Genomic DNA, 54,979 nt, shown 5'->3' with positions numbered 1-54,979 from the left:
GCGCACGCCGTCCAGCTCCAGCGCGCCGCTCTCGGGCAAGGCCCGGGGCGTCGTCGGATCCTGCATGTCCGGCTCGCTTTGCGTGACTTCACGGATGCGTCCGGCCGCCGAGATGGCCGAGCCCATGCGCGATGCGCCCCGCATGATCGGGCCGGCCACTTCGAAGATGCCGATGACCGCCAGCAACAATCCGGCCAGCGTGGGACCTTCCATGCGCCCCCTCTCCAGCGTGTCCAGGCCGAACCAGAGCAAGGCCAGCACCGATGCGCCGGCGGCGGCCTGCAGGAAAAACTGTCCCCGCGCCGCCACCCGCGCCTGGCTGCGGCGGGCGAGCGCACTGGCGTCGCACAGACGTTCGAAATGCGCGGCCGTCTGCGCCTGCGCGTGCAAGGCCACCATGTCGGCATGCCCATCCACCGCGTCCAGCGTCGCGGCGCGCAGTCCCGCCGCGCTCTCCTGGGCCGCCGCGCCAGGTTTGCGCGCGGCGCGCAGCAGCCACAAGGGCACCAGCACGCATGCGACCAGCAAGGCCAGGGCCAGCGCCAGTGCGGCGGCGGGCACCCACGATCCCAACACCGCGGTCAACACCGCTCCCGCCAGGATGGCGGTGATCAAGGGCGCCAGCACAAACAGGAAGACCGTATCGAGCGCGTCGACGTCGCCCGTCATGCGCGCCACCAGATCGCCGTCGCGATAGCGCGCCAATTGCCGCGGCGTAAGCCGGATCAAGGCCGAGAACACTTTGGCGCGCAGGTCCGCCAGCAGGCGCAGCGTGGCGGAATGGCCCACTACGCGGTCGGCGTAACGCGCCACGATGCGCAGGAACGACAAACCCCGCACCAGCGCCGAAGGCGCAAACAGATTGAACGCGCCGCCCGCCCCCGCCAGCGCCGCGCCGGTCAGGAACCAGCCCGACACGCCCAGCAGGCCCACGCCGGCCGCCACGGTGGCCAGCGCGCAGAACAATGCGAGTAAAAGCCCGCTTTTACGGCGCACATAGAGCGGCAGGAGCAACAACAGATTCTTCATGCGTCTTCCACTTTTCCGCCAACCACCTGCAACGTCCTGCCCAGCCGGGCCGCCACCGCGGGCGCGTGCGTTGCCAGCAACAAGGTACGGCCGGCCGAGAATTCCAGGATCGCGTCCAGCACGCGCGCCTGCGTGCCTTCGTCCAGATGCGCCGTGGGTTCGTCCAGCAGGATCAAGCCCGGATCGCGCAGGAATAGACGCGCCAGCGCGACGCGCTGCGCCTGGCCGCCGGACAGGCCGTGCCCGCGGCCGCCCAGTTGCGTCGCCAGCCCTTGCGGCAGGGCCTCGGCGAACTCCAGCACGCAGGCGCGGCGCGCGGCCGTCTGCACTTCGGCATCGGAAGCCTCCGGACGCCCCAGGCGAATGTTGTCGGCGATGGATCCCGTCAGCAGCTGCGGCTTCTGCCCAATCAGCGCCACGCGCTGGCGCAGTGCCGCCTCGCCCCAATCCGGCAAGGGCACGCCGTCGATGCGGATATCGCCTTGAAACGGCCGCAGGCGCGCAATCGCCTCGATCAGGGAGGATTTGCCGATGCCGCTGGGCCCCATCAGCGCGGCATGCTCACCGGGCGCCAAGGTCAGGCCAGCGTCCGCCAGTACCGCCTGGCTGCGGCCTGGCGCGTCAAGGTTCAAACCCGCAATAGCCAGGGCGGCGCCGGCGCCGCGGCTTTCGGAAACGCGTCCCGGGCCTGCGGCGGCCTTGCCTGCGCCAGGCGCTCCATCGGTTGCAGCATCGCCAGCCTGCGGCAAGCCATCGAACAGCAGGGAGATCTGCGAAACTGCCGCAAGCGCGGCCGCGCGATCGTGATAGTGCGCCGCGAACTGGCGCAACGGTGCATAGACCTCCGGCGCCATCAGCAGACAGAAGAGCCCTGCCTGCAGAGTGAGCGGCGACCAGCGCAGATCCAGGAATCCCAGATAGGTCAATCCGATGTAGACCGCCACCCCGGCCACGCCCAGCGCCGCGAAGAACTCCAGCACCGCCGATGAAAGAAACGCGATGCGCAGCACCGACATCGTGCGTTGGCGCAGCGCGTCGCTGGCCGCCACGACGGACTCGGCTTCAGCCTCGGCGCGGCCATAGAGCTTCAGGGTGGACAGACCGCGCAGCCGATCGGCAAAGAAGCCCGACAAGCGCGCAAAGGCGCGCAGGTGCCGGCGGCTTGCGCCCTGGGCGCCCCAGCCCACCAGGGCCATGAACAAGGGAATCAGTGGCGCCGTGATCAGCAGGACCAGTCCTGCAATCACGTCCATCGGCAGCAGCACCACCGAAAAAGCGACCGGCAGCATGGCGGCCGCGGCCGTGGCGGGCAGGTACTTGGCAAAGAACCCGTCCAGGGCCTCGACCTGGTCCACCACTGCGCTCGCCAGTTCTCCCGACGCCTGCCCCCGGCTCCAGTACGGCCCCTTCTGCACCAAACGCCGGAAAAGCGACAGCCTCACGTGGCGCTTGATGCGCTCGGCCGCATCCGCGCCCGCGCGCTCGCCCGCCCAGGTGATGCAGGCGCGCACCAGCATGAGCCCTGCGATAGCCAGGATGTCGCCCAGCAGCTCCTGCCGGGGCGCCTGCCTGACGATGGCCGCGTCGAGCACGCTGGCCAGCAACCAGGCCTGCACCACCAGCAAGGCGCCGCTGACCAGAGGCGCGGCGCCCGCCAGCATCAGCGGCAGCCTGGCCGTCTTGGCGAGCGCCATCAACCACCGCGACTGTTCGCGCGGCGGTTTGTTGAGGGTGGCCGAGGGATCGTGCTCGAGGCTGCTGGCGCCGCCGCTCACTCGTCTTCGCGGCTGGCGCGCGGATCATGGGTATGACCCTCGCGCAGCTCGAACCACATTGCATTGAGGATGGCGAAGGCGCACGCCAGGCCCAGACCGAGTATCCACGAGAAATACCACATGGTGGAGGCTCCTTTATCAGTATGAGTTGGGCGTGTCGCCGACCGACTCATGGGTGACCTTGCCGCGCATGACGCGGTAGACCCAGGCGGTGTAGACGGTCACGATGGGCAGGAAGATGGCGACCGCGATCACCATGATCCATAGCGTCAAGTGGCTGGAGGATCCGTCCCAAATGGTCAGGCCGGCCTGCGGCTTGGTCGACGAGGGCATGATGAACGGGAAGAGCGAAAAGCCCACCGTCAGGATCACGCCAGCGATCGACACCGACGACGCCAGGAACGCCAGCACGTTGGCGCGCACGCTAAGCAGCAGCGCCACCAGGACGGCGCCGCCCACGCCCAGCGCGGGCGCGATCCACATCAGCGGCCATTTCGCGTAGTTGGCCATCCAGGCGCCGTTTTGCACCGTCACGGCCTTGAGCATCGGGTCCGACGGACCGGCCATGTCCACCGCGCTGGTGATCACGTGGCCAGGCAAGCCGCTTGCCACCCAGAAGCCGCCCGCCGCGAACAGCGCCGCGGTCAGCAAGGCGCACAGCCTGCCCCAGTTGCGGGCGCGCGACGAGATCGGGTCTTCCGTGCGCCAGGCCAGCAACACGGCGCCGTGCATGGCCAGCATCACCACGCTGAGCACGCCGGCCAACAACGCGAACGGCATGAACAATTGGTAGAAGTGGCCTTCATAGATCGGACGCAAGGTCACCGGATCGAACGTGAACGGCACGCCCAGGATGATGTTGCCCATGGCCACGCCGAACACCAGCGAAGCCACCACGCCCGAGAAACAGAGCACGCCGTCCCAGCGGTTGCGCCAGCTGGTGCCTTCCATCTTGCTGCGGTACTTGAAGCCGACCGGCCGCAGGATCAGCGCGATCAGCACCAGCATCATCGCCAGATAGAACCCGGAGAACGACGCGGCGTACAGCAAGGGCCATGCCGCGAAAATGGCGCCGCCCGCGGTGATGAGCCAGACCTGGTTGCCTTCCCAGACCGGTCCCACCACGTTGATCACAACCCGGCGCTCGGCGTCGGTCTTGGCTACCACCGGCAGCAGCGCGGCCACGCCCAGGTCAAAGCCGTCCATGACGGCGAAGCCGATGAGCAACGCGCCCAGCAGCACCCACCAGACCACGCGCAGCGTGCCGTAGTCGAAAGGAATAAGAGTATCCATCGCTGTCTCTCCTTCAGGCCCGCACGGCAGCGTGCACAGGATCGGCGGCGGCAGCGCCGGGCGCCGGCCCATCGGATTTCGGTCCCTTCCTCACGGCGTGCAGCATCACCTTCACGCCGATGATCAGCAGCACCGTGTACAGCACCAGGAATATCGTCAGGCTGATCGCCAGGTCGACGATGGTCAGGCCGGAAGCCGCGTAGTAGGTCGGCAGCACGCCTTCGATCACCCAGGGCTGGCGGCCGTATTCGGCAACGAACCAACCGCTTTCGATGGCGACCCAGGGCAGCGGCAGGCTCCACAACGCCACCTTGAGCAGACCGCGCCGGCTGTCCAGCCGCCCGCGCGAGGCCAGCCAGAAGGCCACGCCGAAGAACAGGATCAGGTACATGCCCACCGCTACCATGATGCGGAACGCCCAGAACAGCGGCGCCACGTTGGGCACGGTATCGACGGCGGCCTTTTTGATGTCGTCTTCGGTGACCTTGCTCATGTCGGGCTGATAGCGCTTGACCAGCAGCGCATAGCCCAGGTCGGGCCAGGTCTTGTCAAACACCATGCGCGCGTCCACGTCCTTGGGATTGGCGCGGATCTTCTGCAAGGCGTCATAGGCCACCATGCCATCGCGGATGCGGTTTTCGGCGCGGCGGATCAGGTCGTCGATGCCCAGCAGCGGCGTGGTGAGCGAACGCGTGCCGATGATGCCCATGACGTAGGGAATCTCGATGGCGAAGTCGTTCTTGCGCTCGGCCTGGTTGGGGATGGCGATCAGGTTGAAGGACGCGGGGGCCGGCTCGGTGTGCCACATGGACTCGATGGCCGCGATCTTCATCTTCTGGTGTTCGGTGGTGAGGTAGCCACTTTCGTCTCCCAGCACCACGACCGACAGCGCCGAGGCCAGACCGAAGCTGGCGGCGACCGCCATCGAGCGCTTGGCCAGGTCGATGTGGCGGCCCTTCAGGAGGTACCAGGCGCTGATCGACATGACGAACATGGCGCCCGCGACGTAGCCTGCGCTGACCGTGTGCACGAACTTGGCCTGCGCCACGGGGTTGAAGATCACCGCGGCGAAGTCGGTCATCTCCATGCGCATGGTGTCGGGATTGAAGATCGAACCGACCGGATTCTGCATCCAGCCATTGGCGATCAGGATCCACAGCGCCGAAAAATTGGTGCCGAACGCCACCAGCCAGGTCACGATCAGGTGGCTGACCTTGGACATGCGGTTCCAGCCGAAGAAGAACAGGCCGACGAAGGTCGCTTCCAGGAAGAAGGCCATCAGCCCTTCGAGCGCCAGCGGCGCGCCGAAGATGTCGCCTACGTAATGGCTGTAGTAGGACCAGTTCATGCCGAACTGGAACTCCATCACGACGCCGGTGGCGACGCCCAATGCGAAGTTGATGCCGAAGAGCGTGCCCCAGAACATCGTCATCCGCTTCCAGATGGCGCGGCCGGTCATGACGTACACGCTTTCCATGATGGCCAGGATGAACGACAGGCCTAGCGTGAGGGGGACGAAGAGGAAGTGGTAGAGCGCGGTCGCGGCAAACTGGAATCGCGACAGATTTACGACGTCGAGATCAATCATTGGGTCGCTCCCAAGCAGTTGAGGTGCCGCGGCAACCGGCATGGTTCCCAGGCCGTCTCTCGCGCCATGTTACGGGCGTTGCATACAACTTCATAGAGGTTTCCTGAAAAATCGGGGCGGATCAGGCTTAGCCCTTGCCCCGCAATTTGCCGGCGAAACCCAGCACCTTCTGCACTTTCGAACCGAGCTTCATCAGGTTCTGCAGGGTTTCTGGCGGCAGTCGTTGAACCTCATCGAACCATCCGGTGGACAGTTCGATGAGCTCCAGCATGTCGTTCATGCGTTGTTGCGCGTATGCCTCATCCGGACCCGACGGGGGTTCCAGCAAGGTGTCCCGCAGCAGGGTCAGCGTGGGATCGATTTCGCGCTTGCGCTTTTCTTCCATCAGGATGCGGAAGATCTCCCAGACGTCCTTGGGAGTTTCGAAGTAGTCGCGGCGGTCGCCGACCTGATGCATGAGCTTGACCAGCCGCCAGGACTGCAGCTCCTTCAGCCCAAGGCTGACGTTGGAGCGCGAGAAGCCGAGGGTTTCGGCAATGTCGTCGGCGTTCAGCGGCTTGGGCGACAGGAACAGGAGGGCGTAGATCTGGCCGACCGTGCGGTTCACGCCCCACCGGCTGCCCATTTCGCCGAAATGCAGGACGAATCGTTCGTTTTGGGGAGACAGGGCCATGGGTTGCGCTACGCCGGCAAGGCCAGGACGCGTCGCCCTGGCCGATAAAAACAGTTACACCGATTTCAGAAAATTCTGGAATTTCCGAAATTATCAAACAATCCATGCGAAAGCGCAAACCACACCGGCGGCAGGGGGATGATCGCAAGACATGATGTCGCGGCAGTGACAGACGGCTTCCGCGGGCTTGGCAAAAGCCGCGGACAAGCGCAAGCGGCCACCAGCCGGTGAGCTGGTGGCCGCTGGAAAAGGGGAAAAAGAAGCGTTAGCCGGCCTTGACGGACACCGCCGCCGACACCCGCTTGGCCTTGGCGCGAGCCGCCGCCACGTCCTCGGCCACGGCCAGGCCCACGCCCATGCGGCGCTTGACGAAGGATTCGGGCTTGCCGAAGAGACGGAGGTCGGTGCCGGGTTCGGCCAGCGCTTCGGCCACGTTGTGGAACGAGACCGCCGCGGCCTCGACCCCGCCGTAGATGACGCTGCTGGCGCCGGGCTGGCGCAGGCTGGTATCCACCGGCAGTCCCAGGAACGCCCGGGCGTGGAGTTCGAATTCGTTCTGGACCTGGGTGATCATGGTGACCATGCCGGTGTCGTGGGGACGCGGGCTGACTTCCGAGAACCAGACCTGGTCGCCGGCCACGAACAGCTCCACGCCGAAGATGCCCAGGCCTCCCAGGTTGGAGGTGACCGCCAGTGCGATGTCCCGCGAACGTTGCAGCGCGGCGGGAGACATCGGGTGCGGCTGCCAGCTTTCCACGTAATCGCCGTCGACCTGCTTGTGGCCGATGGGTTCGCAGTAGCGGGTCTCGACCTGGCCGTCGGCGCCGCGGGCGCGCACGGTCAGCAGGGTGATTTCGTAGTCGAAGCGGATGAAGCCCTCGACAATGGCGCGCCCGCCGCCCACCCGGCCGCCCTCCTGGGCGTAGCGCCAGGCGGATTCGACGTCGTCAGCGCTCTTGATGACGGATTGGCCCTTGCCCGAGGAGGACATGACCGGCTTGATGACGCAGGGATAGCCGATGCCGCCGTCGATGGCCGCGCGCAGTTCTTCTTCGGTGTCGACAAATCGGTACGGCGAGGTCGGCAGCCCCAGGGTTTCAGCCGCCAGCCGGCGGATGCCCTCGCGGTTCATGGTCAACTGGGCCGCGCGCGCGGTCGGCGTCACCCGGGCCACGCCCGCCTCTTCCAGCTCCACCAGCAAATTGGTGGCAATGGCTTCGATTTCGGGGACAATAACGTGGGGCCGTTCCTGTTCGATGACCTTGCGCAGGGCCTGCGGGTCCGTCATCGAGACCACATGCGCCCGGTGCGCCACCTGGTGGCCCGGGGCGTCGGCATACCGATCCACGGCAATGACTTCCACGCCCAGCCGCTGCAGGGCAATGATGACCTCTTTGCCCAATTCGCCGGACCCGAGCAGCATGACGCGGGTGGCCAAGGGGGACAAGGGCGTGCCAAGGACGGGGCTGGAAATGCTGGACATGGAGCGGGCCTGGAAAAAAGTTGGAAAGCCGTTGAAATGACCCGCCAGCATGCCATACGCCCTTTCCGGGGGCAAACCCGCATACTGATATTAAAATCCACGTATGACTGACCATCCCACAACATCGTCCGAGACCGCGCTGGCATCTGCGCGCAGAACGCTGCAGATCGAATGCCAGGGCCTGATGGACCTGTCCGCCCGGCTGGACGACAGCTTCACGCAGACCGTCGCGATGCTGCTGGCCTGCCGCGGCCGGGTGGTCGTCAGCGGCATCGGCAAGACCGGCCACGTGGCCCGCAAGATCGCGGCGACCCTCGCCTCGACCGGCACGCCGGCCTTTTTCGTGCACGCCGCCGAGGCCGTCCACGGCGATCTGGGCATGATCACCCAGGATGACGTCCTCATCGCGATTTCCTATTCCGGCTCCGGTCAGGAACTGCTGACGATCCTGCCTGTCGCCCGCCGCATGGGCGCCAAGCTGGTCGCCATCACCGGCAATCCGCAGTCCGAACTGGCCCGGCTGGCCGACATCCACCTGGACGCCAGCGTGGCGCAGGAAGCCTGCCCGCTGAATCTGGCGCCCACGGCCAGCACCACCGCTGCGCTGGCCCTGGGCGATGCCCTGGCCGTCGCCTGCCTGGAGGCCCGCGGCTTCGGCCCGCAGGATTTCGCCCGTTCGCACCCGGGCGGCGCGCTCGGCCGCCGCCTGCTGACCCATGTGCGCGACGTCATGCGCCAGGGCGACGCCCTGCCCATCGTCATGGCCGGCACCCCGGTATCCCAGGCGCTGGAAGTCATGTCCGCCAAGGGCATGGGCATGACCGTCGTAACCGACGCGCAGCGTCGCCCCCTAGGCATCTTCACCGACGGCGACCTGCGCCGCCTGATCGCCCGGCAGGGCGACATCCGCAGCCTGACCGTCGAATCCGGCATGACGCGCTCGCCCCGCAGCATCACTCCCGACGCGCTGGCCGTCGAGGCGGCCCAGCAAATGGACAAACTACGGCTCAACCACATGCTCGTGCTGGACAGCGACGGCGTTCTGCTCGGCGCCCTGCACATGCATGATCTGATGGCCGCCAAAGTGGTATGACTATGACTCTTTCTGTACCCGTGACGCATCCGGCCGAAGCGCTGGTCCTGGCCCGCATCCCCGCCGGCGTGCGCGAACGCGCCGCCGCAGTGCGCCTGATGGTGTTCGACGTGGACGGCGTGCTGACCGACGGCAGCCTCTATTACGGCGACAACGGCGAACTCCAGAAGCGCTTCAACGCGCTGGACGGCCACGGACTGCGCCTGCTGATGGAAGGCGGCCTGAAGGTTGCGCTGATGACCGGGCGCTCCGGCCCCATCGTGGCGCGCCGCGCCGCCGAGCTGGGTATCGCCGAGGTCATCCAGGGCGTACGGGACAAAGGCGGCGCCCTGGCCGAACTCGCGCAGCGCAGCGGTGTCCAACTGAACCAGACCGGCTACATGGGCGATGACGTCATCGACCTGCCGGCCCTGCAGCGCGCCGGCTTCGCCGCCAGCGTGCCGAACGCGCCGGGCTACGTCAGCCAAGCCGCCCACTGGGTCTCCACGCACACCGGCGGCAACGGCGCCGTGCGCGAATGCTGCGACCTGCTGCTGGCGGCCCAGGGACGCCTGGGCGCCTTCCTGGCGGCGCCTGGCCTGCTTGGCCCGGGCGCCATCCAATGACCGCCAGGACAACCCATACGCCCTTGCGGCAGACCCGATGAAAGAACGTTTTCCCTCCCTGATCGCGCTGTTCCTGCTGCTGGTGCTGGTCGCCAGCTCTTGGTGGGCGGCGGATTACGCGCAGCGGGCCATCCAGACGGATCCGCCGCGCCGCGTCACCCACGAAATGGACGCCTGGTCGCGCGACTTCGTCATGCTGCGCACCGACCCGAACGGCAAGCCCATCAACCGGCTGGAAGGCGACTACGCCGAACATTTCCCGGATGACGATTCCTACCATGTGACCTCGCCGCGCGCCGTGGGCCAGCGCGAGGACAACCCCATCACCGTGGCCGTCTCCAAGACCGCCGTGATGGAGCAAGGCGGCAAGCGCATCGTCATGAACGGCGACGCCCACGTGCGCCGCCAGCCGGACGCCAATAACGACCTGCTGGACGTGCGCAGCCAGCAATTGATCATCCTGCCCGACGACGACGTGGTCTACACCGACCTGCCGGCGGAAGTCATCAAAGGCCGTTCGCGCATGAACGGCACGGGCATGCACTACAACAACAAAACGCGCCAACTGCAGGTTTCGGCATCGACCGATGTGGAAATTGCCGGTTCCGAAGGCAGGCAGCAACGCCGGACCGAAATTCCCGCCAACAACACTGACCAGAAAAAACCATGACCGACCTCCGGATTCTCCTTGCCCCGACGACCCGCTTGCTCGGCGCCATCCTGCTGACGGCCTCGGCACTGGCCCCGGCCCATGCCGCGGATCCGGCGCCCAAGGCAGCGACGCCGGCGGAAGAGCCCAGCACGCTGATCCTGTCGGACACCCTGCACTACGACGACGTGAAGAAGAAGAGCGTCTTCACCGGCAACGTCAACATGACGCGCGGCCTCATGACCCTGACGTCCGACGTGCTGGAAATGAACGAAGACGCGCAAGGCAACCAATACGGCACGGCCACCGCCAACAAGGGCAAGATCGTGACCATCCGCCAGGAACGCCCGGAAACCTTCGAGCTCATCGAAGGCACCGGCCTGCGCGCCGAATACGACGGCACCAAGAGCACCTTCGACCTGATCGGCCAGGCGGTCGTGATCCGCTACGTCTGTGGGAAACCGTTCGATACCATTCGCGGCGAGCGGGTACGCTACAACGAGAAGACCGGCACCTACGAAGCCCATGGCGGCCCCAACTCCGCCGCGGCTGGCGGCCGGGTCCGTTCGGTGGCTGAACCGCGCGCCAAGTCGGACGCAGCCATCGCCGAATGCCGCAAGCAGCAGGCAGCCAAGAAGGGGCGTTGAACGCCTCCCATGCAACACCACTCGCAGCCACGATGAACCAACCTTCAGTGCCGACTCCGGTAACCTCCGCGCCCTCGGGCGTCAAGCAGGGCAGCCTGCGCGCAACTGGATTGCGCAAGACCTATAACGGCCGGACCGTGGTGCAGGACGTATCCCTGTCCGTGGTCAGCGGCGAAGTGGTGGGCCTGCTCGGCCCCAACGGGGCTGGCAAAACCACCAGCTTCTACATGATCGTGGGCCTGGTGCCCGCGGATGCGGGCCGCATCGAGATCGACGGCTCCGTCATCACTTCGATGCCGATCCACAAGCGCGCGCACATGGGCCTGTCGTACCTGCCCCAGGATGCTTCCGTGTTCCGCCGCCTGACGGTGGAACAGAACATCCGCGCCGTGCTGGAACTGCAATTGGGGCCGGATGGACGTCCGCTGTCCACGCCCAAGATCAACGAGCAGATGGAATCGCTGCTGGAAGAACTGCAGATCGGCCACATCCGCAGCAACGCCGCGATCTCCCTGTCGGGCGGCGAACGCCGCCGCGTGGAAATCGCGCGCGCGCTGGCCACCAGCCCGCGCTTCATCCTGCTGGACGAGCCCTTCGCCGGCGTGGACCCCATCGCCGTGATCGAGATTCAGCGTATCGTGCGCTTCCTGAAGGGCCGCGGCATCGGCGTGCTGATCACCGACCACAACGTGCGCGAAACCCTGGGCATCTGCGACCGCGCCTACATCATCAGCGAAGGCAAGGTTCTGACCGACGGCCATCCCGATGAAATCGTGGGCGATCCCGCCGTGCGCCGAGTCTATCTGGGAGAGCATTTCCGCATGTAATGCGGCCCTGGGGAAGACCCCTAGGCGCCGCCTGCGCAAAGCCGCATGCACCCTGGGGCCTCAGCCATAAAAATGCCATGAACTTGCGCTAGGTCAGCTTGTTTTATCGGCCCGAGTCTATACACTAGTACTAAACGAACCCGCTCAATCAAGGAGAACGCCTAACGAATCAGCCGCGCTTTTTGCGCACCCTTTTTTCCTCTTTTAGAAGGAGAGCACACTATGAACCTGAGCATCTGCGGTCGTCACCTCGACGTCACCCCGGCCATCCGGGAATATGTCATGAACAAACTGGCGCGAGTGCTGCGGCATTTCGATCACGTCATCGATACCCAGGTCATGCTCTCGGTAGAGCCCCTGCGGCATAGAGCCGAAATCACCATGCGTCTAAGCGGTAAGGACATTCATTGTGAAGCAACCGATGAAAACCTCTATGCAGCCATAGACCTTCTTGCTGACAAAGTCGACCGTCAGGTCATCAAGCACAAGGACAAGGTACGAAGTCACACGGCGGAGTCCGTGAAGCGGCAAGCGGCAAATCTAACGCCACCCCAGCAGTAACGCGCTTCATGAGCACTCGCACTGCGAGACTAGCTAAACAGCGATTCTAGAAATCCTGCCTGAGTCCCGGTGTCCCGCTAGACGCAACGTCCAGCTGGGGCATCGGCAAACTTCCCCTCCTTGTAGTACCTCCCGCAGTACCCCCCCTTATTTGTCCCCTATTCCCGGTTCCGCCGGCGATTCCGTTTTTCCAGGTTTCCGACGCTTTCCCCAGGGCCAACCCCGCCGCCGGGAGCAAGAATGCCCACAATCCGCCGCTATCGGTCTATGCTGTCGCTCTTGCCGCCCCATGATGCGACCGAGCCGAGGACGCATCTCAGAGGCCGATTATTGCAGTGCGTCATATAACCATATAATGACCCGATGAATCATTTGTCGCGCATCCTACCCGCCGGCAACGTCGTGCTCGATATGCTCGCAACGAGCAAGAAACGTGCGTTCGAACAGGCCGGCCTTCTCTTTGAAAACAACCATGGCCTGGCGCGCGCGCTCGTCTTCGACAGCCTGTTCGCCCGGGAACGCCTGGGCTCCACCGCGCTCGGGCAGGGCGTGGCGGTGCCGCATGGCCGGGTGAAGGGCCTGGAACAGGCCCTGGCGGCCTTCATCCGCCTGGCCCAGCCCATCACTTTCGATGCGCCTGACGGGCAGCCCGTGTCGATGCTGCTTTGCCTGCTGGTGCCGGAAACGGCCACGCAGCAGCACCTGGACATCCTGGCCGAACTGGCGCAGCTCATGTCGAACAAGGCCTTGCGCGAGGCCCTGGCCACAGAGCCCGATCCCGCTGTCGTCCACAAGATGCTCACGACCGGCCAACTCTGAACTCCACGCGGAAGCGCAGCCATGCTCACGGTGCAGGAACTCGTCGACGACAACGCCGACAAAATCCCCTTTAACTGGATTTCCGGCCAAGGCGCCGCGGACCGCGCAATTCCCGACGACGGCATGTCGGCCGCGGACCTCGTCGGCCACTTGAACCTGATCCATCCGTCCCGCATCCAGGTGTTCGGACAGGAAGAGCTGGCGTACTACACCCGCTTCGACCTGCGCCGCCGCATGCATCACATGGACGAGCTGCTGATCGGCGGCGTGCCCGCGATCCTGCTGGCCGACGGCCTGACCCCGCCGCAAGACCTCATCGACCAGTGCGACCAGCATCAGGTGCCGCTGCTCTCCACGCCGGTGGCGGCCGCGCAGTTGATCGACCTGCTGCGCATCTACCTGGGCAAGAAGCTGGCACCCACCACCACCGTGCACGGCGTGTTCCTGGACGTGCTGGGACTGGGCGTGCTGATCACCGGCGAATCCGGCCTGGGCAAGAGCGAACTGGCGCTGGAACTGATCTCGCGCGGACACGGCCTGGTGGCCGACGATGCCGTGGAGTTCTCGCGCACGGCCCCCAACATGATCGAAGGCCACTGTCCGCAGCTGCTGCAGAACCTGCTGGAAGTGCGCGGCCTGGGCCTGCTCGATATCCGCACCATCTTTGGCGAGACCTCCGTGCGCCGCAAGATGCGCCTCAAGCTCATCGTGCACCTGGTGCGCGCCACCGCACAGGACAAGTTCGAGCGCCTGCCGCTGCAGGACATCACGCAGGACATGCTGGGCCTGCCGGTGCGCAAGGTCATGCTGCAAGTGGCCGCGGGCCGCAACCTGGCGGTGCTGGTCGAGGCCGCCGTGCGCAACACCATCCTGAAGCTGCGCGGCATCGACACGCTGGGCGAATTCATGGAACGCCAGGCCATGGCGATCCTGCAAAGCAGCAAGTAGGCGCACATCGGCCGGCGGCACCTTGAGCCTGTATGAAACTCTGGCCGCCGAGATCGCCAAGTCGATCCGCGACGGCGTATTGCGCGCGGGCGACAAGCTGCCCTCCGTGCGGGACGCGTGCGCGGCGCGCGGCCTCAGTCCGTCGACGGTGTTCCAGGCCTACTATCTGCTGGAAGCGCGCGGCCTGATCCGGGCGCAGCCGCGCTCCGGCTATTACGTCAACGCCCCTGCCGCATCCCTGCCGCCCGAACCCGGCGCCTCCAGTCCGGACGGAGAATCGACAGAGCTCGCGATCAGCGAACGCATCTTCGACATCCTCGGCTCGGTGCGCAACCGCGACGTGACGCCGCTGGGCTCCGCCTTCCCTTCCCCGCTGCTGTTTCCGCTGCCGCGGCTGGCCCAGGCCATGGCCGTGCACCTCAAGCGCCAGGATCCGCTGGACACGGTGGAAGACCTGGCGCCGGGCAATCCCGGCCTGCGCCGCCAGATCGCGCTGCGCTACCTGATCGGCGGCATCAACGTGCCGGCCAGCGACATCGTCGTCACCAACGGCGCGCTGGAAGCGCTGAATCTCTGCCTGCAGGCGGTCACGCAGCCCGGCGACACGGTCATGGTCGAGGCCCCCACGTTCTATGGCGCCTTGCAGGCGCTTGAGCGCCATGGACTGAAGGCGCTGGAAATACCGACGCATCCGCGCACCGGCATCGACCTGGACGCGATGCAGGCCGCCATCGAGCGTCATGCGCCGCGCGCCTGCTGGCTGATGACGCAATTCCAGAACCCGCTGGGCAGCCTGATGCCCGATGAGAAAAAGCGGCAACTGGTCCAGCTGCTTGCACGCCACGACATTCCGTTGATCGAAGACGATGTATACGGCGAGCTGTATTTCGGATCGGTGCGCCCGGTACCCGCCAAGGCCTATGACACCCAGGGGCTGGTGCTGCATTGCTCGTCGTTTTCGAAGTGCCTGGCGCCGGGCTACCGCATCGGCTGGACCTCGGCCGGCCGCTACACGCAACGCGTGCAGCGCCTGAAACTGTCGTCGACGCTATCGGCGTCCGGCCCCGCCCAGGGCGCCATCGCCGAATACCTGGAGCAGGGCGGCTATGACCGCCACCTGCGCCGCCTGCGCGAAACGCTGCAGACACAGCAGCAGCGCATGGCCGAGGCGATCGCCCAGGAATTCCCGGCCGGTACGCGCGTGACGCGTCCGCAAGGCGGGTTCTTCCTGTGGCTGGAACTGCCGGCCGCGGTGGATGCGCTGACGCTGCATCGCCAGGCGCTGGCGCGCGGCATCAGCGTGGCGCCGGGACCGATCTTTTCGGCCAGCGGCCAGTTCGGCAGCGCGCTGCGCCTGAACTACGGGCATCCTTGGGACGCCGCTGCGCAGGCCGCCATCCGCGTGCTGGGGGAGTTGGCGCGCGAGGCCTGCGCGCAGGCCGTCAAAGCGCGCTGATTCCGCGTCAGTTCAGCGTCGATGCGGCGCGCGCCCGCTTGACTTCCAGCGGTGTCACGCCGCCCGCCTCATTGCCCCAGCTATTGCGGATGTACGTCACCAGCATCGCGATGTCGCCGTCGTTGAGCAGTTGTCCGAAGGGCGGCATGCCGTGCGGCCGCGGATTCGCCGCCGTGGCCGGCGCGTAGCCGCCATCCAGCACCATGCGGATCGCGTTGACGGGCGACGGCGCCGTCACGGTCGGATTGCCGGCCAGCGCGGGCCACGCCGTGCCGCTGCCTTCGCCCGCGGATTGATGGCATTGGACACATTGCTGGCGGTAGATCTTGCCGCCCAGCTCCATGGCCGCCGGCGCGACAGCCGTCCGCGTGCGTTCCGTTGAAGCCGCCGTGGCGGGCAGGGATTTGATGTAGACGCCGATGGCCAGCGCGTCAGCGTCGGTCAGGTGCTGTGTGCTGCCCAGCACCACTTCGGCCATGGGCCCGCTGGCGCTGGAATGCTTGGAAATGCCAGTCTTGAGCAAGGCCGCGATGTCTTCGGCGGACCACCTGCCCATGCCGGTTTCCATGTCGTTGGTGAGCGGCGGAGCGTACCAATCCAGCACCGGAATCACGCCGCCGGCCAATGGGTCGGCCGAACGCAGCGCCCCCAGGCTGTTGCGCGGCGTATGGCAGGCGGCGCAATGCCCCAGCCCTTCGACCAGATAGCGGCCGCGGTTCCACTGCACCGATTGCCCCGCGTCGGCCTCCTGCACGCCCGGCTTGAAGTACAGCGCGCGCCAGGCGGCCAGCAGCGCCCGCTGGTCATAGGGGAATTCCATCTCGGGCGGCCGGTTGGGCTGGTCCACGGGCGCCACGGTACGCAGATAGGCGTACAACGCGTCGGAATCGGCGCGCGTCACGCGCGTGTATTCGGTGTAGGGGAAAGCGGGATACAGCAGCGTGCCGTCGCGCGATTTGCCGTTGTGCAGCGCCTGCCAGAAATCATCCGCGGTCCACGCGCCTATGCCGGTTTTTTCGTCGGGCGTGAGGTTCGGGCCGTAGACCGTGCCGAACGGCGTGGGGATGGGCGTGCCGCCCGCCAGCGCCTTGCCGCCGCGGCTGGTGTGGCAGGCCATGCAATTGCCGGCAAGCGCAAGGTAGCGGCCGCGCTCCACCAGCGTCGCGGTATCGGCCGCGGCCGCGGTGGGGCCGGTGCTGGCGTCGTCGCGCGTACCGAACCAGTAGAGGCCGCCGAGGGCGACGACCGCGAGCAGCAACAGGAGGGACAGGACTTTCTTCATGATCGACATCCGGCCTCTCCCTTACCGTTGCGCCTGGCTGCCGCATTCCGCGGGCAGGCGTATCGAACCCGCGGCCTCTGGCGCGTAGGGTTCCACGACGGGTTGCGAGGACAGCCACGCGGCCAGCGCGCCGATGTCCTGGGGAGTGAGTTTGTTGGAGATGTCGGCCATGCAGTCCGGCTCGGCCGCGCGGCGCAGGCCGTTCTTCCAGCTGCCGATCTGCGAACCGATGTAGTCGCGCGGCAAGCCAAGCAAGCCGGGAATGGCGGGCAGCACGCCGCCCAGGGCGGCGCCGTGACAGGCGGCACAGGCGGGCAGGCCGCGCGCCGCGTCGCCATCCAGGGCCAGCTTGCGCCCGGCTTCCAGCGTGGCGGCGGAGACATCGGCGCGGGTCGGCGCCGGATACGGCACATGCTGCGAAGAGAAATACGCGGCGATCTCGCGCAGGTAGTCGTCGGGCAGCCCGGTCAGCAGGTGCGTCATGGGCCGGTACTGACGCCGGTCGTCGCGGAAATTGAGCAACTGGTGGTACAGGTACTCCTGCGGCTTGCCGGCCAGGCGCGGATAGTAGCCGTCGGCGCCGGCCTTGCCCTGCGCGCCATGACAGGCCGTACAGGCGGCAACCCGGGCGTCCATGGTGTCCGGACGCAGGATTTCCTGGGGCGCGGGCTGGGCCGGCGCGGGCGCTGCGAGGAAGGCGGCAGCCACCCCAAATAGGGAAATTGCCCAAAAACGCGGCAGTGAAACACTACGAAAGGAAATGAAGGCTAACATCTAGGTCGAATTCCATTCCCCCGAAACGCATGACGGCGGGGCGCGTATGTGAATCTGTCGAGTATCCGGCCCCCAGCTTACGCCAGGGGGACCAAAGCGGTACAGGCGCAGATTGGCAGTTTACGGCCATATCAGATGTCATCCCGCCGGCATCGTCCTCGAAAAGCGTGCCACAATCATGTCCATGTTGAAAGTCGTCCTCGTCACCGGCATCTCAGGCTCAGGCAAGTCCGTCGCCCTGCGCATGCTTGAGGACGCAAGCTATACCTGCGTCGACAACCTGCCGGTGCGGTTCCTGACCGAGTTCATCGCCAACGCCCGGGATGACGGCATGGAGCGCGTAGCCGTCGCCATCGACGTCCGCTCCCCCGGCGAACTGGCCGAATTGCCCGACGTAGTCACCGCGCTGCGCGCCATGGGCACCAGCCTGCGCGTGGTCTTCCTGGACGCCAGCACGGAAACGCTGGTGCAGCGCTATTCCGAATCGCGCCGCCGCCACCCGCTGACCGACCGTCTGCAGCATGGCGGCAAGACCCCGACGCTGTCCGAGTGCATCGCCCTGGAACGCGAACTGCTCGCGCCGCTGCGCGAGCAGGAACACGTCATCGACACCTCGGACCTGACGCCGGGCCAGTTGCGAGTCTGGATCCGCGACCTGATCAAGGCCGACCGCGCGCCGCTGGTGCTGACCTTCGAATCCTTTGCCTACAAGCGCGGCGTGCCGCGCGACGCGGACCTGGTGTTCGACGTGCGCTGCCTGCCCAATCCCTACTACGACCGCGACCTGCGGCCGCTGACCGGCCGCGACGAGCCCGTGGCCGCCTGGCTGGCGGGCTTTGACCTGGTGGGGCAGATGATCGACGACATCGCCGGTTTCCTGAACCGCTGGCTGCCGCAATACACGCAAGACACCCGCAATTACCTCACGGTCGCCATCGGCTGCACCGGCGGCCAGCACCGTTCGGTCTATGTGGTCGAACAGCTGGCGCTGCGCTTTGCCGACCACGACCCGCTGCTGGTGCGCCATCGCACCCAACTGCCTGACGAATCCGCATGACCCTGTCCCGCCCGACCCGCCTGTTCGTGATGCTGCTGCTGGCCATTGCCGTGGCTGGCTGTTCTTCCACCGGCGGACGCAAGAAGGGCGGCGGGTATTACAAGGACGACGGGCCGGACGCGAATCCGCCCTCGAACCTGGACCAGGTGCCCGACGCGGTGCCCAGGATCGAACCCTACGCCAGCGGCGCGAACCGGCCGTATGTGGTGTTCGGCCAGCGCTACGTGCCGGACACCAGCGGCCAGCCCTACAAAAAGCGCGGCACCGCCTCGTGGTATGGCAAGAAGTTCCACGGCAATTCCACGTCCATCGGCGAGTCCTACGACATGTACGCCATGACGGCCGCCCACACCACGCTGCCGCTGCCCAGCTACGCCCGCGTCACCAGCATGGTCAACGGCAAGACCATCATCGTGCGGGTGAACGACCGCGGCCCGTTCCACAGCGACCGCATCATGGACCTGTCCTATGTCGCGGCGTACAAGCTGGGCATCATCGGCCCCGGCAGCGGCCAGGTGATCGTGGAAGCCATCCCCCAGGACGAGATCCGGCGGCTGGCCTCGCAAGGCGCGCCCGCCACGGCCGCACCCGAACCCGCATCGGCGACGGGCTCCTCGCCCGTGGCCGCGCCCATCGCCGCCGTGCCGGTGGCGCTGGCGGCTGAACCCCTGCCCGGGCCCGCACCCGGTTCAGCGCCGGTGCGCCAGCCGGCCGCAGGCGGCATCGGCAGCGTCTACCTGCAAGTGGGCGCGTTCAGCCAGCCGGCCAACGCGCAATCGCTGGTCACCCGCATCAACACGCAGCTGGGCGCCGCAGGCGCGCCGCCCGCGTCGGTCGAGCAGTCAAATAACCTCTATCGGGTCAAGATCGGCCCCTACCCCGACCGGCAGAGCGCCTTGGACGCCGTGCAGATCGTGTCGGACCGCATCGGCATCCTGCCCAGCATCGCCTCGCAGTAGCAAGCCTCAAGACCTATCGAGGCTGCCCGCCTACCAAGGCAGTTCGGCCTGCCCGTCGCACACGCGGCGCGCGCTAGCGCTGCGGCTGCGGTAGCGATTGCCTTCATGCGCCAGCAAGGCCTGCTTGCGCGGCAGGCCGCCGCCGAAGCCGGTCAGCGAGGTGTCGGCCCCGATCACACGATGGCAGGGAATGATGATGCTGATCGGATTGCGCCCGACGGCGCCGCCGACCGCCTGCGCGCCCTTGGGCCGCCCCACGGTGCGCGCCAGATCGCCGTAGCTGGCCAGCACCCCGAACTCCAGATCGCACAGGGCATGCCAGACCTGGTGCTGGAAAGTGGTGCCGACGGGGTCCAGCGCCACGTCGAAGACGCGGCGCTGGCCCGCGAACCATTCTTCCAGTTCGCGGCGCGCCTGCTCCAGGATGGGATCCGAGTCCGTGAGAATCCAGCCATCCGCCGCGGGCAGCAGTTCCTGGTCGGTGAACCAGGCGCCGCGCAGGCCCTTGGGACTGGCGACCAGGCGCATGTCGCCCAGCGGCGTAGGAATGTCGCGATAGACCAGGCGTTCGTCGGGATCCGCGGGCTTGTTGGACACGATAGTCGAATACACCATGTCTTACTCCGCCGATTTCTTGCGGGCCAGCGCCCGGTTGTACAGCACGTCCCGCGGCAGGCCGGAAACCTTGGCGGCCACGCGCGCGGCGTCGCGCAGCGACAGCGACTCCAGCAAGGCGTCCAGCAGCGCATCGGTGCGCGGATCGGCTTCTTCATCCGCTTCCTGTTCAGCGGGCGCGTGCGCGATCAGCACGAATTCACCCTGCTCGCGGTGCGTATCCGCGGCCAGCCAGGCTGCGCCCTCGCCCATCGGGAAGGTCGCGATCTCTTCGAAGCGCTTGGTCAGTTCGCGCGCCACGGTCAGGAGCCGGTCCGGACCGCACACTTCCAGCAGGTCGGCCAGCGTAGCCGCGAGCCGATGCGGCGATTCGAACATGACGATCGGCGCGGGCAAGGCGCACCAGGTGCGCAGCCAGCGCTGGCGCGCTGCCGCCTTGGGCGGCGGAAATCCGGCAAAGGCATAGCCCGGGTTTTCGTCGGTGGTGACGCCGCTACCCATCAGCGCGGCGATGACCGCGCTGGGACCGGGTACCGGCACCACGCCGAAGCCGGCTTCACGCACGGCACGCACGATGCGTGCGCCCGGATCGCTGACGGCGGGTGCGCCGGCGTCCGATACCAGCGCCACGCGCTGGCCCTGGGCCAACCGTTCGCAGATGGCCTGGGCCGCGGCGGCTTCATTGTGGCGGTGGGCGGCCATGAGCGGCGTGCCCACGCCCCAGGCGTCCAGCAGGGCGCGGCTGGCGCGCGTGTCTTCGGCGGCGATCACGTCGGCCCGCTGCAAAGCGTGCCAGGCGCGCAGCCCCAGGTCGCCCAGGTTGCCGATCGGCGTGGCCACGACATACAGCGTCGAGGCAGGCCAATGCTGCCCCGCCACGCGTTCAGAAACGCGGGACCAGGCATCTCCGGCAGGGGGAGGTGAGACATTTTGATTCATTGCAGCCTACAGACACGGGAAACCATGTCAGTGTAGCCGCCTATGCCCGCCACTTCCGGAGCGCCCATGACGGACGACACCTTGCGACTGGCCTGCGAACTGGCCCTGGCGGCCCGCCGCCGCGCCGCCAGGCGCCGGCGCCGTTCCACCCGCGCAGCGCCCCCGGATCGTCCGCCGCCGCGGCGCTCGCCCGCCCAACGCAAGGGCGACCACCACGAGGACGCCGCCTTGCGCCTGCTGCAGTCGCGCGGCCTGGTCCTGCTGGCGCGCAATCTGCAGACCCGCGCCGGCGAGATCGACCTGGCCATGCGCGACGGCGACACGCTGGTGTTCGTCGAGGTCCGATCGCGTGGGCCCAGCCGCTACGGTGGCGCCGCGGCCAGCATCGGGCCGGACAAGCAGGCCCGGCTGGCCCGCGCCGCGGCCCACTGGCTGCCGGAGCTGGCCCGGCGCCACTGGCGCGGCAGACTGCCGGCGGCGCGCTTTGACGCGGTCGTCTTCGACGCCGGCGATCCCCAGTGGCTGCGCGGCGCATTCTGGCAGGCCTGAAGTCCGCCCCTCCCCCGGTAACGACCTGCCTAACAGTCGTTACGCCTGGACAGAACCACGCCTCGGCCCCGTGAGATAATCGCGCCCATGGATATGACCTCTCGTATGACGTCGCACTTTCGCGACGCCATGGCTGCGTGCGAACAAAGCATGAACGTCCTGGCCGAGCCGCTGGCAGTGGCGGTGGACGTGCTGTTCGGCGCCCTGGCAAACAACGGCAAGATTCTGGCTTGCGGCAATGGCGGCTCGGCCGCCGATGCGCAACATTTCATCGCCGAACTGGTGGGCCGCTTTGAACGCGAACGCCTGCCCCTGGCCGGCATCGCCCTCAACACCGACACCTCGATCCTCACCGCGGTGGGCAACGATTACGGCTTCGACGAGATCTTCGAACGCCAGGTCAACGCCTTCGGCCAGGCCGGCGACGTGCTGGTAGCCATATCCACCAGCGGCAATTCCCCCAACGTGGTGCGCGCCATGGAAGCCGCCAGCGCCCGCGAAATGCACGTGCTTGCCCTGACCGGCAAGGGCGGTGGCGTGATGGGGGAACTCATTACGCCGATGGACGTCCATCTATGTGTTCCCAGCGATCGCACGATGCGCATCCAGGAAGTCCATATTCTGCTGCTGCACGCGCTGTGCGACGGCATTGACGCTCTTCTGCTTGGAGACACCGAATGATTTCTGACGTCCGTACCGCAGTCCGCCCGTTGATGCTCGCCGCGGCGCTCTCCACCGCCGCGCTCTCGCTGTCGGCCTGCGCGCCCCTGATCGTGGGCGGCGCGGCCGCCACCACCGCGGTCGTCGTGACGGACCGCCGCACCTCCGGCATCCAGCTCGAAGACCAGAACATGGCGTTCAAGGCGCAGAGCCAGATCTCGCAGAAGCTGGGCGACACCGCCCGCGTCAATGCCATGGCCTACGGCGGCCACCTGCTGCTGACCGGTGACGTGCCCACCGAAGAAGCCAAGAACCAGGCCACCACCATCGCCCAGGGCGTGGAAAACGTCAAACAGGTCATCAACCAGTTGAACGTCGGCCCCATCGCCTCGTTCGGCACGCGCTCCAACGACACCTGGCTGACCTCCAAGGTCAAGACCGCCCTGCTCAACACCAAGTACGTGCCGTCCGGCACCATCGCGGTCACCACCGACCACAGCGTGGTCTACCTGATGGGCAAGGTGACGCAGGCCGAAGGCGAATATGCCGCCAACGCCACCGCCGACGTCGGCGGCGTGGCCAAGGTGGTTAAACTGTTCGAGACGATCAGCCGCGAGGAAGCCATCCGGCTGTCGAATACCGGTTCCAAGTCCAACACTTCCACGGAAACCAAAGCGCCCATCGAAAGCGGCGCCGGCGCAAGCAGCGATAACGCGGCCGGCACCAGCAGCGGCGTAGAGGCCATGCCCATCAAATGAAGAAAGCCATCATCGCGTTGGCCGTCCTGGTGGCGGTCGGCATCGGCGCCTGGTTCGTCATGCGCCCCGCCCAGACCGCGCCCGACGTCACCTTCACCACGCTGGAAGGCAAGACCTTCTCGATGCAGGATCTGCGCGGCAAGGTCGTGCTGGTCAAGTTCTGGGCCACCAGCTGCGTGACCTGTGTGAAGCAGATGCCGGAAACCATCTCGGCCTACAACGAGTACGCCGCCAAGGGCTACCAGGCGGTCGCGGTCGCCATGAACTACGACCCGCCCAACTTCGTGCTGAACTTCGCCGAAACGCGCAAGCTGCCCTTCCCGGTGGCCCTGGACACCAAGGGCGACATTGCCCGGGCCTTCGGCGACATTCGCCTCACGCCCACGGCCTTCCTGATCGACAAGCAAGGCCGCATCATCAAGCGCTACCTGGGCGAATACGACGTGGCGGAATTCCATGCCACCGTGGAAAAGGCCCTTGCGGCGGGCTGAGCGCCGCAGCCCCACAAAGGACCGCCCCGACAGGGCGGTTTTTTTTTCGCCCGGCAACCGGCCCCTTCGCGACGGCGCCCAAAAGAAAAACCGCCCGATGGGCGGTTTCCAGATCAGGCCACGGCGGGCCGGAATCAGAACGCCGGAACCACGGCGCCCTTGTACTTGTCCTGGATGAACTTCTTCACCTCGGGCGTGTGCAGGGCCTGCACCAGCTTCTTGATGCCGGGCGCGTCCTTGTTGTCCGCGCGGGTCACCAGGATGTTGGCGTAGGGCGAATCCGAGCCTTCGATGAAGAGGGCGTCCTTGGTCGGGACCAGGCCGGCCTCCAGCGCGTAGTTGGTGTTGATCAGCGCCAGGTCCACGTCGTCCAGCGAGCGCGGCAGCATGGCGGCTTCCAGTTCGCGGAACTTCAGCTTCTTGGGGTTCTCGACCACGTCCGCGGCCGTCGCCAGGATGTTGGACGGATCCTTCAGCTTGATCACGCCCTGCTTCTGCAGCAGCACCAGCGCGCGGCCGCCGTTGGAGGGATCGTTCGGGATCGCGACGGTCGCGCCGTCCTTGAGCTCGGACAGGCTCTTGATCTTCTTGGAATAGCCGCCGAAGGGCTCGACGTGCACCAGCGCCACCGGCACCAGCGTGGCCTTGCGGTCCTTGTTGAAGGAATCCAGATAGGGCTTGTGCTGGAAGAAGTTGGCATCCAGCTGCTTATCCGCCAGTTGCAGGTTGGGCTGCACGTAGTCGCTGAACACCTTGATGTCGAGCTCCACGCCTTCCTTGGCCAGTTGCGGCTTCACCACTTCCAGGATCTCGGCATGGGGGACCTGGGTCGCGCCCACCACCACTTTTTCGGCATGGGCGGCGTTCGCCGCCACCAGGAACACCGACGCCGCCAGAGCGGACCGGACAAAGTTCAAACGCATGTGTTGCCTCTTTTATGGGTAAAAAATCGGGGCCGATGCCCCTGCCGGTGTGGCCCGGCCCCCTTTTGCGGGGCCGGCCGTTGCGAAATCGCCCCCAATTTACCTGAATGCCGGTTATTTGTCGGGCATATGAACATGGGTTTAAAGCATAAGAAACCTGTGGGTACTACAATCCGTCGTATGCTTGCGCTACCGCGTCCCGAACGCGTTTTTGTGCAGGCATTTTTTCTAACCACTCATACGTATATTTGCCGACTTAGCTGCCATGACCGACACCCCCGACCCTGCTGCCGTTTCGTCTCCTGCTGTCAAAGCCGCTGTGCTGTCTGAAGCACTGCCGTATATCCGACGATTTCACGGCAAGACCATCGTGGTCAAGTACGGCGGCAACGCCATGACGGAAGAGCGTCTGCAGCGCAGCTTCGCGCATGATGTCGTGCTGCTGAAGCTGGTGGGTCTGAATCCGGTGGTGGTGCACGGCGGCGGTCCGCAGATCGACGACGCGCTGCGCCGCATCGGCAAGCAAGGCACCTTCATCCAGGGCATGCGCGTCACCGACGCCGAAACCATGGAAGTGGTCGAATGGGTGCTGGGCGGCCAGGTCCAGCAGGACATCGTCATGATGATCAACGAGGTCGGCGGCAAGGCCGTGGGCCTGACCGGCAAGGACGGCGGACTGATCCAGGCCCAGAAGAAGCTGATGGCCAACAAGGACAATCCGTCCGAACCCATCGACATCGGTTTCGTCGGCGACATCACCATGGTCGAGCCGGCCGTGGTCAAGGCGCTGCAGGACGACCAGTTCATCCCCGTCATCTCGCCCATCGGCTATGGCGAGGACGGCACGGCCTACAACATCAACGCCGACGTCGTCGCCGGCAAGATGGCGGAAGTGCTGGGCGCTGAAAAGCTGCTGATGCTGACCAACACCCCGGGGGTGCTGGACAAGGGCGGCAAGCTCTTGCGCAGCCTGTCGGCCCAGACCATCGACGAACTTTTCGCCGACGGCACGATCTCCGGCGGCATGCTGCCCAAGATCTCGTCCGCGCTGGACGCCGCCAAGAACGGCGTGAACTCCGTGCACATCGTCGACGGCCGCGTGCCGCACTGCCTGCTGCTGGAAATCCTGACCGACCAGGGCGTGGGCACGATGATCAGCTCGCACTGATGCGGGCACAGCGTTACCTGTTGCGGCCGGCGGTGCGCGTGCGCCGCTCGCGCCGCGCGGCCACGGGCGATTCCGAACGCCTGTGGCTGTTCGACCTGGACAACACGCTCCACGACACCTCGCACGCCATCTTCCCGAAGATCGACCACGGCATGACCATGGCCGTGGTCGAGGCGCTGAACGTCGACATCGACACTGCCAACCACCTGCGCTCGCAGTACTGGAAACGCTACGGCGCCACCATGATAGGCATGGTGCGCCATCACGGCGTGGACCCCCATGATTTCCTGCACCGCAGCCATGACTTCGACGTCGGCCCCCTGGTGCGCGCGGAAAAGGCGCTGGCCTACAAGCTGAGCCGACTGCCGGGCCGCAAGGTGCTGCTGACCAACGCGCCGCTGCACTATGCGCGTGCGGTGCTCGCGCGCCTGGGCATCCTGCGCCAGTTCGACAGCCTCTGGGCCATCGAGCACATGCGGCTGCACGGCGAGTTCCGGCCCAAGCCTTCGCCCACTCTGCTGCGCCACGTGCTGGCCCGCGAAGGCGTGCAGGCGCGCAACGCGGTGCTGGTGGAAGACACCTTGGCCAATCTGCGCGGCGCGCGCCAGGCAGGGCTGCGCACGGTGCACGTGTATCACCCCGGCACGCCGTTCGCCCGCGGCCGTTCGCAGCGGCCGGCCTATGTCGACTTGCGGGTAAACTCCGTCAGTGATTTGCTGTTACGCCGACGCCCCTTGCGGGGATAGCGGCGCGCTCCTCCCCTCCCCTTCACCGTCAAGCCTGCGCGAGAGCAGACCCTTCCATGGCGAGCAAACCCGGCGAGCGCAAGACCCAGATTCTGCAAACCCTGGCCGAGATGCTGGAGCAGCCGCACGCCTCCCGCATCACCACGGCGGCCCTCGCCGCGCGCCTGGAAGTCTCTGAAGCCGCGTTGTACCGGCACTTCGCCAGCAAGGCGCAGATGTTCGAAGGGCTGATCGAATTCATCGAAACCAGCATCTTCACGCTGGTGAACCAGATCGCCATCGCCGAGCCCCAAGGCCTGACCCAGGCCCACCAGACCGTCTCCATGCTGCTGACCTTCTCGGAACGCAACAAGGGCATGACGCGCGTGCTGACCGGCGATGCGCTGGTCACGGAAGACAACCGCCTGCAGGAACGCATCAACCACATCAACGACCGCATCGAGGCGTCGTTGAAGCAATCGCTGCGCATCGCGGTCACCGATGGCGGCCTGCCGCCGCAGGCCAATGTCGCGGCGCATGCCAGCCTGCTGACGCATCTGGTGCTGGGCCGCTGGCTACGTTACGCGCAAAGCGGCTGGCGTATCGCGCCCACGCTGCATCTGGACGAGCAGCTGCGCCTGGCGCTGGGCTGAGCGGCCGGGACTGCCTGCCGGCCCTGGCGCGAATTAGTATCGTGAAACGATCTAATTAATTTTCCATCCGTCTCTATTTCTGCCCATTTGCATTGTTCCATGCAACAATCTCCGCTTGCCGGCGGCGCGGGGCGACGAGCATAATGCCCGTCAGAGGTTTTCCACAAGCCCAAATCTCCACAGGCTTGATCAGTATCAATACGGGTTTTCCGCAATGCCGTCACGATCATGCTGTAGCGTCGACACACCGATTTGACCTATCCCGTTGCTCGCGGGGCGGTGTGTCGGCAGTTTGACCTCAACCGGAGATGGATATGACCGCGCAAGCCGCCGTCCCTGCCTCGCAAGCCCCAAAGAAAACCAAAATTCCAATCGGACTCATCGCCGGCGTCCTAGTGATGATCGGCGTGCTGATGATGCCTTTGCCCGCCGACCTGCCCGTCGCGGGTCACCGGATGCTCGCCATCCTGGCATTCGCAGTGGTGGTCTGGATTACCGAAGCCGTGTCCTACGAAGCCAGCGCGATCATGATCACGACGCTGATGGCCTTCCTGCTGGGCACGGCTCCGACAATCAAAGACCCGCAAGTGGTTTATGGCACCTCGGCCGCGATCAGCATGGCGCTGACCGGCTTCGCGAACTCGGCGCTGGCGCTGGTCACCGGCGCCTTGTTCATTGCGGCCGCCATGACCTTCACCGGGCTGGACCGGCGCATCGCCCTGGTGACGCTGGCCAAGGTGGGCACCAGCACGCGCCGCATCCTGATCGGATGTATCGCCGTGACCATCGTGCTGAGCCTCGTGGTGCCCAGCGCCACCGCGCGCAGCGCGGCCGTGGTGCCCATCATGATGGGCGTCATCGCAGCCTTCGGCGTGGACAAGCGTTCCAACATCGCCGCCGGCATCATGATCATCGTGGCGCAGGCCACCAGCATCTGGAACGTCGGCATCCAGACCGCCGCCGCGCAGAACCTGCTGACCGTCGGCTTCATGGAAAAGATGCTGGGCGAACGCGTGGCATGGTCGGACTGGCTGATCGCTGGCGCCCCCTGGTCGCTGATCATGTCGGCCGTGCTGATCATCATCGTGCTCAAGCTGCTGCCGCCGGAAAGCGACAGCATCGCGGGAGGCAAGGAAGCCGTCGAGAAGTCGCTGCTTGAACTGGGCCCCATGACCGGCGCGCAAAAACGCCTGATGGCCGTGTCGCTGATGCTGCTGCTGTTCTGGTCGACCGAAGGCAAGCTGCACAAGTTCGACACCACTTCCACCACCTACTTCGGCCTGGTCCTGCTGCTGCTGCCGCGCTTTGGCGTGATGACGTGGAAAGACGTGCAATCGCGCATCCCATGGGGCACCGTGATCGTGTTCGGCGTCGGTATCAGCCTGGGCACCGCCCTGCTGACGACCCAGGCTGGCCAATGGCTGGGCAACCAGGTCGTGGCGCACACCGGACTGGACCACCTCGGACCGCTGGCGATCTTCGCGATCCTGGCCGCCTTCCTCATTGTCATCCACCTGGGTTTCGCCAGCGCCACCGCGCTGACCTCGGCCATGCTGCCGATCCTGATCTCGGTGCTGGCCACGTTGCCGGGCGAATTCAGCCGCCTGGGCATGACCATGCTGCTGGGCTTTGTCGTCAGCTACGGTTTCATCCTGCCCATCAACGCGCCGCAGAACATGGTGTGCCTGGGAACGGAGACCTTCAACGCCAAGCAGTTCGCCAAGGTCGGCATCATCGTCACCATCGTCGGCTACCTGCTGATGCTGCTGATGGGCATGACCTACTGGCGCTGGCTGGGCTGGCTGTAAGGAGGGCGCGTCATGAAGATTTCGATCGCCCAAGCCAATGAATACGGCCGCCGTGTGCTGATGGCCCAAGGCGTGCCCGAGGACATCGCCCGCGACGTGGCCGAGCACCTGGTCGAGTCCGACCGGGTGGGCTACACCAGCCACGGCCTGTCCATCCTGACGAACTACCGGCGCGTGCTGTCCGAGGGCCTGGCCCAGGCCGACGGCCGGCCCGAACTGGTCAACGACCGCGGCGCAATGCTGGCCTACGACGGCCACCACGGGCTGGGCCAGTATGTCGGCAAGGTCGTCATCGAGAAGGCCATCGAGCGCACGCAGGAGCACGGCCAGTGCATCCTGACCCTGCGTCACAGCCATCACCTGGGCCGCATGGGCCACTACGGGGAAATGGTGGCGGCCAAGGGCCTGATCCTGCTGGCTTTCACCAACGTGATCAACCGCTCGCCGACCGTGGCGCCTTTCGGCGGCGCGCAGGCCTGCCTGACCACCAACCCGCTGTGCTTCGCCGGCCCGCTGCCGGGCGGCCGTCCGCCGTTCCTGGTGGACATGGCCACCAGCTCGATCGCCGTCAACAAGGCGCGGGTGCTGGCCGCCAAGGGCGAGGAAGCGCCCGCGGGCTCGCTGATCGACGCCCAGGGCAATCCGACCACGGATCCCAACGCGCTGTTCACCGACCCGCCCGGCGCGCTGCTGCCGTTCGGCGGCCACAAGGGCTATGCCCTGGGTCTGGTGGCCGAACTGTTGGCCGGCGTGCTGTCTGGCGGCGGCACGATCCAGCCGCAGCATCCACGCACCGGCGTGGCCACGAACAACATGTTCGCGCTACTGCTGGATCCGCAGGTGGACTTCAATACGGATTGGCGGTCGATGGAGGTGGGTGCGTTCATCGACTACCTGCACGCCTGCAAGCCGCAACCGGGCGTCGAAGGCGTGCAGTATCCGGGCGAGTACGAAGCTCGCAACCGGGCGCTTAACGAGGATACGCTGACGTTTGATAGCCGGATCTGGGATGGGCTTACCAAACTGGCCGTCGACCTTGGGGTGCCTGAGGCGTTGCCTGCTTGATGTTCTGTTTGCCGACGGGCGTTGTAGGTTCTTAAGACGCCCGTCGCATCGGCGGCCCGCCATGCGCGGGGCAACGATTGCGGTCCGGAGCCTTCGCTCCGGACTGCCCCATCCTCATCCTCGTCACCGCCTGCGGCGGTTCCTTCGGATTCCGTCGGGCTTATCGACGCCCCGCGCATGGCGGGCCGCCGATGCGACGGGCTCGTTCAACTGCAATTCGGCCTCAGCTGGGGCGAGCGGTGTGCTTGGCTTTCTAGCAACGGGTGGGGTATGGCGGTGGATCTTGCGGGGCTCGCCTCGGGCCGGCCGCCCGGGCGGCCTTCCGAGGCTTCCGCGATGTCTTACGGTTGAGGATGACGCTGCGCGCGTGTGAGACACCCATCAGCGTTAACGCCTCAAGGGTGCTGCTCATCACCGAACGTCACCAGGCCGTTGATCATCACCGACCGCTAAGCCACGGTGCCGGATGGGTGGTGCGCGCGAGAAAATCCTCAAGCGCAAGCCGCTGCCTGCCGCGCACCACCCATCACCGCCCCACCCCAATGATGAGCGGCCACTAGCAAACCACGCTCCGCAAACGCGCAAGCGACCATCGCCACGACGCCCAAAACCACGTATGTAGCTTACGGCCGCCCGCGCGGCCGTAAGCTACGGGCAACGCAAGACTCGTCACCGATCACGGATCTAGCAGCGCAGCGACCCAAGACGTACGTAGCCCGTAGGCGTGGGCGGCGTGGCGGCTCGCAACCTCGATGCGCCCGACGGAATCCGAAGGAACCGCCGCAGGCGGTGACGAGGATGAGGATGGGGAAGTCCGGAGCGAACGCTCCGGACCGCAATCGTGGGCGCGAGCCGCCACGCCGCCCGCGCCTACGGGCGACCTACGAAGAACGCGCAGCCGCCAAAAAGATCAAGTCTTAACCGACCGATGCCGACTAACACTCATCATGATCCCAAACGCAATCCCCATGGTGAACAAAGCCGTCCCCCCATAGCTCATGAACGGCAACGGCACCCCCACCACAGGCAGAATCCCCGTCACCATCCCCACGTTCACGAATACATAGATGAACAGCATCATCGTCAGCGCCCCGACCAGCAACCTGCCGAACTGCGACGATGCCCGTGACGCGATCGTCAGTCCTCGCGCCATCATCAGCCCATACAGCACCAGCATGGCGATGCCGCCGTAGAGTCCGAATTCTTCCGCGTACACCGCGAAGATGAAGTCGGTGGTGCGTTCGGGGATGAAGTCCAGGTGCGTCTGCGTGCCCTTCATGTAGCCCTTGCCGTACACCCCGCCCGAGCCCACCGCGATCATCGACTGGATCGTATGGAAGCCCTTGCCCAGCGGATCGGAACTGGGGTTGAGCAGCGTGCACACCCGGTGCTTCTGGTAGTCGTGCAGCACCACCCAGTCCACGTCGGGCTCGCATAACTGGTCTTCGTAGTAGATCAGCGTGCCTATGCCGATGATGCCCGCCAGCATGACCGGCACCAGCAGCTTGAACGACAGGCCAGCGAAATAGATCACGAAGAAACCGGCGCCAAACACCAGCAGCGCCGTCCCCAGGTCGGGCTGCAGCACGATCAGGGCGAAAGGCGCGGCCAGCATGGCGGCGGCGGCCAGGAAGTCGCGGATGCGAACAGCGCCTTCGTGGCGCTGGAAGTACCAGGCCAGCATCATGGGCACGGCGATCTTCATCATCTCGGAAGGCTGGATGCGGGTCACGCCCAGGTTCAGCCAGCGGGTCGCGCCCTTGCTGGTTTCGCCGAAGAACTCCACGCCCAGCAGCAGCACCACCCCCACCACGTAGAAGGGCAAGGCCAGCTTCATCAGCCACTTCGGCGGAATCAGGGCCATGGTCCACATGGCAAAGAAGGCGATGATGAAATTGCGCGACTGTTCGGCGAAGCGCCAGTCCGTGCCGCCCACCGCGGAATGCATGACCGTCATGCCCAGCGCGGCGAACATCAACAGGATCGCCAGCAGCGGCCAATCGAAGGCCGTGAACACACGTAGCAGGATAAGGCCCAGGCGTTTCATTATCGGCGCACCACGTCGGAAGCGATTTCCTCGACCGAGGCCAGGGGGTCGGCGCGCTCGGGCCGCACGATCTTGTCCTGACGGTCCTTGGCCAGCCAATAGTCGAACACCTTGCGCGCGACCGGAGCGGCGACGCTCGCGCCCCAGCCGGCGTTCTCGACGATGAGCGCCACCGCGATGCGCGGATGCTCAAGCGGTGCAAAGCCCATGAACAAGGCGTGGTCGCGCAGGCGTTCGTCGATGGCGCTGGCGCGGTAATGGCCGCCGCGCAGGCTGAACACCTGCGCGGTGCCGGTCTTGCCGGCCGCCTGGTAGGCTGTATTGGCGAACGCGCGCCGCGCCGTACCGGCGCGCACCACATCCGCCATGGCGTTCTTGATCACATCCACATTGGCCTGCTTGAGGGGAATGCGGTAGTCGGGCGCGGACTCGGTGGCCTTGGCCACGCCGCTGCGCGGATCGCGCACCGCGTGCACCAGGTGCGGGCGGCGGTACAGGCCGTTGTTGGCCAGGGTGGACGTGCCCTGCGCCAGCTGCAACAGCGTGAATGCGTTGTAGCCCTGACCCACCGCCACCGAAATCGTTTCGCCCGCGTACCAGCGCTGGCGGTCCTTGTCCTTGTAGGCCGAGCGTTTCCAGTCGGTCGAAGGCAGCACGCCGCGCTTTTCGCCTTCCAGGTCGATGCCGGTGATCTGGCCGAAGCCGAACTGCTTGGCGAAATCATGCAGCGCGTTCACGCCGATTTCCGGACCCAGCGAATAGAAATAGGTGTCGGACGACACCACGATCGCCTTGTGCATGTCGGTCATGCCATAGGCCGCGCCGCCGGCGTTGCGGAATTTCTGGCCGCCGAATTCGTAATAGCCGGGGTCGGAGATGCGATCGGTGGCGCGGCGCTTGCCCAGTTCCAGCGCGGCCAGGCCCACAAAGGGCTTGTAGGTGGAACCGATGGGATAGGTGCCGTACAGCGGCCGGTTGATGAGGGGATGGTCCGGCGATTCGTTCAGCATGCGCCAATTGTCCACGTCGATGCCGTCCACGAACAGGTTCGGGTCGTAGGAAGGCTGCGAGACAAAGGCCAGTACCTCGCCGGTATCGGGGTCGATGGCGACCAGCGCCCCGCGCTGCCCCTCGAATGCGGCTTCGGCCACCTTCTGCAGCCCCAGGTCGATGGACAGCATGATGTCGGAGCCCGGCACCGGGTCGATCCGGCGCAGCGTGCGCATGGGGCGTCCGCCTGCGGTGACTTCGACTTCTTCCAGGCCGGTGCGGCCGTGCAGCTGCTCCTCCCAGGTCTTTTCGATGCCCTTCTTGCCGATGACGTCGGTGCCGCGATAGTTGCCCAGCTGGCCGGCGCGGTCCAGTTCTTCGATATCGCCTTCGGCGATGCGGCCGATGTAGCCGACCACGTGGGCCGCCGACACGCCCTGCGGATACTCGCGCACCCAGCGCGCGCGCAGCTCCACGCCCGGGAACTGGAACGAATGCGCGGCGAACCAGGCGGCTTCGGTTTCGTTGAGGTTATTGCGCAGCTGCAGGCTGGCGTAGCGGCTGGACTCGGCGGCGCGGCGCTTGAAGCGGCGCTGGTCGGCCGGGCTGATGTACACGACTTCGGTCAGGCGTTCGAACAGCGCGCTGAGGTTCCCTGCCTGTGCCGGCACGACCTCCAGCGTATAGGTGCGGTAGTTGCGCGCCAGCACCTCGCCGTTGCGGTCCAGGATCTCGCCGCGTCGCGGCGGGATGGGTACGACCGCGATGCGGTTGCGGTCGGCGCGCTCGGACAGGCCCTCGTAGCGGTCGACCTGCAGGTACCAGAAGCGGCCGATCAGCACGCCGAAGCAGGCCAACGCGAACAGCCCGCCCACCCAGGCGCGCAGGCGGAAACGCTGCTTCTGCTGCTGGCCGGTTTTCTTGAATTCGAACATGACGCGGCGCCGCCGTCAGGCGGAGGAGGATTCAGCGTCGTCGACACCGCGCTGCGGCAAGTGCAGAACCCAGCCCGCCAGCGGCCACAAGGCGGTGGTCAGGAGCACGCTGATGCCCCAGTCCCAACCCGGCCATTTGCCGGCCAGCCACGCATGGATGATCTGGGTCACGAAGCGGGCAATGAAGAACACAGGCAGCATGTGCATGGCCTGGCTCCAGAGGTCGAAGCGCTGCAGCCGGCGGTGCAACACCACCGCGCCGTAGGCGACCAGCGTGTACGACAGCGCGTGCTCGCCCAAGAGGCCGGCGTCGTGCACGTCCATCAGCAGCCCAAAGAAGAAGGCGGTGAACAAGCCGACGCGGCGCGGCTCATGCACGCACCAGAAGGCGATGATCAGCAGCAGGATGTCGGGCGCGCCCTGCCACAGGCGCCAGGGCAGCAGCGACACCAGCCACGCCACCAGCACCGTGGCCCAGACGAACAAGCCGTGCGCCGGGCCGGAGAGCCGGTCGGGCTGCACGTTGCTGGGGGTGCCGAGGCGGCGCGCGGCCTGCCCCGAGGATTGATTAGTCCGATCCACCGGAATCGACCTCCTGACGGTTGGACTCGGCGCGCTCCACATCGACCTGCAAGACCAGGAAGTGGCGGTAGCGTTCGGGATGGGCCAGCGGTTCGCATACGGCGCGCGCGAAGCCGGAGGCGGTGTCGCGTTCGACCGAGGTCACCTTGGCCACAGGCAGGCCTGCCGGGAACAGCCCGCCGACGCCGCTGGTGACGATGGTATCGCCTTCCTTGATGTCGGCGTTGGCGGCAAGGTAACGAACTTCCATCTTGCCGGGCGAGTTGCCGCCGAACGCAATCAGGCGCAGGCCGTTGCGCAGCAGCTGCACGGGGATGGAGACCTGTTCGTCGGTGACCAGCGCCGCCTCGGCGGTCATGGGCGTGACGCGCACGATCTGCCCGACCACGCCGCCTTCGTCGATCACCGGCATGCCCGGGGCCAGCCCCGCCTTGCTGCCCTTGTTGAACACCAGGCGCTGCGTGAATGCGTTGGTGGGTTCATACATGACCTCGACCACCACCGCGGATTGCGCCACGGTATCGGTCACCCCGAGCAGCCGGCGCAACTGCGAGTTCTCGGCAGCCAGCTGGGCGCCATGCGTGGTCACCTGGGCCAGCTCGATGCGCTGGCGCTGCAAGGCTTCGTTTTCGCTACGGATGAGATTGGCCGCGTTGACCCATTCGTTCACTTGCTGGACGAGGTCTCGCGGCGCCATGACGGCGCGTTGGAAGGGATACAGCGCGACGGACATTGCGCGGCGCGCCGGTTCCAGCATGCGCCATTGCGAATCCATGACGATCAGGGCCAACGCAAGGACGACCAGAACGACCAGCCGCACCTCCGCAGGTGGGCCGCGCCTGAATAGGGGAGGAGTCCCTTGTCGTTGCATGAATATCAGCCCGGACGCCCGCGTCCGTCGCTCCGGCAGCGGCCGGAGCCGTGAAAAAGCGGGGCTCCGGGCTGGCGGGCAAAATTAGTCGTTGATGAAGATGGCGCCCAGTTTCTCAAGGTGTTCCAGCGCCTCGCCGCAACCGCGCACGACGCAGGTCAGCGGATCGTCCGCGACCACGACGGGCAGGCCGGTCTCTTCCTGCAGCAGGCGGTCCAGGTCGCGCAGCAGCGCGCCGCCGCCGGTCAGGGCGATGCCCTTGTCGGTGATATCGGCGCCCAGTTCGGGCGGGGTCTGTTCCAGCGCGATCTTCACGGCCGAGACGATCTGGTTCAGCGGGTCGGTCAGCGATTCCAGGATCTCGTTGGACGAGACCGTGAAGCTGCGCGGCACGCCTTCGGCCAGGTTGCGGCCCTTGACCTCGATCTCGCGGACTTCGGATCCCGGGAACGCCGAGCCGATTTCCTTCTTGATCAGTTCGGCGGTGGGTTCGCCGATCAGCATGCCGTAGTTGCGGCGGATGTAGTTGACGATGGCTTCGTCGAACTTGTCGCCGCCCACGCGCACGGAGCCCTTGTAGACCATGCCTCCCAGCGAGATGACCGCCACTTCCGTGGTGCCGCCGCCGATGTCGACCACCATGGAGCCGCTGGCGTCGGACACGGCCAGGCCGGCGCCGATGGCCGCGGCCATGGGTTCTTCGATCAGGAAGACGTGGGACGCGCCCGCGCCCAGGGCCGATTCACGGATGGCGCGGCGTTCGACCTGGGTGGAGCCGCAGGGCACGCAAACGATGATGCGCGGGCTGGGCGCCAGCATGTTGCGGGGGTGCACCATGCGGATGAACTGCTTGAGCATCTGCTCGGTGACCGTGAAGTCGGCGATGACGCCGTCCTTCATGGGCCGGATGGCTTCTATATTGCCGGGAACGCGGCCAAGCATCTGCTTGGCTTCATGGCCGACGGCTTGAATGATCTTCTTGCCGTGGGGACCGCCTTCATGACGGATTGCGACCACGGACGGTTCATCGAGCACGATGCCCTTGCCGCGGACGTAGATCAGCGTGTTGGCGGTACCGAGGTCGATCGCCATATCGCTGGAAAAATAACTGCGCAGGAATCCGAACATGGGAGCTCAGCTAAATTCTGGGGGGAATGAGGTACATGCCGCGGGGCGTAGGGCCCGTAAAACAACGGGTCCGCCTGTCATCACGGCGATTAAACCGTGAATCATAACTTATAATTTCCCCGGAAATAGCGCATAAATGCAGGCTATTCAAGCTTTGTAACGGGTTCGGCATATGCATACTGCCCTGTCCCGCCCCTCGGCCTTCGCTTATCGATTTGCAATCCCCCATGGCGCTCAATGACACAGATGTGGCCCGCATTGCCCGGCTGGCCAGAATCGAACTGACCCCCGACCAGCGCACCGTCGCGCAGGCCGAACTCAACGGCATCCTCCACCTGATCGAACGGCTCCAGTCCGTCGATACCCAGGGGGTCGAACCGCTGGCTCACCCGCTGTCCGCCCATGAGGACATCGTGCTGCGTCTGCGTGAAGATGTCGTGACCGAACCCAGCTCGGAGGCCCGCCGCGAGGAGCTGCTGGCCAACGCCCCCGACGCCCAGGAAGGCCTGTTCCTGGTTCCCAAGGTCCTGGATTAAGTCATGACGAAACCCGCTCTGCACACCCAATTCAAGGGGATCGCCGCCCTGCGCGCGGCCCTTGCGCAACGCCAGATCAGCGCCGTCGAGCTCGCCCAAAGCGGCCTGGCGGCCGCCGAAGCGGCCAGCGGCCTGAATTGCTTTTTACATATTGACGCCGAATTGACGCTGGCCCAGGCCCGCGCCGCCGACGCCGCGCTGGCGTCCGGCTCGGCCGGCCCGCTGGCGGGCATCCCGATCGCCCACAAGGACGCCTTCGTCACCCGCGGCTGGCGCACCACCGCCGGCAGCAAGATGCTCGAAGGCTACGTCAGCCCGTTCGACGCCACCGTCGTCGAACGCCTGGGCGAAGCGGGAGCCGTGTCGCTCGGCAAGCTGAACTGCGACGAATTCGCCATGGGTTCCGGCAACGAGAACTCCGCCTACGGCGCGGTCAAGAACCCCTGGGACCACGCTGCCGTGCCCGGCGGCTCCTCGGGCGGCTCGGCCGCCGCCGTGGCCGCCCGCCTGGTGGCGGCCGCCACCGGCACCGACACCGGCGGCTCGGTGCGCCAGCCCGCCGCCCTGTGCGGCGTCAGCGGCATCAAGCCCACCTACGGCACCGTATCCCGCTTTGGCATGGTGGCCTTCGGCTCCAGCCTGGACCAGGCCGGCCCGCTGGCCGAAAGCGCCCGGGACCTGCTCGAACTGCTGGACGTCATCAGCGGCTTCGATCCGCGCGACGCCACCAGCCTGGAAAAATGCGACGCCGCCGCCAACGCGCCCGGCCGCGTCCGGCGCGACTTCGAGGCGGCCCAGGGCCGTTTCGACGCCGCCGGCAGCCAACCGTTGAAAGGCCTGCGCATCGGCGTGCCCGCCGAGTACTTCGGCGCCGGCCTGGCGCCCGACGTGGCCGCCGCGGTCGAGGCCGCGCTGGTCCAGTTCGAAGCCCTGGGCGCCGTGCGCGTGCCGGTGTCGCTGCCGCGCACCGAACTCGCCATTCCCGCCTACTACGTCATCGCCCCCGCCGAAGCGTCCAGCAACCTCGCGCGCTACGACGGCGTGCGCTACGGCCACCGCGCCGCCCAGTACGGCGACCTGAACGAAATGATCAGCCGCTCGCGCGCCGAAGGCTTCGGCGACGAGGTCAAGCGCCGCATCCTGATCGGCACCTACGTGCTGTCCCACGGCTACTACGACGCCTACTACCTGCAGGCGCAGCGCCTGCGCCGCATGATCGCGCAAGACTTCCAGCGCGCCTACGCCGACCAATGCGACGTGATCATGGGGCCGGTGACGCCCACGGTGGCCAAGAACATCGGCGACAACCGCGACGATCCCACGGCCGACTGGCTGGCCGACGTCTACACGCTGGGCGTGAGCCTGGCCGGCCTGCCTGCGATGTCGATCCCCTGCGGCTTCGGTGGCGCTGGCAACCAGCGCCCGGTGGGTCTCCAGATCATCGGCAACTATTTCGACGAAGGCCGCCTGCTGGCCATCGCCGACCGCTACCAACAAGTGACGGACTGGCACACGCGTGCCCCGGTCCAGCAAGGCTGAGAACATGAACTGGGAAATCGTCATCGGCCTGGAAACGCACACCCAGCTTTCCACGGACTCCAAGATTTTTTCGGGTAGCAGCACCGAATTCGGCGCCGCGCCCAACACCCACGCCAACGTGGTCGACCTGGCGCTGCCGGGCAGCCTGCCGGCCATGAACCGCGGCGCCGCCGAACGCGCCATCCGCTTCGGTCTGGCCGTGGGCGCCACCATCGCGCCGCGCTCGGTGTTCGCGCGCAAGAACTACTTCTACCCCGACCTGCCCAAGGGCTACCAGATCAGCCAATACGAGCTGCCGGTGGTGGTGGGCGGCTCGCTGTCCTTCTTCGTCGGCGAGGAAGAGAAAACCGTCAATCTGACGCGCGCCCACCTGGAAGAAGACGCGGGCAAGTCCCTGCACGACGACTTCAGCCTGGCCAACGGCGCCCCCGGCAGCGGCATCGACCTGAACCGCGCCGGCACGCCGCTCCTGGAAATCGTGACGGAACCCGAAATGCGCTCGGCCGCCGAGGCCGTGGCCTACGCCCGCGCCCTGCACAGCCTGGTCGTGTGGCTGGGCATTTGCGACGGCAACATGCAGGAAGGTTCGTTCCGCTGCGACGCCAACGTGTCCGTGCGTCCCGTGGGCCAGAAGGAATTCGGCACCCGCACCGAGATCAAGAACGTCAACTCGTTCCGCTTCCTGGAACGCGCCATCGTCTATGAAGCGCGGCGCCAGATCGAGCTGATCGAGGATGGCGGCACGGTGGTCCAGGAAACCCGTCTGTACGATGCCGACCGCGACGAAACGCGCAGCATGCGCAGCAAGGAAGACGCGCACGACTACCGCTACTTCCCCGACCCCGACCTGCCCACGCTGGTGATCTCCAGCGCCTGGGTCGACGAGGTCCGCGCCGCCATGCCCGAACTGCCGGCCGCCCAGCGCGCCCGTTTCGAATCCGAGTACGGCCTGCCCGCCTACGACGCCGCCCAGCTGACCGTCAGCCGCGACCTGGCCGCCTACTTCCAGGCGGTGGCGAACGCGCTGCCGGCCGGCCAGGCCAAGCTGGCCGCCAACTGGGTCATGGGCGAAGTCTCCGCCGCCCTGAACAAGGACGAAAAGAGCATCGCCGACTCTCCGGTCCAGGCGCCGGCGCTGGCCGCCCTGATCGGCCGCATCATCGACGGCACCATCTCCAACAAGATCGCCCGCGAAGTCTTCGGCGCCATGTGGGCCGGCGAGAACGGCGGTCAGCCTGACGCCATCATCGAGGCGCGCGGGCTCAAGCAGATCAGCGACACCGGCGCCATCGGCGCCATGATCGACGAGGTGCTGGCCGCCAACCCGGCCATCGTGGAAGAGTACCGGGCCGGCAAGCAGAAGGCGTTCAATTCGCTGGTGGGCCAGATCATGAAGGCCGCCCGCGGCAAGGCGAATCCGCAGCAGGTGAATGATCTGTTGAAGCAGAAGCTGGATAGCTGACCGCGCAGGACGCCCCGGCAACGGGCGCATTCCTGACGTATCAGACGAAACGAAGGGCCGCGGCATATTGCCGTGGCCCTTCGTTTATCCAAGAATGATCCGGTCGACTTTTGCCCGGAGGCTTGGACATGAACTACCTGGAAATCAGCACCAGCGAACTACTGCACAGCTTTTCCGACCACCTGCAGGCGGTCCGCGAAGGCCAGCATTTCATCATTTCACTGGACGGCGTGTTCTGCGCCAGGTTGACCCCGGTCCTACCCAGCACGTCGCTGGATGCCCATGATGCGCTTGAGGCAATGAAAAGCTTCAAGCCAGCACCGGCCGTCCCCCACGAAGTCATCCGTTCCTGGGTCGAAGAGGGCCGGGAATGAATCCGATCCACTTGATACCGGACGCCTCGCTTGCGCTGGCGTGGCTGGTCGACCGCGCGGACGCCCACGAAGCGCTGATGGCCCGGCATCTGCTGGAAACGGCCCACGAATCTGAAAACACGGTGCCCCTCATCTGGCACACGGAAGTCGCGAACGGCATGTTGCGCGCCGAACGTAGCCAACGGGCGTCGGCGGGTCAGCTGTTCTCGTTCAGACAGCTACTCGAACGCCTGCCCATACTTCCGGATCCGGCCGCCCCATCTTCCAGCGTGGCCCGCAGCTATCTGCTGGCTCGAACGCACGGCTTGACCGTCTACGATGCCAGCTATCTCGAACTGGCCCAAAGAACCAACGGCTATCTGGCCACCTTTGATCGCAAGCTGGCGGATGCCGCCCGGGCGAGCGGTGTTGCCGTCTTTGGCCAACCCCACGGCGTCGCCGAGCCAGCGGCAAGCTACGGTTAAAAAAAGGGCAGCACCTGGCCGCCCCTTTCTACTCGCCAAGGACGAGGTTTACTTCACCCCGTACTTCGTCCGATAAGCCAACACCGCCTCACGGTGTTCGGCGAACGACGCATCATCCTGCAGCAAGGCCAGAATGTCCGCCAGCGACGCAATCGACACCACCGGCATGCCGTAAGTCTTGGCCACGTCCTGCACGGCAGAATGCGCCGACAGCGCGTCGTCCGGACCCGCGCGTTCCATGCGGTCCATGGCGATCAGCACGGCGGCAGGCTCGGCACCGGCCGCGCGGATGATCTCGACCGATTCGCGCACCGAGGTGCCCGCGGTGATCACGTCGTCAATGATGACGACTTTGCCCTTGAGCGGCGCGCCGACCAGGGTGCCGCCCTCGCCGTGGTCCTTGGCTTCCTTGCGGTTGTACGCGAAAGGCACGTCGCCGCCCTTCATGTCCGGGTGGCCGGCCAGCGCCACGGCGGTAGCCGTGGACAGCGGGATGCCCTTGTAGGCCGGACCGAACAGCATGTCGAATTCCACGCCCGAATCCAGCAGCGCCTGGGCGTAGAACTGCGCCAGCTTGCCGACCGAGCGTCCGCTATTGAACAGGCCCGCATTGAAGAAATAGGGACTGATCCGACCCGATTTGACCTTGAAGCTGCCGAAACGCAGCACGCCCTCGTTCAGGGCGAAGCGGACGAAATCCAGGGCGGTGACGGAAGATTGGGCGGCGGGCATGCGTAAAGGTCCGGTAGATGGCAAACGCCAGCATTTTATCCGCTGTCGGGGCTATTCCCGGGCGGCGGCGCGGAGTCGGTTAAATTGCTGCCATTGCCCCGGCCCTGGCGGCCGCTCAACAGGAGTTTCGCTTTGCTGCGCATCACGTCGATCAATCTCAACGGTATCCGGTCCGCCTTCCGCAAGGGCCTGCAACCCTGGATGGAAAAGCACGCCGCCGACGTGCTGTGCCTTCAGGAAATCAAGATATCCGACGAAGACCTGACCGACGACCTGCGCCACCCGCCCGGCTATACCGGCCACTTCCACCATGCCGTGAAGAAGGGCTATAGCGGCGTGGGCATCTATCTGCGCGACGCGGCCGAGCGGGTGAACGCCGGCCTGGAATGCGAGGAATTCGATCCCGAAGGCCGCATCATCCGCGCTGACTGGAAGAACCTGTCGGTCATCAGCGCCTACCTGCCCTCGGGCTCCAGCGGCGACGAGCGCCAGCAGGCCAAGTACCGCTTCCTGGACCGCTTCGGCCCCTGGATCGACGCCCTGATGCACGAACACAAGACCACCGGCCGCGAGTTCATCATCTGCGGCGACTGGAACATCGCGCACAAGGAAATCGACCTGAAGAACTGGAAGGGCAACATGAAGAACTCGGGCTTCCTGCCCCAAGAGCGCGCCTGGCTGACCGACGTGTTCGACAAGCGCGGCTTCGTCGACGTGTTCCGCACCATCGATGACCGCCCGGACCAATACACCTGGTGGAGCAACCGCGGCCAGGCCTGGGCCAAGAACGTGGGGTGGCGCATCGACTACCAGATCGCCACGCCGGGCATCGCCGCCCGCGCCCGCAATGTGGCCATCTACAAGGACGAGCGTTTCTCGGACCACGCTCCCCTGACGATCGACTACGACGCCACGCTCTGACCCGCCGCTTCCCCTAGCGTTGCGGCGGCTTCCCGGCGCAACCATTCCAGAAACGCTGCCGCCCGCGGATCTTCTGAACAAGACCGCGGCGACAGCAGTACATAGGCCGAACCGTCACGGGCAAAGCCGCAAGGCGCCTGCAGCCGGCGGTCGCGCAAGGCGTCGCACGCCATCAGCGCCGAACCTATCGCCACCCCCAAACCGGCGGCGGCGGCCTGCAAACTCAGATAGAAATGCTCGTAGGCCGGCCCGGTCCGGCGCGGGGGTTTCATGCCCGCTGCCCGCGACCATTGCCGCCAGGCTAGCGGACGCGTCGCGCTGCTGAGCGCTGGCGCCCCGCCCCAATCCGCTTCAGCCGGATCCGCGTCCGCGGCGCCGGCCAATCCCGGCCGGCACACCGGTCCCGTCCACTCCTCGCAGACATGCTCGGCATACAGGGCCGGGTCCCAATCGAAGTCATTGCGGCGCAGGGCTACGTCCACACCCTGGGCGCCGAAATCGACCGGTCCGCCCGCAGCGTACAGATGCACCTGCACGCCGGGATGGGCGTGCTGGAAGTCCGGCAGCCGCGGGATCAACCACATCATGGCGATGGTGGGCTCGCAGGACAGCACCAGCGGCGCGTCCGCCGCCGGCTGGCGCAGCTTGGCCAGGCCAGTTGTCAGCTGCTCGAACAGCGCGCTCGTCACCTCGAACAGCTGCCTGCCGGCATCGGTCAGGAAAACAGCTCGATTGCGGCGCTCGAACAGCGCCACGCCCAGCGCATCCTCGAGCAGCCGGATCTGCCGGCTGACGGCGCCATGCGTCACGTGCAACGCTTCGGCCGCCTTGCCGAAAGCCTGATGACGGGCCGCGGCATCGAACACCCGCAACGTATTGAGCGGTGGCAGTTTCATGGCGAAAGGTGATTTTTTCTCACGGATAAGCGGCATTAGAAATCGTTTTTCCGGCGCGCGCCAGCGTCCCACAATGCCGGCTCCATTTCGCAACCTGCCGCCCTATTGCCATGACCGAACTGATCGCCGTCGCCCTCATCACCATTCTTGCCGTCATCAGCCCCGGGCCGGACTTCGCCATGGTCACGCGCAACAGTTATCTGTTCGGCCGCCGCACCGGCCTGATCTGCGCGCTGGGCATCGCGCTGGGCGTGCAGGTGCACGTGTTCTATACGATGTTCGGTGTCAGCCTGCTGGCGCATTACGCGCAGCCCGTGCTGCAGGGCATCAAACTCGCGGGCGCCTGCTACCTGGTCTACATGGGCTGGAAGACTTTCTTCAACCGCACCCAGGTCAGCCGCGACTTGTCGGCCCGCCCGCCGATCTCGGGTTGGCAGGCGCTATACAGCGGCTTTCTGACCAACGCGCTCAATCCCAAGACCACGCTGTTCGTGGTCAGCACCTATACCCAGGTCGTGTCGCCCGGCACGCCGCTGTCGTGGCAGTTCGGCTATGGCCTGTTCATGTCGCTGGCGCACTGGATCTGGTTCGGCGTGGTGGCGTGGTCGGTGTCCTCGCCTTTCCTGCGGCGGCTGCTGCTGGATCATCAGCTTGCGGCCGATCGGGTGGTGGGAGCGGTCTTGATGGCCTTGGGCGCGGGGCTGGCTGCCGCGCAGTTGTAATCCTGCCCCCGGGGAATGATTTCGCTCAAATAAATAACGGGGACGCATTAAGCAGGCAACACCCTTCGTGCCAGCCCAAACATGCCTCAGACCAGCGGTCCTTTCCTCTGCGGAAGTCGCAAGGGCGCAATACTTCTTGGTGAAAATAAACGGGGACATATTTATTTCCCTAGGGAATTCAAGCATTTCTGCTCAAATCCCCCTCATGAACGCGTCATCCACCCAAATCCAGCCATCAATACGTCCCTATTAAAATAAAAGAAAAAGTGCTTTGATATCAAGGTGATGGCACTATTTTTCGGCTTTGCGCAGGGCAACATTTTGCCCCTACAATTCCCGCACCATACAGGTGCAGCCGTGCACCAAAAAGAATTTTCGCGCCCCAATCCGGCGCAGTCCGCACCTATTCGAAGCACCCCCAAGGAGATCATGTTGAAAGTGCAGAGTCTGGACGACTTCCTGCGTGGCGTCGCCGCGCGCGACCCGCAGCAGCCTGAGTTCATGCAAGCCGTCCAGGAGGTGATGCTGAGTCTCTGGCCTTTCATCGAGAAGCACCCCCACTACGCCGAGCATGCTGTACTCGAGCGTCTGGTGGAACCGGAACGCGTGATCCAGTTCCGCGTGTGCTGGACCGATGACCGCGGCCAGGCCCAGGTCAACCGCGCTTTCCGCATCCAGCACAGCTCGGCCATCGGCCCCTTCAAGGGCGGCATGCGCTTTCACCCCTCGGTGAACCTGTCCATCCTGAAGTTCCTGGCCTTCGAGCAGACCCTGAAGAACTCGCTCACCACGCTGCCCATGGGCGGCGGCAAGGGCGGCTCCGACTTCGATCCCAAGGGCAAGTCCGACGCCGAAGTCATGCGCTTCTGCCAGGCTCTGATGATCGAGCTGTACCGCCACCTGGGTCCGGACACTGACGTGCCGGCCGGCGACATCGGCGTGGGCGCGCGCGAAGTCGGCTTCATGGCCGGCATGATGAAAAAGCTGTCCAACTCCACCGCCAGCGTGTTCACCGGCAAGGGCCTGACCTTCGGCGGCAGCCTGATCCGCCCCGAAGCCACCGGCTACGGCACCGTGTACTTCGCTGAAGAAATGCTCAAGCGCGTGGGCAAGTCCTTCGACGGCCTGCGCGTGTCCGTGTCGGGCTCGGGCAACGTCGCCCAGTACGCAATCGAAAAAGCCATGGCGCTCGGCGCCAAGGTGGTGACCGTTTCCGACTCCAACGGCACCGTGGTGGACGAAGCCGGCTTCACGCACGAGAAGCTGGTGGCGCTGATGCACATCAAGAACGACTTGCGCGGCCGCCTGGACACCTATGCCCGCCAATTCGGCCTGACCTATGAGTCCGGCAAGCGTCCGTGGCACGTGCCGGTGGACGTGGCCCTGCCCTGCGCCACCCAGAACGAACTGGAATTGGCCGATGCGCAAACGCTGATCAAGAACGGCGTGCTGTGCGTCGCCGAAGGCGCCAACATGCCGGCCACGCTGGAAGCCGCCAAGGCCTTCATCGCCGCCCGCGTGCTGTACGCCCCGGGCAAGGCCAGCAACGCCGGCGGCGTGGCCGTGTCCGGCCTGGAAATGGCCCAGAATTCGGCCCGCCTGTCCTGGACGCGCGAGGAAGTCGACGCGCGCCTGCACGCCATCATGCGCGACATCCACGAGAACTGCGTGCGCCACGGCCATAGCGAGCGCGAATACGTGAACTACCTGGATGGCGCCAACATTGCCGGCTTCGTGAAGGTGGCTGACGCGATGCGTCAGCAAGGCTTGTATTAATCCCCCCCCCGAAGCGCTGCGCGCTTCCCCCCCAGGGGGGCGCCGCAGCGGACCGGCGGAGCCCGGCTCCGCGCGGCCCCGATTGGGGGAGACCGGCTTGATGCGGGCGGGTCTGCCTCTGGTCTGACGACGGACCTGCCCCAATAGCGAGGATCTGCCTGAGCCGGCCCCTGGGCCGGCTTAGTCTTTCATGCGACTACACCCGCGCCGTCAGGCGCGGGCGGCGCCTCGCGCTTAATGCTTCATCGTGCCGTGGTTCATGCTGCCGTGGTTCATGCCGGGGTTGTGCGAGGCCGGCTTGACCTTGAATTGCACGGCGACTTCGCCGGCTTTTTCGAACTTCAGCGTGGCCGGGACCGTGCCGCCTTCGGCGAACGGGGCCTTCAGCTTGATGAACATGACGTGGTAGCCGCCCGGGCTGAGCTTGACCTCGGTGTCCGCCGGCAACGCGATGCCGCCTTCCACCTGACGCATCTTCGAGACTCCGTTCTCCGTCTGCACCGTGTGCAGCTCGACTCGCTCGGCCGCGTCGGACGACACCGACAGCAGGCGGTCAGCAGCCTTGGCGTCGTTATCGATGTCCATATACCCCGCGCCATTGGACTGGCCAGGCGCCGACGCACGCACCCAGAGGTCGTCGACCTCGATCTGGCCAACCTTGTAGTCCTTCGCCCAGGCCGAGCCGGCCGTGCACAGGCCCAGTGCGGCAATGACAGCGAACTTGCGGATGTTCATGGGTTGTTCTCCTAGTGGGTTAACGCCGCCTGACCAGGCTGCGGGCAGCTGACAGGACCGAATCCGTCAGGGCTTCCATCGCTTCGGAGTTTACCCGCCAATGCTGCCAATACAGCGGTACATCCTCCCAGGCGCGGCCTCGAAGCAGCATCAGCTGACCTGCATCAAGGTGTTCCTGCACCAAGGGCAGCGGATTCATGGTCCAGCCCAGGCCGCCCAGCGTGGCCTGCACGAACGCGCGTGTCGACGGCACCCACCAGACCGGCGGCTGCCAGGGTGCGGGATCGGCGATCTTGTGCGCGAAGCGCGCCTGCAGCGCGTCCTTGCGGTTGAACACCAGCACCGGCGCCTGCGCCAGCGTCTGGGCGTTGACGCCCAGCGAAAAGTAGCGCTTGTGGAATTCCGGCGTGCAGGTGGCCACGTAGCGCATGCTGCCCAGCGCATGGATGCGGCAGCCCTGGACCGGCTCGGCCAGGGCGGTCACCGCGCCCAGCACCGAACCGTTGCGCAGCAGCGCCGCGGTGTGGTCCTGGTCTTCGGACTGCATGTCCAGCGTGGCGCGGGTGCGCGCGGAGAACTGCACCGCCGCGTCGACGAACCAGGTCTCCAGGCTGTCATGATTGACCGCGACGGGGATGCTGGCATACGGCACATCGTCGTCCGCCACGCCCAGGCGGTCGAGCGCGTCATGCTCCAGCAACGCCGTCTGCTCGGCCAGCCGCACCAGCACCTGCCCGTCCGCCGTGGCTACCGCCGGCACGGTGCGCTGGACCAGCAGGCGGCCCATGCGGTCCTCCAGCGCCTTGATCCGTTGCGACACCGCGGATGGCGTGACGCTCAGCGACAGCGCCGCCCGCTCGAAACTGCCTTCCCGCACCACCGCGGCCAGGGCGCGCAGGTTGCCGTGATCGATTTTCATGAGATTAGATTTACTTAAGATAGTGAAGGAAAATTAGCTTTATTTCATATTCACCGCAAGCGAAAATGCCTTATTACCGGAGCGCCGATAGCGCCCCGCGTTGTCATCCAAACGCCGCCACAGGCGTAGCAGCACAGGTGCAGGTCATGTTCGCCACGTTGTCATCCCCCCTCTTCTTCACTGCCTGGGCCAGCGGTACGGCCACCGGGCTGGGCCTCTTCGCTGTCGTGGGCGCGCAAAGCGCGTTCATCCTGCGACAGGGGCTGATGCGCGCCCACCTCTTGAGCGTGGTCGCCATCTGCGCGCTGATAGACGCCGTCTTCATCTTCGCCAGCGTGTCCGGCCTGCAGGCGCTCACCGCCTGGTTCCCCTGGCTGACAACCGCCGTGCTGTGGTTCGGCGTGGCCTTCCTGTCCTGGTACGCACTGCAATCTGCGCGCCGCGCCTGGACCGCCACCGGCGGCCTGGCCGCCGCCCGCGACGTGGTGCCATCGCGCCGCGCCGCCATGCTGGGCGCGCTGGGCTTTTCGTTGCTGAATCCGCACTTCTGGCTCGACATGGTGGTGGTCGGCTCGCTGGCGCACGGCTTCGAGGAAGCGCGCATGGCATTCGCCGCCGGCGCCTTCACCGCCAGCCTGCTGTGGCTCGCCGTGCTCGGCATCGGCTCCCGCCTGTTCGCCCCGTTCTTCGCCAGCGCGTCGGCCTGGCGCGTGCTGGACGGCATCATCGCCGTGGTCATGGCCGCGCTGGCGGTCAGCCTGGCGCTGAAGGGCGTGTAGACGCGTTTAAGCTACGTTTCCAGCAGTTCCCCCGATCGGCCGCCCGGACCTCCCGGCGGCCGGTTTTCCTGCTTGCCGCACCCGCCGCGTCCGGAGTCCCACATGTACAGCTCCACCTTCATCTTCGCCACCAAGCAGTTCGACGATGATTTTCACCGCCTGGATCAAGCCATCGCCGCTGCCGCGCGCGCCATTCCGGGCTATCTGGGCGAAGAGAGCTGGGCAGACGCCGCGCGCGGCCTGATCTCCAACGTCTACTACTGGGAATCGCTGGAAGCGTTGGAACAACTCATCCGCCACCCTGCGCACCAGCAGGCCAAGGCCGCACAAGCGCGCTGGCTGGACGGCTATCGCGTGGAAATCTCCCAGGTGCTCCGGCGCTACGGCGCAGGGCTGGCGCCGCCGTCCTTATAATCGCCCGGTAGCCAATCTTTCGTCGGGCGCAACACCGGCCCGCCAGACGATCATGCGCGGTCCCAGCCCTTCCAAAGATGTGCGCCTGCCCCCCCTGGCAGCCATCCAGGCCTTCGAGGCAGCCGCCCGCCTGGGCTCCTTCGAACGCGCCAGCGAGGAACTCTTCGTCACTGCCAGCGCCATCGGCAAGCGCATCGCCGCGCTCGAGGCCATGCTGGACGTCACACTCTTCATCCGCAGCAGCCGCGGCGCCACGCTGAGCTCGGCCGGACGCGAGTACCTGGACCAGGTCCGCACCGCGCTGGACCTGCTGTCCGACGCCTCCCTGCACAAGCGCGGCGAACCCAAGCTCGAACCGCTGCGCGTCGTCTCCACCCCCACGTTCGCCCGCCAGGTGCTGATCCCCGCCCTGCCCGGCTTCACCGCCGCGCATCCCGAGGTGGAGCTGGAAATCATGCTGTCCATCCCCTACCTGGACATCATGCCGCCCAATGCCGACGTCTGGGTGCGCTTCGGCAGCGGCAAATATCCCGGCCTGAACGCGCACCAGTTGACGGCGGATCCGGTGTTCGCGGTCTGCGCGCCCGAATACCGCGACCGGCACGGCCCCTTCGAGCGGCCCGCCGACCTGGCCCGGGCGCAACTGCTGCGCTGCCCGATGGAACCGTGGCGGCCCTGGCTGGCCGCCGCCGGGCTGGACTGGCCCGAGCCCGCGCGCGGGGTGTGGCTGGTGGACCTGGGCATCATGTTGGCAGCCGCGCGCGCCGGCCAGGGCCTGGCGCTCACGCGGCGCGCGCTGGCGGCCGAATGGCTGGACGAGGGCAAGCTGGTGCGCGTCCTGGACATCGAAATTCCCGGCGAATGCCAGTATTACCTGTGCACCGAAACCTCGCGCCCGCCGGGCAGAGCGGTCCAAGCGTTTTCCCTATGGCTGGATGACGTGTGCAAACAGGTTTCTCAATGGCCGCAAGGCCTGCGGGCCGGTAAGGAATAAATTTCCAGGCCGGGGCGGAATGAAATTCCGCGCAGCCCGCCGCCGCGCTGGCTAGGATGCCGCCAATGCAATGTCCCGCCCATGCCCGCCACGGCACGCCGCCTTCCATTCCCTTCCCCACAGCAGGCAGCGCCATGGCGCATGACAGGAACCCTCGTGCGTCCGTACTAGGTATTTACGCGGAAAAACCCCGCCGGGTCAGTTTCGCGTAAGTGATTAGGCAGACAGTCACGACACGCCACACAGGAGAGCGCCGCAGCAACGATTTTCGCCGTCTGGCGCCGGCACACGGTTTTCCACGCAGTTCTACCAATTACAACGGAGACATCAATGGATTTTCGTTTGAAGCTGCTAGCAGGAACCCTTGCACTTGCCGCAACGGCCGCGTCCCACGCCGCCGACCCCATCAAGATCGGCGTGGCCGGCCCCTACACCGGCGGCTCGTCCTCCATGGGCGTCAGCATGCGCGACGGCGTGCGCCTGGCCATTGAAGAAATCAACAAGAACGGCGGCGTCATGGGACGCCAGCTGGTCGCCGTCGAACGCGACGACGAAGCCAAGAACGAGCGCGGCGTACAGATCGCCCAAGAGCTGATCAACAAGGAACAGGTCGCCGCCACCGTCGGCTACATCAACACGGGCGTGGCCCTGGCCTCCCAGCGCTTCTACCAGGACGCCAAGATCCCCGTGTTCAACAACGTGGCCACGGGCAGCGTGATCACGCACCAGTTCAAGGCGCCGGAATACCCGAACAACTACGTGTTCCGCAACGCGGCGCATGACAGCATCCAGGCCCCGATGATCGTCGAAGAGGCGGTGACCCGCCGCGGCTTCAAGAAGGTCGCGATCCTGGCCGACTCCACCAACTACGGCCAGCTCGGCCGCGAGGACCTGGAAAAGGCCCTGGACGCCAAGGGCATCAAGCCCGTGGCCGTGGAGAAGTTCAACATCAAGGACGTCGACATGACGGCCCAGCTGCTGAAGGCCAAGGCCGCCGGCGCCGAAGCCGTGCTGACCTACGGCATCGGCCCCGAACTGGCCCAGGTCGCCAACGGCATGACCAAGCTGGGCTGGAAGGTGCCGATCATCGGCAGCTGGACCCTGTCCATGGCCAACTACATCGACAACTCCGGCGCCAACGGCGAAGGCGCGCGCATGCCGCAGACCTTCATCCAGGACCCGGACACGCCCAAGCGCAAGGCCTTCATCGACGCCTACCTGGCCAAGTTCAAGCCCAAGAACAACCGCATCGATTCCCCGGTGTCGGCCGCCCAGGGCTATGACTCCATCTATCTGCTGGCCGCGGCCTTCAAGCAGGCCAACTCCACCGACGGCCCGAAGGTCCGCGAGGCCCTCGAAAACCTGCAGACGCCCGTCGAGGGCGTGGTCATGACCTACAACAAGCCCTTCAGCGCAGACAACCACGACGCGATCACCGTCAAGGAAGTGGTCATCGGCGAGGTCAAGGGCGGCCGCGTCGTCAAGGCCAACTAAGGTCCCGCAGCGCATCCCGGCGGCGGCTGCCCGGCCGCCGCCAGCCGCGCCCTGTCGCCCAGGGCGCGGGCTTGCCGCCGCCTGAAAACCGCGTTCTGCCCAAGGGGGTTGGGACGGAACCACAGCGCTACACGACACACACCATGATTCTTCTACAGCTCATCTATAGCGGTATCGCGCTGGGCATGATCTATGCCGTCATCGCGTTCGGATACCAGCTCACGTTCGCCACGTCGGGCACCCTGAACTTCGGCCAGGGCGAAGCCCTGATGCTGGGCGCACTGGTCGGCCTGACACTGGTCGGCCTGGGCGTGAACTACTGGGTGATGATACCCATCGTCTGCATCTTCGGATTCGCGCAAGGCGCGCTGGTCGAGCGCGTGGGCGTCAGGCCCGCCATCAAGACCCGCTCGGAGTTCGGCTGGATCATGGCCACCATCGCGCTGGGCATCATCTTCAAGAACGTCGCCGAGAACATCTGGGGCCGCGACGACCTGCGCTTCCCCTCGCCGCTGCCGGAAGCGCCCATCCAGGTGCTGGGCGCCAACGTGCTGCCCATGGAGCTGCTGGTGGTGTTCGGCGCCCTGGCGATGATGCTGCTGGTGGAAGTCTTCAACCGCAAATCCATCTACGGCAAGGCCTTCGTCGCCACGTCCAACGACCGCGACGCCGCTGGCCTGATGGGGATCAACACGGGCATGGTGATCACCTTTTCCTACGCGCTGTCCTCGCTGACTGCCGCGTTCGCGGGCGTGCTGGTCGCGCCCCTGACCCTGACCGGCGCCACCATGGGCGCGGTGCTGGGCCTCAAAGCCTTCGCGGTCGCCATCATCGGCGGCCTGTCCAGCGGCATGGGCGTGGTGGTGGGCGGGCTGATCCTGGGGATCGCCGAAACGACCACCGGTTTCTATCTTTCGACGGGGTACAAAGACGTGCCGGGATTGGTGTTGCTGCTGCTCGTACTGACCTTCAAGCCCGCCGGCCTGTTCGGCAAGACCGCGATCAAGAAGGTGTAAGCGATGAAACCCTTGCACCTTTTGCTATCCATCGTGGCCGTGGCCTGCCTGGCCGCCGTGCCGCTGGGCGTGACCAACACGTACTACCTGCACCTCATCGAAACCATCATGATCTATTCGATCCTGCTGTTCGGGCTCGATATCGTGGTGGGCTATACCGGCCAGGTGTCGCTGGGCCACGCCGGCCTGTTCGGCATCGGCTCGTATGTGGCGGGCGTGCTGTTCTTCCATCTGCAGATGCCCATCTGGGTGATCCTGCCCGCGGCCATCCTGATCGCGGCCGCCTTCGGCGCGGTGCTGGCGCTGCCGGCGCTGCGCGTCACGGGGCCGTACCTGGCCATGGTGACGCTGGCGTTTGGCACCATCATCCAGATCCTGATCAACGAGATGACCTTCCTCACCGAAGGCCCCCTGGGCATCAAGATCTCCAAGCCCGCCATCGCCGGACATGTGCTGACCAAGAGCGAGTACTTCTGGCTGGTCGCGGCGCTGCTGGTGCTGTCGCTGATCGTGGTGCACCGCATCCTGAAGTCGCACCTGGGCCGCTCGTTCGAGGCCCTGCGGGACAGCCCCATCGCGTCCGACTGCATGGGCGTGTCGGTCTACCGGCACAAGGTGTTCGCCTTCGTCATCAGCGCCGGCTTCGCCGGCCTGGCCGGCGCGCTGTACTCGTATTCCGAACAGTACATCTCGCCCAACACCTACAACTTCGAACTGACCATCCTGTTCCTGCTGGCCATCATCATGGGCGGGCGCAAGAGCCGCACGGGCGCGCTGCTGGGCGCGTCCATCATCGTGCTGCTGCCCAAGATGCTGGATGACATCTCGACCTTCAGGCTGATCGCGCTGGCCGTGGCCATCCTGGTCACCGTCGGCAGCGCCATCGCAATATCCAAGGGCCGCACCGAACCGCGCCGCGTCGTCGTGCCGGTCGTCGGCACCATCCTGCTGGCGGTGTTCTCGTACTGGCTGGAAGCGGTCACCGACTGGCGCCTGACGATCTTCGGCGCCATGATCCTGTTCGTCGTGTACTACCTGCCCGACGGCATCGTGGGCTTCGTGCGCAACCTGTTCTTCTCCAATCGCCGCGCCGCGCTCTCGGTCAAGTCGGACTTGGTGAAAGCCCAGGACGCCGTGCCCGATGCGGCCAAGGGCAAGGGCGACACGCTGCTGGCAGCCAAGGGCGTGCTGATGCAGTTCGGCGGCCTGAAGGCGCTGAACCAGGTCGACCTGACCGTCAAGCGCGGCACCATCCATGGCCTGATCGGTCCCAACGGCTCCGGCAAGAGCACCATGATGAACGTGCTGACGGGCATCTACGTGCCGACTTCCGGCGCCGTGGAATTCTCGGGCAAGTCGCTGGTCGGCATGACGCCGGCCGACATCGCTGAAACCGGCATTGCGCGCACCTTCCAGAACGTGCAGCTCTTCGGCGAAATGACCGCGCTGGAAAACGTGCTGGTCGGCCTGCACCACACCTTCACCACTGGGCTGGCCGGCATCGCGCTGCGCACGTCCAAGTGGAAAGGCGAGGAACAGGGCGCCCGCGCCCGCGCCATGGCGCTGCTGGAATTCGTGGGCCTGGAGTCCCTGGCCAGCGAGGAAGCGCGCAACCTGCCCTACGGCAAGCAACGCCTGCTGGAAATCGCCCGCGCGCTGGCCCTGGATCCGCAACTCCTGCTGCTGGACGAACCCGCGGCCGGCCTGACCGCGCCCGACATCGTCGAACTGCTGGCCATCATCCGCAAGGTGCGCGACCACGGCATCACGCTGATCCTCATCGAACACCACATGGACGTGGTGATGGGGGTGTGCGACACCGTGTCGGTGCTGGACTTCGGCCAGAAGATCGCCGAGGGCCTGCCCAACGAAGTGCAAAGCAACGCCAAGGTCATCGAGGCGTATCTGGGCGGCGCGCCCGCCTGACGCCAAGGGGACAACAAGATGCTATCGATCAAGAATCTGGAAGCGGGCTACGGCAAGGTGAAGGTGCTGCACGGCATCAGCATGGAAGTGCCTAAGGCCAAGGTAGTGACGCTGATCGGCTCCAACGGCGCCGGCAAGACCACCACGATGCGGGCGCTGTCCGGCATGATCCGCCCCACCGCGGGCGAGGTCACGCTGAGCGGCAAGCGCATCGACGGCCTGGAGTCTCACCGCATCGCGCGGCTGGGCCTGGCGCATTCGCCCGAGGGCCGGCGAGTATTTCCAACGCTGTCGGTCACCGACAACCTGCTGCTGGGCGCTTTCCCGCGCCTGACAGGCAGCCGTCCCAAGGGCGACGTGCAGTCCGACCTGGGCCGGGCCATGGATCTGTTTCCGCGCCTGAAGGAACGGCGCGATCAGCTGGCCGGCACCTTGTCGGGCGGCGAACAGCAGATGCTGGCCATGGCTAGAGCGGTGATGCTGAATCCGGAACTGGTGTTGCTGGACGAGCCTTCAATGGGGCTGGCGCCGATCCTGGTGGAAGAAGTGTTCCGGATCATTGCGCGGCTCAAGGATGAAGGGGTGACGATGCTGCTGGTGGAGCAGTTTGCTGCTGCTGCATTGAATGTGGCGGATTATGGGTATGTGTTGGAGAACGGGCGGATCTCGGTGCATGGGAGTGCGGATAAGTTGAAGCATGATCCGGCTGTTGTGGCGGCTTACTTGGGTGGGTCGCATTAGAGGGATGGCGTTGTTGGCGTTCTTTTGACGCCTGCCACGTCGGGGACTCGCGCTGCGCGGGGCAACGATTGCGGTCCGGAGCGAACGCTCCGGACCGCAATCGTGGGCGCGAGC

56 protein-coding genes (1 of these 56 cut by a window edge) are annotated in these 54,979 nt (G+C 65.9%); 35 read left to right on the top strand and 21 right to left on the bottom strand.

From position 1 onward, the window contains the following. From cydC to purT, 7 genes are all read right to left on the bottom strand, one after another. Positions 1 to 1,029: the 5' portion of a thiol reductant ABC exporter subunit CydC gene (cydC, locus tag AC1RHV_RS25385; protein ID WP_492302220.1), read on the bottom strand. It extends 675 nt beyond the left edge of the window; 1,029 of the gene's 1,704 nt are visible here — the first part of the coding sequence; it begins with the start codon at positions 1,027 to 1,029; its stop codon lies beyond the left edge, outside the window. Next, complete coding sequence (cydD, locus tag AC1RHV_RS25380) at positions 1,026 to 2,804, bottom strand: thiol reductant ABC exporter subunit CydD (protein WP_492302218.1); 1,779 nt, start codon at positions 2,802 to 2,804, stop codon at positions 1,026 to 1,028. Before cydD ends, cydC begins: the two co-directional genes overlap by 4 nt. After that, the gene (cydX, locus tag AC1RHV_RS25375) at positions 2,801 to 2,926 is read right to left on the bottom strand and encodes a cytochrome bd-I oxidase subunit CydX (RefSeq protein ID WP_054457757.1); all 126 of its coding nucleotides are present in this window, start codon (positions 2,924 to 2,926) and stop codon (positions 2,801 to 2,803) included. The genes cydD and cydX overlap by 4 nt, the downstream gene beginning before the upstream one ends. Positions 2,927 to 2,942: 16 nt before the next feature. Further along, positions 2,943 to 4,097, bottom strand: a complete 1,155-nt coding sequence (gene cydB, locus AC1RHV_RS25370; protein ID WP_054457758.1) for a cytochrome d ubiquinol oxidase subunit II — start codon at positions 4,095 to 4,097, stop codon at positions 2,943 to 2,945. Positions 4,098 to 4,110: 13 nt separating this feature from the next. Then, positions 4,111 to 5,685, bottom strand: coding sequence for a cytochrome ubiquinol oxidase subunit I (locus tag AC1RHV_RS25365; RefSeq protein ID WP_119450190.1), 1,575 nt, complete (start codon positions 5,683 to 5,685; stop codon positions 4,111 to 4,113). 127 nt (positions 5,686 to 5,812) lie between these two features. Next, positions 5,813 to 6,358 (bottom strand): GbsR/MarR family transcriptional regulator, encoded by a 546-nt coding sequence (locus AC1RHV_RS25360; RefSeq protein ID WP_059378283.1) that lies wholly within the window; start codon positions 6,356 to 6,358, stop codon positions 5,813 to 5,815. A 265-nt stretch (positions 6,359 to 6,623) separates the two neighbouring features. Next, complete coding sequence (gene purT, locus AC1RHV_RS25355) at positions 6,624 to 7,841, bottom strand: formate-dependent phosphoribosylglycinamide formyltransferase (protein ID WP_054457792.1); 1,218 nt, start codon at positions 7,839 to 7,841, stop codon at positions 6,624 to 6,626. Positions 7,842 to 7,944: 103 nt separating this feature from the next. On the opposite strand from purT, the gene AC1RHV_RS25350 reads away from it, so the two are divergent. The 9 genes from AC1RHV_RS25350 (at position 7,945) to AC1RHV_RS25310 (ending at position 15,446) form a co-directional block, all read left to right on the top strand. Next, positions 7,945 to 8,934 (top strand): KpsF/GutQ family sugar-phosphate isomerase, encoded by a 990-nt coding sequence (locus tag AC1RHV_RS25350; protein WP_054457761.1) that lies wholly within the window; start codon positions 7,945 to 7,947, stop codon positions 8,932 to 8,934. Further along, complete coding sequence (locus AC1RHV_RS25345) at positions 8,931 to 9,539, top strand: KdsC family phosphatase (protein WP_175163476.1); 609 nt, start codon at positions 8,931 to 8,933, stop codon at positions 9,537 to 9,539. Before AC1RHV_RS25350 ends, AC1RHV_RS25345 begins: the two co-directional genes overlap by 4 nt. A gap of 37 nt (positions 9,540 to 9,576) precedes the next feature. After that, the gene (gene lptC / locus AC1RHV_RS25340; protein WP_054457763.1) at positions 9,577 to 10,209 is read left to right on the top strand and encodes an LPS export ABC transporter periplasmic protein LptC; all 633 of its coding nucleotides are present in this window, start codon (positions 9,577 to 9,579) and stop codon (positions 10,207 to 10,209) included. Then, positions 10,206 to 10,835 carry a lipopolysaccharide transport periplasmic protein LptA gene (gene lptA, locus AC1RHV_RS25335; RefSeq protein ID WP_054457764.1) on the top strand — a complete coding sequence of 210 codons (630 nt, stop codon included), beginning with the start codon at positions 10,206 to 10,208 and terminating at the stop codon, positions 10,833 to 10,835. Before lptC ends, lptA begins: the two co-directional genes overlap by 4 nt. Positions 10,836 to 10,867: 32 nt before the next feature. Then, entirely contained in the window at positions 10,868 to 11,662 is a 795-nt protein-coding gene (lptB, locus tag AC1RHV_RS25330; RefSeq protein WP_054457765.1) for an LPS export ABC transporter ATP-binding protein, read from the top strand. A 222-nt stretch (positions 11,663 to 11,884) separates the two neighbouring features. Further along, positions 11,885 to 12,223, top strand: coding sequence for a ribosome hibernation-promoting factor, HPF/YfiA family (hpf, locus tag AC1RHV_RS25325; protein WP_013396726.1), 339 nt, complete (start codon positions 11,885 to 11,887; stop codon positions 12,221 to 12,223). Between the two features lie 363 nt (positions 12,224 to 12,586). Then, positions 12,587 to 13,042, top strand: a complete 456-nt coding sequence (locus AC1RHV_RS25320; protein ID WP_006389881.1) for a PTS sugar transporter subunit IIA — start codon at positions 12,587 to 12,589, stop codon at positions 13,040 to 13,042. Between the two features lie 21 nt (positions 13,043 to 13,063). Continuing rightward, positions 13,064 to 13,990, top strand: coding sequence for an HPr(Ser) kinase/phosphatase (hprK, locus tag AC1RHV_RS25315; protein ID WP_013396727.1), 927 nt, complete (start codon positions 13,064 to 13,066; stop codon positions 13,988 to 13,990). A 22-nt stretch (positions 13,991 to 14,012) separates the two neighbouring features. After that, the gene (locus AC1RHV_RS25310) at positions 14,013 to 15,446 is read left to right on the top strand and encodes an aminotransferase-like domain-containing protein (protein WP_192330257.1); all 1,434 of its coding nucleotides are present in this window, start codon (positions 14,013 to 14,015) and stop codon (positions 15,444 to 15,446) included. Positions 15,447 to 15,453: 7 nt separating this feature from the next. On the opposite strand, the gene AC1RHV_RS25305 is transcribed toward AC1RHV_RS25310, so the two are convergent. After that, positions 15,454 to 16,737, bottom strand: a complete 1,284-nt coding sequence (locus tag AC1RHV_RS25305; RefSeq protein WP_492302216.1) for a c-type cytochrome — start codon at positions 16,735 to 16,737, stop codon at positions 15,454 to 15,456. Between the two features lie 12 nt (positions 16,738 to 16,749). After that, on the bottom strand, positions 16,750 to 17,502 hold the full coding sequence (locus AC1RHV_RS25300; protein ID WP_175163483.1) for a c-type cytochrome: 753 nt from the start codon (positions 17,500 to 17,502) through the stop codon (positions 16,750 to 16,752). Positions 17,503 to 17,686: 184 nt separating this feature from the next. On the opposite strand from AC1RHV_RS25300, the gene rapZ reads away from it, so the two are divergent. Next, positions 17,687 to 18,559: an RNase adapter RapZ gene (gene rapZ, locus AC1RHV_RS25295; protein WP_054457793.1), complete on the top strand. Its 873-nt coding sequence runs from the start codon at positions 17,687 to 17,689 to the stop codon at positions 18,557 to 18,559. After that, positions 18,556 to 19,518 carry a septal ring lytic transglycosylase RlpA family protein gene (locus AC1RHV_RS25290; RefSeq protein WP_175163485.1) on the top strand — a complete coding sequence of 321 codons (963 nt, stop codon included), beginning with the start codon at positions 18,556 to 18,558 and terminating at the stop codon, positions 19,516 to 19,518. Before rapZ ends, AC1RHV_RS25290 begins: the two co-directional genes overlap by 4 nt. 30 nt (positions 19,519 to 19,548) lie before the next feature. On the opposite strand, the gene AC1RHV_RS25285 is transcribed toward AC1RHV_RS25290, so the two are convergent. Beyond that, entirely contained in the window at positions 19,549 to 20,133 is a 585-nt protein-coding gene (locus AC1RHV_RS25285) for a methylated-DNA--[protein]-cysteine S-methyltransferase (protein WP_175182291.1), read from the bottom strand. Positions 20,134 to 20,136: 3 nt separating this feature from the next. Continuing rightward, positions 20,137 to 21,072 (bottom strand): 16S rRNA (cytidine(1402)-2'-O)-methyltransferase, encoded by a 936-nt coding sequence (gene rsmI, locus AC1RHV_RS25280; RefSeq protein WP_125471788.1) that lies wholly within the window; start codon positions 21,070 to 21,072, stop codon positions 20,137 to 20,139. A gap of 66 nt (positions 21,073 to 21,138) precedes the next feature. Between rsmI and AC1RHV_RS25275 the strand changes: the two genes are divergently transcribed. The 4 genes from AC1RHV_RS25275 (at position 21,139) to AC1RHV_RS25260 (ending at position 23,530) form a co-directional block, all read left to right on the top strand. Beyond that, positions 21,139 to 21,621, top strand: coding sequence for a YraN family protein (locus AC1RHV_RS25275; RefSeq protein ID WP_460360426.1), 483 nt, complete (start codon positions 21,139 to 21,141; stop codon positions 21,619 to 21,621). Positions 21,622 to 21,708: 87 nt separating this feature from the next. After that, entirely contained in the window at positions 21,709 to 22,302 is a 594-nt protein-coding gene (locus AC1RHV_RS25270) for a phosphoheptose isomerase (protein WP_054457773.1), read from the top strand. Continuing rightward, the gene (locus AC1RHV_RS25265; RefSeq protein WP_054457774.1) at positions 22,299 to 23,039 is read left to right on the top strand and encodes a BON domain-containing protein; all 741 of its coding nucleotides are present in this window, start codon (positions 22,299 to 22,301) and stop codon (positions 23,037 to 23,039) included. The genes AC1RHV_RS25270 and AC1RHV_RS25265 overlap by 4 nt, the downstream gene beginning before the upstream one ends. Next, positions 23,036 to 23,530 carry a peroxiredoxin family protein gene (locus AC1RHV_RS25260; protein ID WP_054457775.1) on the top strand — a complete coding sequence of 165 codons (495 nt, stop codon included), beginning with the start codon at positions 23,036 to 23,038 and terminating at the stop codon, positions 23,528 to 23,530. Before AC1RHV_RS25265 ends, AC1RHV_RS25260 begins: the two co-directional genes overlap by 4 nt. Before the next feature lie 134 nt (positions 23,531 to 23,664). Here AC1RHV_RS25260 and AC1RHV_RS25255 read toward each other — a convergent pair whose 3' ends face one another. Further along, the gene (locus AC1RHV_RS25255; protein WP_054457776.1) at positions 23,665 to 24,453 is read right to left on the bottom strand and encodes a MetQ/NlpA family ABC transporter substrate-binding protein; all 789 of its coding nucleotides are present in this window, start codon (positions 24,451 to 24,453) and stop codon (positions 23,665 to 23,667) included. A 265-nt stretch (positions 24,454 to 24,718) separates the two neighbouring features. On the opposite strand from AC1RHV_RS25255, the gene argB reads away from it, so the two are divergent. From argB to AC1RHV_RS25230, 5 genes are all read left to right on the top strand, one after another. Next, the gene (gene argB / locus AC1RHV_RS25250) at positions 24,719 to 25,621 is read left to right on the top strand and encodes an acetylglutamate kinase (protein WP_013396740.1); all 903 of its coding nucleotides are present in this window, start codon (positions 24,719 to 24,721) and stop codon (positions 25,619 to 25,621) included. After that, a complete protein-coding gene (locus tag AC1RHV_RS25245) occupies positions 25,621 to 26,367 on the top strand; it encodes a pyrimidine 5'-nucleotidase (RefSeq protein ID WP_054457777.1) in 747 nt (248 codons plus the stop codon). The genes argB and AC1RHV_RS25245 overlap by 1 nt, the downstream gene beginning before the upstream one ends. Before the next feature lie 56 nt (positions 26,368 to 26,423). Continuing rightward, positions 26,424 to 26,999 (top strand): nucleoid occlusion factor SlmA, encoded by a 576-nt coding sequence (slmA, locus tag AC1RHV_RS25240; RefSeq protein WP_054457778.1) that lies wholly within the window; start codon positions 26,424 to 26,426, stop codon positions 26,997 to 26,999. Between the two features lie 314 nt (positions 27,000 to 27,313). Then, positions 27,314 to 28,807, top strand: a complete 1,494-nt coding sequence (locus AC1RHV_RS25235) for a DASS family sodium-coupled anion symporter (RefSeq protein ID WP_054457779.1) — start codon at positions 27,314 to 27,316, stop codon at positions 28,805 to 28,807. A 12-nt stretch (positions 28,808 to 28,819) separates the two neighbouring features. After that, on the top strand, positions 28,820 to 29,872 hold the full coding sequence (locus AC1RHV_RS25230; RefSeq protein WP_119450185.1) for an Ldh family oxidoreductase: 1,053 nt from the start codon (positions 28,820 to 28,822) through the stop codon (positions 29,870 to 29,872). 910 nt (positions 29,873 to 30,782) lie between these two features. Here the strand turns inward: AC1RHV_RS25230 and rodA are convergent. The 5 genes from rodA to AC1RHV_RS25205 form a co-directional block, all read right to left on the bottom strand. Further along, positions 30,783 to 31,919, bottom strand: a complete 1,137-nt coding sequence (gene rodA, locus AC1RHV_RS25225) for a rod shape-determining protein RodA (RefSeq protein ID WP_054456885.1) — start codon at positions 31,917 to 31,919, stop codon at positions 30,783 to 30,785. Then, positions 31,919 to 33,844, bottom strand: coding sequence for a penicillin-binding protein 2 (mrdA, locus tag AC1RHV_RS25220; protein WP_054456887.1), 1,926 nt, complete (start codon positions 33,842 to 33,844; stop codon positions 31,919 to 31,921). The genes rodA and mrdA overlap by 1 nt, the downstream gene beginning before the upstream one ends. A gap of 15 nt (positions 33,845 to 33,859) precedes the next feature. Beyond that, positions 33,860 to 34,426, bottom strand: coding sequence for a rod shape-determining protein MreD (gene mreD, locus AC1RHV_RS25215; protein ID WP_054456889.1), 567 nt, complete (start codon positions 34,424 to 34,426; stop codon positions 33,860 to 33,862). After that, the gene (gene mreC / locus AC1RHV_RS25210; protein WP_042796087.1) at positions 34,413 to 35,297 is read right to left on the bottom strand and encodes a rod shape-determining protein MreC; all 885 of its coding nucleotides are present in this window, start codon (positions 35,295 to 35,297) and stop codon (positions 34,413 to 34,415) included. Before mreC ends, mreD begins: the two co-directional genes overlap by 14 nt. 84 nt (positions 35,298 to 35,381) lie before the next feature. Continuing rightward, entirely contained in the window at positions 35,382 to 36,425 is a 1,044-nt protein-coding gene (locus AC1RHV_RS25205; protein WP_006216320.1) for a rod shape-determining protein, read from the bottom strand. Positions 36,426 to 36,652: 227 nt separating this feature from the next. On the opposite strand from AC1RHV_RS25205, the gene gatC reads away from it, so the two are divergent. The 5 genes from gatC to AC1RHV_RS25180 all read left to right on the top strand — a co-directional run bounded on the left by gatC (position 36,653) and on the right by AC1RHV_RS25180 (position 40,800). Continuing rightward, the gene (gene gatC, locus AC1RHV_RS25200; RefSeq protein WP_054456891.1) at positions 36,653 to 36,961 is read left to right on the top strand and encodes an Asp-tRNA(Asn)/Glu-tRNA(Gln) amidotransferase subunit GatC; all 309 of its coding nucleotides are present in this window, start codon (positions 36,653 to 36,655) and stop codon (positions 36,959 to 36,961) included. A 3-nt stretch (positions 36,962 to 36,964) separates the two neighbouring features. After that, entirely contained in the window at positions 36,965 to 38,500 is a 1,536-nt protein-coding gene (gene gatA, locus AC1RHV_RS25195; protein ID WP_175162430.1) for an Asp-tRNA(Asn)/Glu-tRNA(Gln) amidotransferase subunit GatA, read from the top strand. A 4-nt stretch (positions 38,501 to 38,504) separates the two neighbouring features. Beyond that, the gene (gatB, locus tag AC1RHV_RS25190; protein ID WP_492302215.1) at positions 38,505 to 39,962 is read left to right on the top strand and encodes an Asp-tRNA(Asn)/Glu-tRNA(Gln) amidotransferase subunit GatB; all 1,458 of its coding nucleotides are present in this window, start codon (positions 38,505 to 38,507) and stop codon (positions 39,960 to 39,962) included. A 128-nt stretch (positions 39,963 to 40,090) separates the two neighbouring features. Continuing rightward, positions 40,091 to 40,336, top strand: a complete 246-nt coding sequence (locus AC1RHV_RS25185) for a type II toxin-antitoxin system Phd/YefM family antitoxin (protein WP_054456897.1) — start codon at positions 40,091 to 40,093, stop codon at positions 40,334 to 40,336. Beyond that, the gene (locus tag AC1RHV_RS25180) at positions 40,333 to 40,800 is read left to right on the top strand and encodes a type II toxin-antitoxin system VapC family toxin (protein WP_054456899.1); all 468 of its coding nucleotides are present in this window, start codon (positions 40,333 to 40,335) and stop codon (positions 40,798 to 40,800) included. The genes AC1RHV_RS25185 and AC1RHV_RS25180 overlap by 4 nt, the downstream gene beginning before the upstream one ends. Before the next feature lie 48 nt (positions 40,801 to 40,848). On the opposite strand, the gene pyrE is transcribed toward AC1RHV_RS25180, so the two are convergent. Next, positions 40,849 to 41,532 (bottom strand): orotate phosphoribosyltransferase, encoded by a 684-nt coding sequence (gene pyrE / locus AC1RHV_RS25175; protein WP_492302214.1) that lies wholly within the window; start codon positions 41,530 to 41,532, stop codon positions 40,849 to 40,851. Positions 41,533 to 41,664: 132 nt separating this feature from the next. Between pyrE and AC1RHV_RS25170 the strand changes: the two genes are divergently transcribed. Next, entirely contained in the window at positions 41,665 to 42,453 is a 789-nt protein-coding gene (locus AC1RHV_RS25170) for an exodeoxyribonuclease III (protein WP_492302213.1), read from the top strand. Here the strand turns inward: AC1RHV_RS25170 and AC1RHV_RS25165 are convergent. After that, positions 42,435 to 43,349 carry a LysR substrate-binding domain-containing protein gene (locus AC1RHV_RS25165; protein ID WP_175213023.1) on the bottom strand — a complete coding sequence of 305 codons (915 nt, stop codon included), beginning with the start codon at positions 43,347 to 43,349 and terminating at the stop codon, positions 42,435 to 42,437. The two genes, AC1RHV_RS25170 and AC1RHV_RS25165, sit on opposite strands and share 19 nt — an antisense overlap. 110 nt (positions 43,350 to 43,459) lie before the next feature. Here AC1RHV_RS25165 and AC1RHV_RS25160 point away from each other — a divergent pair, with 110 nt between their 5' ends. Both AC1RHV_RS25160 and gdhA read left to right on the top strand, forming a co-directional pair. After that, the gene (locus tag AC1RHV_RS25160; RefSeq protein WP_175181509.1) at positions 43,460 to 44,071 is read left to right on the top strand and encodes a LysE family translocator; all 612 of its coding nucleotides are present in this window, start codon (positions 43,460 to 43,462) and stop codon (positions 44,069 to 44,071) included. 429 nt (positions 44,072 to 44,500) lie between these two features. Continuing rightward, on the top strand, positions 44,501 to 45,847 hold the full coding sequence (gene gdhA / locus AC1RHV_RS25155; protein ID WP_054456908.1) for an NADP-specific glutamate dehydrogenase: 1,347 nt from the start codon (positions 44,501 to 44,503) through the stop codon (positions 45,845 to 45,847). Between the two features lie 234 nt (positions 45,848 to 46,081). Here gdhA and AC1RHV_RS25150 read toward each other — a convergent pair whose 3' ends face one another. Together AC1RHV_RS25150 and AC1RHV_RS25145 are read right to left on the bottom strand one after the other, a co-directional pair. Next, positions 46,082 to 46,582 (bottom strand): copper chaperone PCu(A)C, encoded by a 501-nt coding sequence (locus AC1RHV_RS25150; RefSeq protein ID WP_119450180.1) that lies wholly within the window; start codon positions 46,580 to 46,582, stop codon positions 46,082 to 46,084. Positions 46,583 to 46,601: 19 nt separating this feature from the next. Next, positions 46,602 to 47,501, bottom strand: coding sequence for a LysR family transcriptional regulator ArgP (locus AC1RHV_RS25145; RefSeq protein WP_125471798.1), 900 nt, complete (start codon positions 47,499 to 47,501; stop codon positions 46,602 to 46,604). A 146-nt stretch (positions 47,502 to 47,647) separates the two neighbouring features. Here AC1RHV_RS25145 and AC1RHV_RS25140 point away from each other — a divergent pair, with 146 nt between their 5' ends. From AC1RHV_RS25140 to AC1RHV_RS25110, 7 genes are all read left to right on the top strand, one after another. Next, entirely contained in the window at positions 47,648 to 48,280 is a 633-nt protein-coding gene (locus tag AC1RHV_RS25140; RefSeq protein WP_054457287.1) for a LysE/ArgO family amino acid transporter, read from the top strand. Positions 48,281 to 48,382: 102 nt separating this feature from the next. After that, positions 48,383 to 48,694 carry an antibiotic biosynthesis monooxygenase gene (locus AC1RHV_RS25135; RefSeq protein ID WP_119450179.1) on the top strand — a complete coding sequence of 104 codons (312 nt, stop codon included), beginning with the start codon at positions 48,383 to 48,385 and terminating at the stop codon, positions 48,692 to 48,694. Positions 48,695 to 48,746: 52 nt separating this feature from the next. Beyond that, positions 48,747 to 49,688, top strand: a complete 942-nt coding sequence (locus AC1RHV_RS25130) for a LysR substrate-binding domain-containing protein (RefSeq protein ID WP_054456916.1) — start codon at positions 48,747 to 48,749, stop codon at positions 49,686 to 49,688. 330 nt (positions 49,689 to 50,018) lie between these two features. Next, positions 50,019 to 51,182, top strand: coding sequence for an ABC transporter substrate-binding protein (locus AC1RHV_RS25125; protein WP_054456918.1), 1,164 nt, complete (start codon positions 50,019 to 50,021; stop codon positions 51,180 to 51,182). A gap of 143 nt (positions 51,183 to 51,325) precedes the next feature. Further along, positions 51,326 to 52,198 (top strand): branched-chain amino acid ABC transporter permease, encoded by an 873-nt coding sequence (locus tag AC1RHV_RS25120; protein WP_054456919.1) that lies wholly within the window; start codon positions 51,326 to 51,328, stop codon positions 52,196 to 52,198. A 3-nt stretch (positions 52,199 to 52,201) separates the two neighbouring features. Next, on the top strand, positions 52,202 to 54,124 hold the full coding sequence (locus AC1RHV_RS25115; protein WP_119450178.1) for a branched-chain amino acid ABC transporter ATP-binding protein/permease: 1,923 nt from the start codon (positions 52,202 to 52,204) through the stop codon (positions 54,122 to 54,124). An 18-nt stretch (positions 54,125 to 54,142) separates the two neighbouring features. Continuing rightward, positions 54,143 to 54,865, top strand: a complete 723-nt coding sequence (locus AC1RHV_RS25110; protein ID WP_013396767.1) for an ABC transporter ATP-binding protein — start codon at positions 54,143 to 54,145, stop codon at positions 54,863 to 54,865. Positions 54,866 to 54,979: the final 114 nt, after the last annotated feature.

The sequence above is a fragment of the Achromobacter sp. GW823-FHT04E03 genome (assembly GCF_058796095.1).
Note: the sequence above shows the minus strand (reverse complement) of the source record. Positions and strands in the feature narration are given on the sequence as shown.

What these genes read in the sequence shown, in the direction of transcription:
- AC1RHV_RS25260 (WP_054457775.1), top strand. Translation starts at nt 23,036, where the DNA reads ATGAAGAAAGCCATCATCGCGTTGGCCGTCCTGGTGGCGGTCGGCATC.
- lptB (WP_054457765.1), top strand. Translation starts at nt 10,868, where the DNA reads ATGAACCAACCTTCAGTGCCGACTCCGGTAACCTCCGCGCCCTCGGGC.
- lptC (WP_054457763.1), top strand. Translation starts at nt 9,577, where the DNA reads ATGAAAGAACGTTTTCCCTCCCTGATCGCGCTGTTCCTGCTGCTGGTG.
- gatA (WP_175162430.1), top strand. Translation starts at nt 36,965, where the DNA reads ATGACGAAACCCGCTCTGCACACCCAATTCAAGGGGATCGCCGCCCTG.
- AC1RHV_RS25115 (WP_119450178.1), top strand. Translation starts at nt 52,202, where the DNA reads ATGAAACCCTTGCACCTTTTGCTATCCATCGTGGCCGTGGCCTGCCTG.
- AC1RHV_RS25130 (WP_054456916.1), top strand. Translation starts at nt 48,747, where the DNA reads ATGCGCGGTCCCAGCCCTTCCAAAGATGTGCGCCTGCCCCCCCTGGCA.
- purT (WP_054457792.1), bottom strand. Translation starts at nt 7,841, where the DNA reads ATGTCCAGCATTTCCAGCCCCGTCCTTGGCACGCCCTTGTCCCCCTTG.
- rsmI (WP_125471788.1), bottom strand. Translation starts at nt 21,072, where the DNA reads ATGAATCAAAATGTCTCACCTCCCCCTGCCGGAGATGCCTGGTCCCGC.
- hpf (WP_013396726.1), top strand. Translation starts at nt 11,885, where the DNA reads ATGAACCTGAGCATCTGCGGTCGTCACCTCGACGTCACCCCGGCCATC.
- slmA (WP_054457778.1), top strand. Translation starts at nt 26,424, where the DNA reads ATGGCGAGCAAACCCGGCGAGCGCAAGACCCAGATTCTGCAAACCCTG.
- AC1RHV_RS25275 (WP_460360426.1), top strand. Translation starts at nt 21,139, where the DNA reads ATGACGGACGACACCTTGCGACTGGCCTGCGAACTGGCCCTGGCGGCC.
- AC1RHV_RS25110 (WP_013396767.1), top strand. Translation starts at nt 54,143, where the DNA reads ATGCTATCGATCAAGAATCTGGAAGCGGGCTACGGCAAGGTGAAGGTG.
- AC1RHV_RS25165 (WP_175213023.1), bottom strand. Translation starts at nt 43,349, where the DNA reads ATGAAACTGCCACCGCTCAATACGTTGCGGGTGTTCGATGCCGCGGCC.
- mrdA (WP_054456887.1), bottom strand. Translation starts at nt 33,844, where the DNA reads ATGTTCGAATTCAAGAAAACCGGCCAGCAGCAGAAGCAGCGTTTCCGC.
- AC1RHV_RS25145 (WP_125471798.1), bottom strand. Translation starts at nt 47,501, where the DNA reads ATGAAAATCGATCACGGCAACCTGCGCGCCCTGGCCGCGGTGGTGCGG.
- lptA (WP_054457764.1), top strand. Translation starts at nt 10,206, where the DNA reads ATGACCGACCTCCGGATTCTCCTTGCCCCGACGACCCGCTTGCTCGGC.
- AC1RHV_RS25235 (WP_054457779.1), top strand. Translation starts at nt 27,314, where the DNA reads ATGACCGCGCAAGCCGCCGTCCCTGCCTCGCAAGCCCCAAAGAAAACC.
- AC1RHV_RS25245 (WP_054457777.1), top strand. Translation starts at nt 25,621, where the DNA reads ATGCGGGCACAGCGTTACCTGTTGCGGCCGGCGGTGCGCGTGCGCCGC.
- gdhA (WP_054456908.1), top strand. Translation starts at nt 44,501, where the DNA reads ATGTTGAAAGTGCAGAGTCTGGACGACTTCCTGCGTGGCGTCGCCGCG.
- AC1RHV_RS25205 (WP_006216320.1), bottom strand. Translation starts at nt 36,425, where the DNA reads ATGTTCGGATTCCTGCGCAGTTATTTTTCCAGCGATATGGCGATCGAC.
- hprK (WP_013396727.1), top strand. Translation starts at nt 13,064, where the DNA reads ATGCTCACGGTGCAGGAACTCGTCGACGACAACGCCGACAAAATCCCC.
- AC1RHV_RS25150 (WP_119450180.1), bottom strand. Translation starts at nt 46,582, where the DNA reads ATGAACATCCGCAAGTTCGCTGTCATTGCCGCACTGGGCCTGTGCACG.
- AC1RHV_RS25365 (WP_119450190.1), bottom strand. Translation starts at nt 5,685, where the DNA reads ATGATTGATCTCGACGTCGTAAATCTGTCGCGATTCCAGTTTGCCGCG.
- AC1RHV_RS25305 (WP_492302216.1), bottom strand. Translation starts at nt 16,737, where the DNA reads ATGTCGATCATGAAGAAAGTCCTGTCCCTCCTGTTGCTGCTCGCGGTC.
- AC1RHV_RS25345 (WP_175163476.1), top strand. Translation starts at nt 8,931, where the DNA reads ATGACTATGACTCTTTCTGTACCCGTGACGCATCCGGCCGAAGCGCTG.
- AC1RHV_RS25270 (WP_054457773.1), top strand. Translation starts at nt 21,709, where the DNA reads ATGGATATGACCTCTCGTATGACGTCGCACTTTCGCGACGCCATGGCT.
- AC1RHV_RS25285 (WP_175182291.1), bottom strand. Translation starts at nt 20,133, where the DNA reads ATGGTGTATTCGACTATCGTGTCCAACAAGCCCGCGGATCCCGACGAA.
- AC1RHV_RS25120 (WP_054456919.1), top strand. Translation starts at nt 51,326, where the DNA reads ATGATTCTTCTACAGCTCATCTATAGCGGTATCGCGCTGGGCATGATC.
- AC1RHV_RS25320 (WP_006389881.1), top strand. Translation starts at nt 12,587, where the DNA reads ATGAATCATTTGTCGCGCATCCTACCCGCCGGCAACGTCGTGCTCGAT.
- argB (WP_013396740.1), top strand. Translation starts at nt 24,719, where the DNA reads ATGACCGACACCCCCGACCCTGCTGCCGTTTCGTCTCCTGCTGTCAAA.
- cydX (WP_054457757.1), bottom strand. Translation starts at nt 2,926, where the DNA reads ATGTGGTATTTCTCGTGGATACTCGGTCTGGGCCTGGCGTGCGCCTTC.
- AC1RHV_RS25135 (WP_119450179.1), top strand. Translation starts at nt 48,383, where the DNA reads ATGTACAGCTCCACCTTCATCTTCGCCACCAAGCAGTTCGACGATGAT.
- AC1RHV_RS25265 (WP_054457774.1), top strand. Translation starts at nt 22,299, where the DNA reads ATGATTTCTGACGTCCGTACCGCAGTCCGCCCGTTGATGCTCGCCGCG.
- rodA (WP_054456885.1), bottom strand. Translation starts at nt 31,919, where the DNA reads ATGAAACGCCTGGGCCTTATCCTGCTACGTGTGTTCACGGCCTTCGAT.
- rapZ (WP_054457793.1), top strand. Translation starts at nt 17,687, where the DNA reads ATGTTGAAAGTCGTCCTCGTCACCGGCATCTCAGGCTCAGGCAAGTCC.
- AC1RHV_RS25160 (WP_175181509.1), top strand. Translation starts at nt 43,460, where the DNA reads ATGACCGAACTGATCGCCGTCGCCCTCATCACCATTCTTGCCGTCATC.
- cydB (WP_054457758.1), bottom strand. Translation starts at nt 4,097, where the DNA reads ATGGATACTCTTATTCCTTTCGACTACGGCACGCTGCGCGTGGTCTGG.
- AC1RHV_RS25230 (WP_119450185.1), top strand. Translation starts at nt 28,820, where the DNA reads ATGAAGATTTCGATCGCCCAAGCCAATGAATACGGCCGCCGTGTGCTG.
- AC1RHV_RS25185 (WP_054456897.1), top strand. Translation starts at nt 40,091, where the DNA reads ATGAACTACCTGGAAATCAGCACCAGCGAACTACTGCACAGCTTTTCC.
- AC1RHV_RS25290 (WP_175163485.1), top strand. Translation starts at nt 18,556, where the DNA reads ATGACCCTGTCCCGCCCGACCCGCCTGTTCGTGATGCTGCTGCTGGCC.
- pyrE (WP_492302214.1), bottom strand. Translation starts at nt 41,532, where the DNA reads ATGCCCGCCGCCCAATCTTCCGTCACCGCCCTGGATTTCGTCCGCTTC.
- AC1RHV_RS25350 (WP_054457761.1), top strand. Translation starts at nt 7,945, where the DNA reads ATGACTGACCATCCCACAACATCGTCCGAGACCGCGCTGGCATCTGCG.
- AC1RHV_RS25255 (WP_054457776.1), bottom strand. Translation starts at nt 24,453, where the DNA reads ATGCGTTTGAACTTTGTCCGGTCCGCTCTGGCGGCGTCGGTGTTCCTG.
- gatC (WP_054456891.1), top strand. Translation starts at nt 36,653, where the DNA reads ATGGCGCTCAATGACACAGATGTGGCCCGCATTGCCCGGCTGGCCAGA.
- AC1RHV_RS25180 (WP_054456899.1), top strand. Translation starts at nt 40,333, where the DNA reads ATGAATCCGATCCACTTGATACCGGACGCCTCGCTTGCGCTGGCGTGG.
- AC1RHV_RS25125 (WP_054456918.1), top strand. Translation starts at nt 50,019, where the DNA reads ATGGATTTTCGTTTGAAGCTGCTAGCAGGAACCCTTGCACTTGCCGCA.
- mreC (WP_042796087.1), bottom strand. Translation starts at nt 35,297, where the DNA reads ATGCAACGACAAGGGACTCCTCCCCTATTCAGGCGCGGCCCACCTGCG.
- AC1RHV_RS25140 (WP_054457287.1), top strand. Translation starts at nt 47,648, where the DNA reads ATGTTCGCCACGTTGTCATCCCCCCTCTTCTTCACTGCCTGGGCCAGC.
- AC1RHV_RS25360 (WP_059378283.1), bottom strand. Translation starts at nt 6,358, where the DNA reads ATGGCCCTGTCTCCCCAAAACGAACGATTCGTCCTGCATTTCGGCGAA.
- AC1RHV_RS25300 (WP_175163483.1), bottom strand. Translation starts at nt 17,502, where the DNA reads ATGTTAGCCTTCATTTCCTTTCGTAGTGTTTCACTGCCGCGTTTTTGG.
- gatB (WP_492302215.1), top strand. Translation starts at nt 38,505, where the DNA reads ATGAACTGGGAAATCGTCATCGGCCTGGAAACGCACACCCAGCTTTCC.